This window comes from Dankookia sp. GCM10030260 (assembly GCF_042666655.1).
Taxonomy (GTDB): Bacteria; Pseudomonadota; Alphaproteobacteria; order Acetobacterales; family Acetobacteraceae; genus Paracraurococcus.
In genome coordinates this window covers 54,696-100,248 of the sequence record NZ_JBHTDE010000013.1, presented here as the reverse complement: position 1 = coordinate 100,248, position 45,553 = coordinate 54,696, and the positions used below count along the sequence as shown (strand labels likewise).

Genomic DNA, 45,553 nt, shown 5'->3' with positions numbered 1-45,553 from the left:
AGCGCCACGCCGGCGCGGCAGGCCGCCAAAGCCACGAACCACCGACCTCACCGCCGCGACGTAGCCACCAGCCAAACTGGGGAATTTTCAGCCAGCGCTTTCGAGGAATCCCACCTCAGCATTGACATGGGCTCACAGGTTCTGATCAGCGAGACTTGGTATAAGCTGATTTTCGAAATAATGTCGTCATTAAGGACAATAGTCGTGGCGGTCTTAGTCCCAAGAACCAGACCAGAAGATGGAGTTAACAGAGTGACTCGGATGGCCTCGTCTGATTCGACGGCCGTGTCGCCAGCAACACTGACGGTGATCATTTGGCTCGTCTCACCGGGGGCGAAGGTCACAGTGCCAGAAGGGAACGAGCCGCGCAGGAAATCCGCTGCGATGGCAGGGATCGTGCCAGTGCCGTTCACCTGCCACTGTACGGTCTGGGCGGCGGAAGACGGTGCGTCCAGGCTGATGGTGAGGCTGAGAGAGGTTGAGTTGAAAATTGCCTTCAAATGCCTCACTACTGTTCGAATAAATGTTGACATGGGGAGCAACAGGATCGTCATTTAATATTGTACCAGTAGCAATATAGCCAAATCCTTCTGAAATATTAACGTTATTGACGTTTATATAAAATACCTCGTCCTGTTCGTAATTGAGATCTTGCTTCAGGTATACTGTGATTTTTGTGCCGCTTGCGTTAGCAGGAGTACTTATAGTTCCTAACGGGGGTATATATTCTACGAAATCAGAAGCACTGATCTTATACCCGGCACTGTATATAGTTACGCCCCAAGAGAAAGTCCGGGCCGGCTCACAATTTCCCACGTTGGGGTCAAGATAGTCCGCGAATCTAAATGTAACAGATGTAAAACTATTGCCAGTAGAATCGGAACCTTCAACAAAAAAGTTTCCACTGGGTAAATATTCATGGGCCACCATGCCTAATTACACAGGCCAAAGCTCGGTTACTCGGGGATGTAAGTTATAACTAAAAAAGGTACCTCGGCGACGCATGATTTGTCGATGCTTCTCAGGATTTGTGCTTTAAACGGTCGCGGTATTTTGTGCAGCGGTGAGTGTCCTGGATTCTGCTGGAACCCGACGAGCGTTGCATTTTGGGCACATTCAGGTCGGCCCTACGATGCAGCTTGTCGAAAGTGCGGCGAGATTCGGCTTTTATAACCCGTCGTGAAACCCGCGTTCCAGCCGAGGCCTGACTGGCGTCATCAGCGGTGTTGTCGGTCAGCACGCATGCGATGGTCTCGCCGTCATCAGCATTCACGGAAAGCTGCAACTTCCGCGAGGACCGGCAGGTTCGACCGTGCTTCTCCTCGTCCTAATCGCCCTGGCCGAACAGCTTCAGGAATAAGCTAGCGACGGCAACGCGGTTCGTCCGTCATCCCCCAGGGCTGTCGGTCATGATGTAGCCCGTTAGGTCGCTCACGTTGCGCTCCAGATTCCGGATAATGTCCTTGACGACGTCCCCGATCGAAATCACGCCCACGACCTTGCCCGCATCCAGCACTGGCAGATGACGAATGCCGCGCGCGGCCATCATTGTCATACAGCCTTCCAACGGGTCATCTGGTCTGACCGTCACCGGATTACCCGTCATCACGCGACTCACCGGCGTCTGCTTCGCATCGAGCCCCGGCAGCAGCACTTTGATGGCACAGTCGCCCTGGGTCACGATGCCGACCAGCACGTCGTCATCGATGACCAGCACCGACCGAACCCGGTTGTCGCGCATCTGGCGCAGGGCGTCGACGACCATGTCGCCCGAGCGAAGATGGATTAGGGCGCCAGTTTTCTGGGCGAGCACGCTGTTGACCGTGATCATTGGTTTGCTCCCGTGGGCCCTGTCCTGCCCAGCCTTGGTGTTTCGCATTGAAGGTTAGTGCATCGGCAGCCCCGCCGTCACGCTGGCCGGAAACGGGGCGGAGCGGGGCGGCTACCGTTGACGGTTGATCGTGTCGGATGCCGGAGAACGGGAATATGCACGCGAGGACGAAGGGGCGCCGGGCCAGAGCGCGGGAGATGTTCGCCCGCACCGCAAGGTCACAGTGGTCAACCAGCGTGCCCGACGTGACCGTGGCCAACTGCCGGGCAGGCGACTTGGCGGATGCCGCGCCCGCCTCGTTGACCCGGTTCGTCGAGCTTGACGCAACCGCCTGGACCACCAACACCGTGCGCGTGATGGCGCGGAACATCTCGCCAGGGGTGCCCTTCGACTTCAATCCGGCTTCGCGGTTGGTGCAGGTGACGAAGCCACGGGTAGCCCAACGCTCGGTTCGCGACATCGCGGCGAGCGGATCAAAGAAGGTAGCGTTCACCCCGTCCGGCGCCCGTTCCTACCGGGCGGCCTCTACTGCCAGCCAGCATTGCGACCGGCAGGCGAACTCTGGGTCACAACACCGCGGTGGAGATCGCCGGGAACAGGATGATGGCCAGCAGCCCCAGCACCAGCGCGCCCAGATAGAACCAGATGGTCTTCATGGCCGCGTCCGGCTCGACCTTGCCGATCGAGCAGGCGATGTAGAAGCCGATGCCCACCGGCGGCGCGAACATGCCGATGTTCATCGAGACGACGGCGACCATCGCGTAGTGCACGGGATGGATGCCAAGCTGCGCGGCGATCGGGAACATCAGCGGCGCCAGCAGCACGATGGCTGGCAGCCCCTCCAGCAGGCAGCCGAGGGAGAGGAAGACGACCGCGGTCACCACTAGGTACACCATCCAGCCGCCCGGCAGCCCGCGCATGAAGCCCGACAGGGTCTGCGCGAAGCCGGTCTGGGTCAGTACCCAGGCGCCGGCGGCGGCGGTACCGAGGATGAGCAGGATCGCCCCGGTCATCGCCGCCGTCTCGACCAGCATGCGGTAGATGTCGCGTGGCCCGAGCCGGCCGTAGAGCGTGCTGCCGATCACCAGGGCATAGAGCACCGCGATGGCGGAGACCTCGGTCGCCGTCGCCACGCCCTCCGTCACCGCGCTGCGCACCACGAAGGGCAGCACCAGGGCGGGGATGGCGAAGACGAAGGCCTTGCCCATCACGGCCGCCGAGGCGCGGCGGACGCCCGTCATGTCCTCCCGCGACGCCTTCCAGCGGGCGGCGGCGGCAAGGATGAGCAGCAGGAACATCGCCACCACGAAGCCCGACGAGAACAGTGCCGCGATGGAGACTCCGGCGACCGAGCCGATGACGATCAGCACGATGGAGGGCGGCACGGTGTCCGCCATGATCGCGCCGGTGCCAAGCAGCGCCACCATCTCCTCTGGCTTATTGCCCCGTCGCTTCATCTCCGGGAACAGCGCCGGGGCAACGGTCGCCATGTCCGATACCTTGGAGCCGGAGATGCCGGAGACGAGGTAGAGCGAGCCGAGCATGACGTAGGACATGCCGGCGCGCACATGGCCGAGCAGCGCGCCGAGGAAGCTCACGATCGCCTTGCCCATGCCGGTGCTGTCCAGCACGCAGCCGAGCATGACGAAGATCGGCACGGAAAGCAGGATCAGGCTTGACATGCCTTCGTCCATCCGGCCGACGATGACGGTCAGCGGCAGCCGGGTGGAGAAGGCCAGGAAGCAGAGCGAGCCCATGCCGAAGCAGAAGGCGATCGGCACGCCGATCGCTAGGCAGCCGGCGATGACGCCGGCCAGCAGGACCAGGATGTTGCCTTTGCCCAGCGCGGCGAAGACCGGCTCGGCCAGCCACAGCGCGCCACCGGCCGCGAGGACGAGGCCAAGCGCCAGCAGCAGGTCGTCCCGCCGCGATTCCCGCCACAGCTTCGCCACGACCACCAGCAGCATGAGGCCGACGCCGAGCGGCAGGCCCGCCATCCGCCAGCCCACCGAGATGTCGAGGGCGGGGGCGGTGATGTCCTTCTCGAACCACCAATGCTCGATCGCCGACGGCAGCAGCCCGGCCAGGAACGCCGCCACCACCATCAGCCCCAGCGCCTCCAGCCGCGCCCGCGCCCGCGGCCCGACCCGGTTCGGCACCAGGGCGAGCCGCAGGTGCTCGTTGCGCTCGATGGCGATCACCGCGCCGAGCATGACCACCCAGAGGAAAAGCAGGGACGCGATCTCGTCCGCCGCGGTGATCGGGGCGGCCAGGACGTAGCGGCAGAACACCGCCACCAGCACCAGGCCGATCAGCCCGACCAGCAGGGCGGCGGCCACCGCCTCCAGCGGCCGGAGGAGGAAGCCGAGGCCCGAACCGGCCCGCGGCGGGGTGGCCGCGCCCGGCACGAGGCCGGCGCTGCTGGCGATGTCGCTCATCGGCCTTGCTACCTCCCGTGCGGTCAGGCGAGGCGCCCGACCGTCTCCTCCAGCAGGCCCCAGGGTTGCTCGCCGAAGCGCTCACGCCACTCGCGGTAGAAGCCGGCGGAGGAGAGGCGCTCGCGGAAGGGCGCCTGGTCGACGTCGTTGAACACCATGCCGCCTGCGGCCAGGTCGCCGCGGAGCGACGTGTTCTGCTGCGCGATCTCGGCACGCTGCTCCAGGCAGGCGGCGTTGACGATGCGCGTCACCGTCTCCTGCGTCGCGGCCGGCACCCGGCTCCAGGCCCGGCGGTTCATCAGGAACCACCAGCCGTCCCACATGTGGTTGGTGACGGAGGCATAGCGCTGCACCTCGAACAGCTTGGCGGCGGAGATGATGGCCGGCGGGTTCTCCTGCCCGTCCACCACCCGGGTCTGCAGGGCCGAGTAGACCTCGGCGAAGTTCAGTCCGGTGGGCGCGGCGCCGAGCGCACGGAACAGCGACAGCCACATTTGGCTGACCGGCACCCGCATCTTCAGGCCTCGCAGGTCGTCCGGCTGACCGATCGGGCGGACGCTGTTTGTCATCAGCCGGAAGCCGTTGTCCCAGATACGGTCCATCACCACCAGGCCGCTGCGGCCGATCTGCTCGCGGAGGTGCGCGCCCAGCTTGCCGTCCAGCGCCGACCAGACCGCGTCGTAGTCCTTGAAGGCGAAGCCGACGCCCGAGATGGCGGCGGCCGGGATCAGCGTGGACAGAGTGTTCACGCCCGAGTTCAGGAAGCACTCCAGCGCCCCGGAGCGGAGCTGCGAGAACATGTCGGTGTCCCCGCCGAGCTGGTTGTTGGGGAAGATCTGCAGTTCGAAGCGGCCCTCCGTCGCCTCCTTCGCCTTCTCCGCCGCCCGCGTCAGGTAGGTGTTGAGCGGGTGGCTGGCGGGCACGTTGGTGCCGACCTTGAAGTTGAATTCGGCCGCCGCGGCATGGCGCAGAGGTAGGGCCGTCGCCAGGCCCGCGGCGGTGCCGAGCAGGCCGAGGCGGCGGCGGGTGAGACGCGTGGTGCTGGTCATCGTCGTTTCCTCTGGTACTTCTTCTGGATTTTCTTGCGGGGCCTCAGCCCTGGCCGGGCGGGATCGCCTTGCTGCCGCGGAACATCAGGCCCGCAGCGCGGAAGCCGCCATCCACGTTCAGCGTGTGGCCGTGCACGTAGCGCGCCTCGTCGGAGCAGAGGAACACCGCGGCGTCCGCGATCTCCTCCGGCGTGCCGTAGCGGGTCATCGGGATCAGGTAGTTGTAGGCGGCACGGGTCGCTTGGTCGTGCGCGAATTTCGCCATCTCGGTCTCGATCGCGCCCGGGGCGATGTTGTTGACGTTGATGCCGTATTCCGCGAGCTCGACCGCCATCACCTTGGTCAGCAGCTCCAGCCCGGCCTTGGCCGCGCCATAGGCGGCGCGGCCATGCCCGCCGCGCTGGCCGGACAGGCTGGCGATGTTGATGATCTTCCCGCCCTCGCCGCGCTGCGCCATGGCGCGCGCGCAGGCCTGCGCCACGAAGAAGGCGCCGGAGAGGTTGATGGCGATGGTGCGCTGCCATTCCTCCGGGCCGATCTCGAGGAAGGGCGTGTTGCCGCCGATGCCGGCATTGTTGACGAGGATGTCGAGCTGGCCGTGTCGGGCGACGATGGCATCGACCATGGCGGCGACGGAGGCGTGGTCCGCCACGTCGACGCGCAGCACCTGGCCGTCGGCATGGCCGAGCGCCGCCACCGCCGCGGCCGCCCCGGCCTGGTTGACGTCGGCGATGACGGGGACCGCGCCCTCCGCCACCAATGCCCGCATAATGGCGAGGCCGATGCCCCGCGCCCCGCCCGTCACCAGCGCGATCTTGCCCTGCAGCCTCATGCTTTTCTCCGTCATGCTGCCTTCCCGTCCCGTGCGGCGCGGAAGAAGTCCTCGCGGCCGACCTGGCCGCCCTTGAGTGCGATCTGCAGCCCGTCCCGCGCCGCGTCCCCTGCCGCATGCGCGCGGCAGAGCGGCGACCCGGGGGCGAGCGGGGCGATGGCGGTCAGCGCATCGATGCCGAGCTGCCGCGCCGCATGGCCCGATGTGTCACCGCCGGCGATCACCGCCCGCCGCAGCCCCGACGCGCGCAGCAGCCTGTCCAGCACTTGGCCGAGGCCGGCGCCGATCCGGTCGTTCACCGCCTCGGCCGAAGCGCTGCTCGCCGCCAGCGCGGTGCGCAGCGCGGCCACTCCGGGGTCGTCCGGCCCGGCGGCGCTATAGACCAACGGGTCACGGCCCTCGGAGAGCGCGCGCAGCGCCTCCTCCGTCGCGCGCGCCAACTCGGCTTCCCAGGCCGCGGGATCGCCGGCGCGCTCGGTGCGCAGCCGCATCCCGGCGAAGCCATGGTGCAGCGCGTCGGCGATCTGCGCCGCGGTGACCGGGGAGACCGAGCCGGAGACGCAGGCGAGGCGCGCCGCGCCGACCGGCGGCAGGGCGGGGGCCGCCGCGGGCAGCAGCCCGGCCTGGCGCCAATGCGCGACCAGCGCGGCTTCCACCCCCTGCGAGCCGATGGCGAAGCCCGGCCCCGCCGCCTCCCGCTGCCAGATCAGCCGCCCGGCCTCGGCCAGCGTCTCGGCGTCCAGCACGTCGAGCGAGACGATGCGCGCGCCCCCGGCCAGCGCCGCGGCGAGCCGTGTCCCGGCCGCGCCGCGCTTCATGGCGGTGAAGTCCACCAGGCCGACCGGCAGCGCCGTCTGCCGCGCGAGGTGGCGGGCCAGGTCGGCCTCGTCCATCGGCGTCACCGGGTGGCGCGCCATGACGGGGTGGCGGTCCAGCCGGTGGCCGCGTCCGTCCGGCGTCGCGGCGAACAGGTGGCCGAAGCACTGGAACCGGCCCATCCCCGGATCGGCGACCAGCATGGGGAACCAGCCCGCGAATAGGTCGGCGGCGATCTCCGCCGCGCGGCCGATCGAGCCGACCTCGGGGGCGGAATCGAAGGTGGAGCAGACCTTGTAGTGCACCACCGGCGCGCCGGTGCCGCGCAGCCGCGCGAAGGCCTCTGGCAGGTGCGCGTCCATCCAGGCCGGCGGGCGGGACCGCGCGACGCTCGCCACGCCGATCCCCCGCGCGCCGGGAAAGGCCGCCAGCCGCTCCGGCGTCGGCAGGTCGAGGAACAGCACGGTCTCGAGCCCGGCGAAGGCCAGCGCCTCCATCGAGGCCGAGGCGCCGGTGAAGTCGTCGCCGAGGAAGGCGACCAGCGGCCCGGTGGCCGGCAGCGGGTGCGGCGGCGCGATCATGGGGTCTCCAGCGCCCGGGCCAGCGCGGGGCAGCCGCGGGCGTGCTGCGCCAGCGGGATGCCGGCCATCGCCGCCTCCCAGGCCTCGCGCAGCGCGCGGACGCCGGCGCCCGGCCCGTCGGGATGGGCGACGATGCCGCCACCGGCGGTCATGATCAGGTCGGGGCTGCGCAGCGCCGCCCAGGTGCCATGCGCCTGCCGCACCGTCTGGCCGGAGGAGAAGACCGGCAGCACGGTGCAGGGCTTGCCCGGGAACATCGGCTCCAGGCAGGCGCGGGCGGAATCGATGACGCTCGCATCCGTCTCGCTGAACTTGTTGTCCAGCCCGTTGACATGCATGTGGTCGGCGCCGGCCAGCCGCCACAGCTTCTGCCAGGCCACATAGGACCAGCCGAGGCTCGGGTGCCGCGACAGGGCGCCCCAGCCGTTGCGGTGGGCATGGATCGGCAGCCCGCCCAGCCGGCGCAGCGCGCCCAGCCCGACGAGGCCGAGCGAGTTCAGGCTCGCCATCATGCAGGTGGCGCCCTCGGCCAGCAGCAGGTCGTGCCGCCGCTGCATCTCGTCCAGCTCGCCGGTGAGGTTGAAGGCGTACATCACCTTCCTGCCGGTGCGGTCGGCATGCCGGTTGATCACCGGCATCACCGCCCGCACCCGCGCCTCGAAGGGGCAGCCCGGGCCGTCGGCCTGCAGCTCGTCGTCCTTGATGAAGTCGATCCCGGCGGCGCAGAGCTCCGCCACCAGCGCGGCGGTGGCCTTGGCGGTGAGGCCGACGCTCGGCTTGACGATGGTGCCGATCAGCGGCCGCCCCTCAACGCCGGCGAGGCGCCGCGTGCCCGCGATGCCGAAGCCGGGACCGGGATAAGCATCGGCGAAGGCCTGCGGCAGCCGGAGGTCGAGCAGCCGGAGCCCGCTGACGGACGCCAGCTCGAACAGGTTGCCGGCGACCGTGGCCAGCAGGTTGGGCAGCGAGGGCCCCAGATTGGCGAGCGGCCAGGAGAGGGTAAACCGGGCGCGGCTGATGCGCTCGCCGCCCCACTCGCCCCGGGCGGAGGGCAGCGAGCGGCTCATCAGTCCAGTCTCCAGCACCTCCAGCGCCTCGACGCGGGCGGCGGCGCGTTCCTTGAGCTCCGGCGTCTCGCCGGGCACCGGCACGAAGGTGCCGCTCGACTGCTCGCCGGCGATGATCTCCGCCGCGTGGCGGGGGTCGATCGGCGTCTCCAGCAGGTAGTCGGCCTCGATCCGCAGGGGCGATGCGGGCGGGACGGCGGGGCGGGCGGCGTCCATGCTCAGGCCACCCGGCAGGTGAGGCCGCCATCGACCGGCAGGCTGACGCCGGTGATGTAGCCGGCCTCGTCGGAGGCGAGGAACAGCGCGGCCTGCGCCACGTCCCAGGCGGTGCCCATCTTGCCGGTCGGGCAGGCGGCGTCGCGCGCCGCCACCATCTCCGCCGCATCGGCATACTGGCCGGAGATCTGCTGGTGGATCAGCGGCGTGTTCATCAGGCCAGGCATGATCGCATTCACCCGGATGCCGTCGCGGGCGTGCTGCAGCGCAAGGCCCATGGTGAAGTTGTTCACCGCTGCCTTCGCCGCGTAGTAGGCGGGGTAGGGGTAGCCGGTGTAGCGGATGGCGGCGATCGAGGAGACGTTGACGATCGCCCCGGCGCGCTGGCGCAGCATGTGCGGCAGGACATGCTTGCAGGCGAGGAAGCAGCCCGTGACGTTCAGGTCGAAGGACCGGTGCCAGGTCGCCTCGTCCATCTCGACCGGCCCGCCCATGGCGGCGTAGCCGACGTTGTTGTGCAGGATGTCGATACGGCCGCGGTCGCCGACCACGGCCGCGACCACCGCCGCGACCGCGGCGCTGTCGGTGACGTCGCAGGCATGCGCGCTGGCCGAGTTGCCCCCGCCCCGGATGATGCCGGCCGTCTCCTCCGCCGCGGCGGGGTTGACGTCCACGCAGGCGACATGCGCGCCGTGGCGGGCGAAGAGGGTGGCGGTGGCCTTGCCGTTGCCCCAGCCGGGGCCGATCGAGCCGGCCCCGAAGACGATGGCGACCTTGTTCTGCAGGCGCATGGCGTGGCCTCCCGCGGGCCGGGTTCCGGAAGGGGGTGGCAGGCAGCGCGGCCGGCCGCGTTGGGCGGCGGCAGGCAACGGTTTCCTCGAGGTCTTCCTTGGCCCGGACGCTAGGCGCCCGCACCCTGGCCGCACACCGCAAATCGGCGCAGAGTGGTGTGAGCTTTCCTCACGGCAGGACCGCCCGGCCATGACCGCTTCCCGCCTGCCGCTCAATGCCCTGCTTGCCTTCGAGGCCGCCGCCCGCCGGCGCAGCATGTCGGCCGCGGCGCAGGAGCTGGGCGTGACGCATGGGGCGGTCAGCCGGCATGTGCGCGGGCTGGAGGAGCGGTTCGGCGTACCGCTGCTGCGGCGGCTGGCGAAGTCGGTGGAGCCGACGGCGGCCGGGTCGCAGCTGGCAGCCAGCCTGGCCGAGGGCTTCAAGCTGATGCAGATCGGCGTCGCGCGGCTCACGCCCGGGGCGCTCACCCTCGCTTGCTCGGCCACCATCATGAACCACTGGCTGATCCCACGGCTCGGCCGCTTCAAGCGCGCGCATCCGGAGGTCGAGATCCGCCTCAACGTCAGCCACGGCGAGGTCGACTTCGTGCGGGACGAGATAAGCCTCGCCATCCGCTCCAGCATGGTCCGCGCGCCGGCCGATGTCGGGACGCGGCCATTGCTGCGGGAGGAGATCGGCGCGGTCTGCCACCCCGACTACGCGGCGCAGGCGGGACTGGCGGTTCCGGCCGACCTTGCGGGGGCGCGCCTGCTCGGCACCGTGACGCGCCCGGCAGCTTGGGACGAATGGCTGGCCGCCACCGCGCAGCGGTCACTGCGGCTGGAGGCGCAGGAGAGCTTCGAGCACTTCTATCTGCTGATCCAGGCCGCCGCCTGCGGGCTCGGCGTTGGCATTGCCCCGCGCTTTTTGGTGGCAGACGAGATGCGACGCGGCCAACTGGTCGCGCCTTTTGGCTTCGTCGAAGGGCCGCACGTCCTCAACCTCTGGGTGGCGTCGCACCTGCGGGCGCGCCTCGATCTGAAGCGGCTGGCAGAATGGATTGAGGCGGAGATGCAGGATCCTACCGCCAACCGCGGCTAAGCTTCAGCGTCACTGAGTCATAGGAGCAACGCGGCCCAGCCGGACCACCCTGGGCGTAGGGGCACTGACCGTGCCGGTCGAGGCCTTTCCGTCCGCCTGCAATTGATTGATGGCCTGCCGGGCCGCCAGAGAGTTTTATTGCCCATTTTCCACCGCTGCAGCGGTGGGAACCGGAATACGAAATCTTGTGGTGAGGACCCCCGATCGTCGGGTGGCACCGTGGCCGAAAGGTCAGGCTTCTGCTTTCCTTGCCTAGCCGACACGCCCCTGGATGTAGCTCCGGATCCGCCACAGACGTTCGGCATCGGGCAGCGCGCGGTACCGCTGGCGGCACCGTGCCGTCTTGGCGTGTTCGGGCGGCCGCAGCGGTAGCGTCCACGGACGTGGTGGAAAATTCGGCCTTGGCCGGAGTGTAGGGCTGGGGTGGCCATCGGACCTGGCGGCTAGGGTGGAGTTGCGAGGCTCCCACCCCTGACCGCCCGAGGACCCGATGACCAAGGAGAGACTGCCACTGGCGGAACTGCTGGCGAAAGCCGAGGACGGCGACTTCCTCCGCAGCGTCGCCGAGGCGGTGCTGCAGATGCTGATGGAGGCCAACGTGGAAGGCCTGATCGGGGCCGGGCGGCACGAGCGCACCGGCGAGCGGCTGAACTACCGGAACGGCTTCCGCGACCGCACGCTCGACACCCGGCTGGGCTCGCTGCAGCTCCGGATCCCGAAGTTGCGGCAGGGCAGCTACTTCCCACCCTTCCTCGAGCCCCGGAAGACCTCGGAGAAGGCCCTGGTGGCGGTGATCCAAGAGGCCTGGATCGGCGGGGTCTCGACCCGGCGGGTGGACGAGCTGGTGCAGGCGATGGGCCTGTCCGGCATCTCGAAGTCCACCGTCTCGAAGCTCTGCAAGGACATCGATGAGCGGGTCGGCGCCTTCCTCAATCGGCCGCTCGCTGGCGAGTGGCCCTACCTGTGGCTGGACGCCACCTATCTCCGCCAGCGCGAGGGCGGTCGCATCGTGTCGGTGGCCGCGATAATCGCCGTGGCCTGCGATGCCGAGGGGCACCGCGAGATCGTCGGCCTGCACATCGGCCCGTCGGAGGCTGAGACTTTCTGGTCTGCCTTTCTCAAGAGCCTGGTGAAACGCGGCCTAAAGGGTGTGAAGCTGGTCATCTCCGATGCACATGAGGGGCTGAAGGCGGCGATCGCCCGGGTGCTCGGCGCGACCTGGCAACGGTGCCGGGTCTATTGGATGAGGAATGCCTTGGCCCATGTCGGCAAGGCCCAGCAATCCATGGCCTCGGCCGCGCTGCGTCAGGCGTTCCTGCAGCCCGACCAGGCCAGCGCACGACAGACCTGGCGCCATGTCGCCGACCAGCTCCGCCCGCGCTGGCCCAAGCTCGGCACGCTGATAGACGAGAGCGAGGACGACGTCCTCGCCTACATGTCCTTCCCCGCTCCGCAGAGGACCAAGCTGCACTCGACGAACCCGCTGGAACGCCTGAACGAGGAGGTGAAACGCCGCGCCGACGTGGTCGGCATCTTTCCCTCGGAAGCCTCCATCATTCGCGTGATCGGTGCCGTCCTGCTCGAGGCCAATGACGAGTGGCAGATGCAGCACCGCTACATGGGCGTCGAGGCCATGGCCGAGATGCTCAGCCCAGCGCCCACCAACGAGACCCTGCAACTGCCACCCAGGCCCGCCTGAGCCGTGGCCGCCAAAAGCCCATCAGCAAATTCCACCACGTTGACGGACGCTATCGCCGCAGCGGCGAGCCGCAACGCCACTGCATTTATCTCCTCCTGGTCCGCGAAGCAGTCAAGGAGTGGTCTGCAGGCTTGGCCGTAGAGCCGCACCACGTCGAGCGCCGGTATGGCTGGAAAACCCGCGATCTTCAGCGGCATCCAGAGCCACTCTCCGTCAAATGTAGGTTGATCCGCGAGGACCAGCGCACGCTCCGGCGCAAGCACACGGACCGCATGCCGCGCCATGGCTTTGTGCGAGCTTCCCTGCACTTCCGACATGGACCGGCAGATCCCGCGCACTGCCTCTAGGAAGACCAACCAATCGGCCCAGGTCGGAGCAGTAGGCCGCAGTCCGACTGCATATGAGCGGGTCGTTCGGGCAGTTACTTCCGCCTCATCACTTGACGCAGAGCGTAGCGTGATCAATGGAATGTCGCCCGTTCGGCAGGGTTGCTTCCCGCGTCGGGCTGCGGCCGCGTCGCGGCGTGCGCGTGGAAGCACAGTCCGCAACTGCGTGCTGCCGCCGCCAAGCGCATGGCCAATGGCAGCGTCGACATGATGGCGGGTTGTACGAGCCAATCCGTCAGAACGGCCAATGCACTGAGGACATCGTCCCGCTGCAAGGCGTCAAGCAGGAGAAGCAGGTCGTCCTCGTCGACGCCAAGCTGCGGGCAGAGGCAACATCGAATGTCCAGCGGGCGTCGCATCGCGTGATGGACAGCGCAGAGGAATGCATCGAATGCCTGCACCGCATCCTCCGGCAGCTCGCCTTGCCTGCAGACCTCACGCCAGTGGAGCGAGGCCGCGCCACCAGGGCGGCGCACCGCCACCCAAGTTCGCAGAACCGCAATGCAGAAAAGTGCCTCTGGCTCGAGCTCGTTCACCGGGCGGCCTTGATCCACATCCTCTCGATGCATGCACCTCGCCATCCGACTAATCCCAATGGTCCAGCCGTACCTCATTGCAGCGCATCGAGGGCCCGAGGGCGAGGGTCTGGCGGCTTGGCCCAGTCGGTGGCGGATGGCCGACCTGCGACGGGCGGGTGCTGGGGCGCTGGCCCTGCCGCTGTGCTGCGGCGTCGACCGCGCGGCAAGCGTCCGTGGCCATCGCATCAGCGTCTATTCGCATCAGGCGGTCCCGTGCCATCAACGCTGTGAAGGCGGCAGTGCCGAGCGAGCGGTGTCTAATCATGCGGACCTCCCCCCTCAGTGCCGGGTGGACGGGGGCAGCAGCCAGAGCGTGTTACCTACCCCTACTACCCCGGTGACATCGACCAGCAGACGGGGCCTGAGAGCGAGGCCGGCCGCCAGAAATAAACCCCCCAGGCCGCGCAGCGGCCCAAGCGCGAAGTCAGCGCCGATGCCGGACAGCAGACCGTCTCGAAGCGCCTCCCCCGCCAGCCAGGCCTCTCGGTCCTGGACCAAGCGTGCGGCATGCAGCAGCCGCTGCTCATCTGCAGCAAGCCGCGGGCAATGTGGGCAGCCGATACCGACAGGCCGATTCGCGGTGCGGGCAACGATGCGCAGAAACATGTTGAGCGATACTGCCGCCAGCGGGACGCCGGCCGCCGTCATTCGCGCATCGAGGCGCGGCATCGGATCCGCAGCCCGCCGCAGGTCATCGACCCAACCGCGAAGGCCGCAAAGCAGCACGGCTTCCGGCCAATCCAGCGCCTCCAGCATACTTGGATAGCCGTGCAGGACCGGTGGGGCGAACGGCGCAGTGCGGCCCATGGGTGTGCTCCTGGTCTCTTCACAGGAACAGATTAGGCATATTTGCGAATGAGTCGCAATCGCATTTCTGCAAAAGCGCAAGATCGCCGATGTCGCTTCAGTACGCGAGGAGGCACGGCACTGCTCTGTCCCACGGCACGGCCTCGTCTGCCGGTTCCGTCAGCGACGCACGCGGCGCCGGACACAGTCGCAGCCAAGCGGAGTGCCGGGTGGAAGCGGCCGCGGCAGTTCCTGGCAGGCTACCGTGCCTGGCCGGCTTCCCGCCGCTGGGCGGCAATGAGCAGCAGCAGCGCCGCCGCCGCGGGCAACGTGAGCGACGCGGCGGCAAGTGTCGGATAGCCCGCAACCAGGATCCCGAAGATCGGTGCCGCGGCCGCATAGGCGGTCGCCTGGATCGCCGCGGTGCGGCCGGCGATTCGTCCTCGCGCGCATGCCGGCGCCCCGTGCATCAACGCAGCCATCGCTGCCGGAACGGCAATGCCGATCCCGGCCGCCACCAGCGCGATGCCGGCCGCGATGGCGACAAGGTTTGCGAAGGGCGCCAGGATGGCCGCTCCGATAATCGCCAGCCCGGCTCCGACGTTTGGGCGCCAGTGTTCGGGAAAGCGGTGGGATAGCAGGTTGCCCGCGATGGCTGCCGTGGCCGCCATGCCCATGAACCATCCGGTCCAACGCGTGGCCTGGGCCACCTCCAAGCCGAGCGTCGCCAGCAGCAAAGGTCCAAGGATGTATTGGGCGCCACCCCCCAGCAGGTGTAAGGCCAGTAGGGCCAGCAGCACCGGCCAAGCCAGGGCTTGTGGCGCCGTGTCGATGCGCGGCGCGGCGGGTGCGGCGCTCGCCGCCGCTGGGTTCGGCAGGAAGACCAGTATGAGCAGGGCGAGGCAGGTGGCCGCGGCCAGCATCCCCAAAGTCCCGGCCGCACCGATGCCGCCGATCAGGGCCACGGCCAGGGGCCCGAACAGGCGCCCCGCATTCTGGGCCGCACTCGCCTTGCCTTGCAGGCGGCTTCCCGCCGCGGGGACGTCGCCCGCCCAGAGCCAGGCCTGCGCCGCCGGATGCAAGGCGGCCACACCGGCGCCGTTGGCGATCCGCGTTGCCAGCACGACGCCGAAGGCATGCTCCGTCGTCAGGGTGCCGGCGGCCACCAAGGCCGTGTAGCCGCAAAGCAGCCCCGAGGCGGCGCAGATGACGGCAAGCCCGCATCGCGCCGCCGGGGCAGGCCCTGCCCGATCGGCCAGCCTGCCCGCCAGGGGCGCCAGCCCGATCGTCGCCAGCAACCCCGCGCCGATGCCCACGCCGAGTTGGTCGGCGCCCAGGGCGAGCGCCTGCATCAGCAGCGGCAGGGCCGCGAGCGGCGCCGTTTGCGCGCCGGCCACCAGCCCCAGCGCCAGGATCAATCCCACTTTCGCCATCCGGGATGCCTGCCCTGCCATTCCGTACGCCTGAGTAATCGCGAATAATTCTCACTCGCATTCGCAATTGGCCGATTACAAGCATTCCATGACCTGTGACGCAACTGCGACCGACGGCGGTACCCCTACCGAGCAGGGCGCCGCGGAGGCCTTCCTCAACAGCCTTGCGCGGGAGTGGCCGGAATGCCGGCTGCGACCGGCCAAGCTTGGCTGGGACCTGGAGATGCCGGTCACGTCGCTCTCAGGCGTGCTGCGCGTCGCGGTGACGCATCGGTCATGCGCCGGGCGGCACGGGCTGCGGTTGCCGGTCCGCTTCTGCCCGGATGGCGGGGCCGAGCGGCCCATCGCCTGGGCCACCGCGGTCGCCGCGATGGCCGAGACCCTTGCCATCGAGCGCGGCCTGCCGCCGGCCACCGCCCGCCGCTTCGTCGAACGCGTGCTGGAAAGCATCGACACGATCGAGGCGATGCTACCGGGCAACCGGGGGCCGGAGGTCGCGGCGACGGATTTCCTCGCCGCGGAACAGGCGCTGCTGCTCGGCCATTTCCTGCACCCCGCGCCGCGTTCCGCCGCCGAATTGCGACCCGAGCGCGCGCGCTTCCTGCCCGGCCTGTCGCCCGGCTTCCGGCTGCATTGGGCCCTGGTGCTGCCGGAGGCCTTTGCCTCCGAGGATGTCGGGGGGCGAGCCGTCAAGGCGCTGCTGCACGATCTCGGCGCCCCGCGCGAACCGGGCTGGCTCGCGCTGCCCATGCATCCCTGGCAGGCAAGGCACCTTGCCACGCTGCCAGCGGTCGAGGCACTGCGGCGCGCCGGCATGTTGCGTTTCCAGGCTCAGCCGGAGGCGGGCCCGCTCTGGCACCCCACCGCCTCCGTCCGCAGCCTTTACAGTACCGAGGCGCCGTGGATGCTGAAGACCTCGCTCGGCGCGCGGATCACCAACTCCGTCCGTACGCTGTTCCCGGCCGAGCTGCAACGCGGCAAGGATGTCAGCCGGCTGCTGCGGAGCACGCTCGGCCCATCGATCGCGGCCCTCGCGCCACGGCTGACCTTTCTGGAAGAACCGGCGCATCTCGGCCTGCGGCACGACGGGGAGTTGCTCCCCGACAGCCTGGTCATCCTGCGGGACAATCCCTTCCGCGGTGCCGCCGCCCGCGATGCCGCAATGCTGGCGACGCTGTGCCAAACCGATCCGCAGGCCGGCCGGACGCCGCTTGCCGGCGTCGTCGCGGCTGCGGCCGCCTCGGCCGGCCTTTCGCTGAGGGAGGCGGGCCTCGACTGGCTCGGACGCTTTGCCGAACTACTGCCCCTGGCGCTGGCGCGGCTGCGCTGCCACCACGGCCTCCTGTTCGGGGCGCATGGGCAGAACGCGGTCCTGCGGCTGCGCCACGGTTGGCCCGTGCAGGCCTATGTCCGCGATTGCCAGGGGTCCGGCCATGTCGAGAGCGCGCATGCGCGGCTTGTCGCCGCGGTGCCAGGCATCGGGGAGCCGTCGGAGTCCGTCGTGCCCGATGCGGTGGGCGACCGGCTGCTCGGCTACTACGTCGTGGTCAATGGCCTGTTCGGGCTGGTCGCCGCCCTCTCGCGCGACGGTCTGGCGGAGGAGGCGGCGATGTTCCGCCTCCTCAGGGCGAAGTTCGAGCGCGCGCGTGCTGATCGCCCGCCCGACCCATCCTTCCTCGACTACATCCTCGACAGCCCAGCACTTGCCGCGAAGGGCAATTTCATGACCTTCCTTGAAGACGTCATCGAGAACCGTGGTTCGCGCGAGCAACACGCGATCTATCACGACCTTCCAAATCCGCTCCATATGCCGGTGGCGGCATGATCGCGGCCAGACGAGGCCCCGAAAGCTCCATGCCGCGTCATCGCTATACGGTGGGCGAGGCGGCAGCGCTCGAGGTCGAGATCACCGATGCTGCCATGTCCGTCCAGCAGGGCAAGCATCAGCTCCTGCGCGGCGAACTCGGCGAGGCGGGCCTTTCGGCGCATGCCATGGATGGTAGCGGCGGGCGGGCTCTCGCGCAGGCCCTTGCCGCCGCCGCTGCCGCGGTGTTCGAGGCGGATATCGATCGGGCCGAGCTCCTGCTCGGGCCGGGAACGCGGCCGGAGATCCTCGACACGGCCCTTGCGTATGGGTTGATCGCAGCCACCGGGGCACCGCTCATCCGGCGCCGGCAGTTGCTGCAGGTCCCGCTGCTCTGGCATCAGGACCCGCGCCCCGTGCCGCATCCGCGCCTGCCCTGCCGCCTGCCGGATGGCCGGATCCACCCGGAGCGGCCGCCGCTCGCGCAGGGCGTGGTCTACGACCGCTTCGACCCGCTGCTGGGCATGCGGATGTCCTTCAGGCGGGTGTCAGCCGACCGCGACCTGCCGCTGTTCCACGCCTGGATGAACGAGCTGCGCGTGGCCTATTTCTGGGAACTCGCGCAGGACGAGGCATCCCTGCACGCCTATCTGCGGCGGCTGGAAGAAGACGCGCATGCCTGGCCGCTGATCGGCTGCTTCGACGGCGACCCGGCGGGCTATTTCGAGATCTACTGGGCGAAGGAGGACCGGCTCGGCCCCCACTACGACGCCCACGACTATGACCGCGGCTGGCATGGGCTGATTGGCGCCCGTCAGCATCTCGGCCTGGCCAAGACCGCGGCTTGGCTGCGCGGCCTCACCCACTTCCTGTTCCTCGATGACACGCGCACCGAAAAGGTCGTGGGCGAGCCGCGCGTCGACAACGCCAAGCTGCTTCGCTACGCCGACGCGCTCGCCTACGACAAGGTCAAGGAGTTTGACTTCCCGCACAAGCGCTCGGCGCTGATGCACTGCTGGCGCGACCCGTTCTTCGACCGGGTGATGCGGTGAACGGCATCCCCGATGCCGCAGCGTGGCGGCAGGCGGGCCGCGTCCTGCTGGCCAAGGCCATCTCCGAATTCGCCTATGAGGAGGCGGTCCTGCCGGCGGTGGAATTGCAGCCGGACGGCAGCTTCATCGCATGCCTGCAGCTCGCCTCGGGCCTGCGCTACCGCTTCGCCGGGGCGCGGCGGATCTGGGGCAACCTCGCCATCGACCCTGACAGTCTGCGGCGGCTGGACGGCGCGCAGGACACGGAGGCGACCGACCCACGGCAATGGGTGCTCGATGCACGTGCTGAGCTCGGCGGCGATGCGGCGGCAACTGCCGGCTTCCTGCGCGAACTCGGCCGGACCTGGCAGGCCGAGGCCCTGCGGCTTGCCCGCTGCCGCGGCCTCGACGGCGCGGCCTGGCTTGCGCTGCCATCCGACCAGGCGCAGGCGCTGCTGTCCGGCCATCCCAAGGCGGTCGCCAACAAGGGACGGCTCGGCTGGGGCGATGCGGCGCTCGCGGCCTTCGCACCCGAACGGGCCGCGCCGTTCCATCTCGTCTGGGTGGTGCTCGATGCACGGCATGCGACCTGGGCCGCCGTGGACGGCGCCGATTTTGCCGGGGAATGCATCCCCGCCGAGGAACGCGACGCCTTCGACGCGGCAGTCGCCCGCAGCGGCATCGCGCCGGCGCACGCGCTGCCCGTGCCGGTGCATCCCTGGCAATGGGACAACGTCCTGCTGCCCGAATTCGCCGGCGAGATTGCCGCCGGGAGGATGGTGCCGATCGGCCGCTTCGGCGATCTCTATCGACCGCAGCAATCGATACGGACGCTGACGAACCTGTCCCGGCGAGGCCGGGCGGATGTGAAGCTTTCGCTGTCGATCCTCAATACCTCGGCCTATCGCGGCCTGGGTGGAGCGACCATCGCCGCCGGACAGGCACTCTCCGGGTGGCTGGTGGGGGTCATCGCGGCCGATCCGATGCTGCGCCGCCGGCGCGTCGCGGTCCTGCGCGAGCTGGCCGGGGCGCATTATGCGCATCCCGCCTATGCGGCGCTACCCGATGCGCCCTACCACTACCGCGAACATCTCGGCGCCGTGCTGCGCGAGAGCGCCGAGGCGCATGCGGTGCAGGACGAGGCGCCGGCGCTGTATGCCATGCTGCACGAGCGCGACGCGGCGGGGCGGCCGCTGGCCCTTGCCATGGCGCAGCAGGCCGGCCTCGGCATCGAAGCCTGGCTGGAGCGGCTTTTCGACCTCACCGTGGTGCCGCTGCACCACCTGCTCTGCCGCTACGGATGCTGCCCGATCGCGCATGGGCAGAATATCGTGCTGATGCTGAGGCAGGGCCTGCCGGTTGCGATGGCGCTGAAGGATTTCCAGGGCGACTTCGACCTTGCCGATACCGGCCAGGCCGAAGCCGCCGGGCTGCCCGGCCCGGTCGCCGCACTGCTGCCGCGGAAGCGCCCCGAGGTCGTGGTTCACAACATCCAGACCGCCCATTTCGTCACCACGCTCCGGTTCCTGTCGGATGGGCTGGTGGCCGCGGGCGCGCTGCCGGAGATCGCGTTCTACCGGATCCTGGCGCGCGTGCTGCGCGCCTACCAGCGCGAAGCCGCCCTGCCGCCGGCCGACTACGCGCGCTACGAGTTGTTCGCGCCGACGCTGCCGAAGGTGTGCATCAACAAGGTCCGGCTGGCCGTCGGCTATGGCGACACGGCGTCGCGGCCGCTTCCTGCGCTGGGCACGCCGCTGGTGAACCCGCTGCACCTTGCCGAAACTGGCGACCCGTGGTGACGGGCGTGCTCGACCTTGCCGGCATCGGCATCGGCCCTGCCAACCTCAGCCTCGCCGCGCTTTGCGAGGAAGCCGGGGAAAGCGGGCGCGCGCGGTTCTTCGATCGCAAGCCGGGCTTCTCCTGGCACCGCGGCATGATGCTGCCCGGCGCACGGCTTCAATGCTCCTGGATCAAGGACCTGGTCACGCCTGTCGCGCCGACCTCGCGCTTCGGCTTCCTCTCCTACCTTGCCGCGCGCCGGCGGCTGTTCGCCTTCGTCAATGCCGGGTTCGAGACCGTCTCCCGCACGGAGTTCGCGGACTACCTGGCCTGGGTCGCAGGGCAGCTGCCGGCGCTGCGCTGGGACAGCACGCTGCGGGACATCGGCTTCGAGGCTGGCGCCTTCACCGCGCAGGTCGGGCATGAGCGCGTCCGCGCGCGGCACCTCGTGCTTGGGCTCGGCCACGAACCGGCCCTTCCGGCTTGCCTCGAGCCGCATCGCGGCGATGGCTGCCTGCATGCCACCGAATTCCTCGAGCGCATGCCGGCGCTTGCCGGCCGGCGCGTCGCGGTGGTCGGGGGCGGCCAGTCCGGCGCCGAGATCATGCTCCATGTGCTGCGGTCGGCCGCACCGCCGGCCAGCATCGCCTGGGTCAGCCGCCGGTCCAACTTCCTGCCGCTCGACGAGACGCATTTCTCGAACGAGCATTTCACCCCCGCCTATGTCGAGCATTTCTTCGACCTGCCGGCGGAGCGCCGCGCCGCGCTGCTGCAGGAGCAGCGCATGATGAGCGACGGCATCTCGGCCTCGACCCTACGCGAGCTTTACGCCGAGGTGTACCGGCTGCGCTTCCTCGAGAAGGTGCCGCCTGTCCCGAGCCTGTTGCCGGGTCGCAGCCTCGTCGCCTGCGCGCCATGGCGGGGTGCGCTCAGCCTCGACCTTCGCGCGGCGGATACCGGCGCCGGGCAGCGCATCTTCGCCGATGTGGTGGTTGCGGCCACCGGCTACCGGGTCTCCCTACCGCCCTGTCTCGAGGCGCTCGGCATCGGACGGGATACGACGAACGGCGCGCCGCTGCTGGGGCGCCGCTACGCGCTCGCCTGGGACGGCCCGGCGGCGAACCGCATCTACCTGCAGAATGCCGGCCGCGGGTCGCATGGCATCGCCGACCCGCAGCTTGCGCTGCTGGCGTGGCGGAGCGCGACGATCCTGAACGACGCGCTCGGGCGTGAGATCTTCCCGCTCGGCGCCGAGGCTTCCCTGATCGACTGGTCGCGCCACGGTGAAGATAATGAATCTTGCGCCATTTGCGAATGAGTCGCAATTGCAGACAGCGTAGTCGGACGACATCCCGACTGCGCCGCGGTGAGTTTGCAAGGAGGAGAATCTCGAATGGCTGATTTCAGCTTTCCCGTGCTGGAGCGCGGGTCTGCCCTGGTGGGCGGCGACGGCGACGACGTGTTCCAGATCGTCTCGCCCGGCATCGCCTACGGCGGTGCCGGCGATGACGTGCTGCGTGGTGGTGGCGGCGCCGACATCGCGTTTGGCGGCGACGGCAACGACCAGATCTTCACCGAGGGCGGCCCGGACGTGATCGCCGCGGGCGCCGGCAACGACCTGATCGCCGCCGGCGCCGGCGAGGATTGGGTGGAAGCCGGCGACGGCAACGACCTGCTTTATGGCGGGACGGGCAACGACAACCTGTTCGGCGGCGCCGGCAACGACATGATCTTCGACACCGAAGGCAACAACGGCCTCTACGGCGGCGAAGGCAACGACAACATCCTCGGCGGCGACGGCATCGAGGTGGTGTTCGGTGGCGACGACAACGACCTCATCGTCACCCAGGGCGGCGACGATCAGCTGTTCGGCGGCAACGGCAACGACGTGCTGATCGGCGGCACCGGCAACGATATCCTCAGCGGTGGCGCCGGGCTCGATCGCTTCGTATTCATCGGTGGCGACGGGCAGGATGCCATCTCCGGCTTCACGCCCGGGGACGACGTGCTGCAGATTGCCACCGGCATCAACGGCACGGACATCGACGGCGCGGACGACCTGTTGGCACGCCTCTCGGAGACGACGGCGGGCGTGGTCCTCGACCTCGGCGCCGGCAATGCTGTCCTGTTCAGTGGGCTGACGCTCGCTGGCCTGACCGGCTCCGGGGCGAGCATCTTCGACATCGTCTGACCTTCCGCCAGGCGCGCCGCGACGAAAGTCGCGGCGCTGCCTCGCCGCGTCCTTTGTGCAGCCGCGGTAGTACCGCATGCCGACGAGTGACCCAGACCATGCCCCGACCCTGCCGGCGCGCGCGCCTGCCCCTTATCGGCTTCGCCCTTGCCGCCATGCTGGCCGCACCACCCCGCGTCATGGCGCAGTCCGGCAGCACGGTGCCGACCGACGGCGCCACCGTCACCTTGCCGGAGATGACCGTCACCGGCACCCGCGCCCCGCGGCCGATCGAGGACGTGCCGCAGACGGTGCAGGTCATCGACCGTGACGAGATCGAACGCCAGCTGATCCTCAGCCCCAGCCCGTCGGACGCCGTCGCGCGCCTGGTGCCGGGCTACTCGCCCAGCAACCAGACAATCTCCGGCGCCTCGGAGAATTTCCGTGGCCGCGATGCGCTGGTGCTGCTCGACGGCGTGCCGCTCAACACGCCGCTGCGCGACGTCTCGCGCATCCTGGCGCTGCTGGACCTCAACGCGGTCGAGCGGATCGAGACCGTGGCCGGGGCGTCGAGCCTCTACGGCGCGGGCGCCACGGGCGGCACCATCAACATCATCACCCGACGCCCGACCGAGGGGCCGGCGCAGGTCACCTTGAACACCGCACTCCGCGCCTTCACCGCCAATCCGGGACGGTCGCTGGCGCCGGAGCTGTCGCTGGGCGTGACCGGCCGCACGCAGGGCGGCCTGGACTATGTGCTGAACGGCAACCTGCGCCATACCGGCCGGACCTATGACGGCCGCGGCCGCGCGCTCCCTTCCGACGCCCTCCTCGGGCAGGGCGGGGCGGACCGCACGGACAGCGGCAACCTGCTGGCGAAGTTCGGCTACGACATCGACGTTGCCCGCCGCGTCGAGGTCTCCGCCACGGTGATCCGGCTGGCGCAGGACCCGGACTTCCTGACTCTCTATTCGCCGCCGCGGGCCAGGCCCGACTTCAACACGCCCTATCCGGGTCGCAGCGTGCGCGAATCCTCGCAATCCTTCTCGGCCCGCTACACCGACACCGACTTCGCACTCGGCAACCTGTCGGTGGTCGCCTACTACAACGAGATCGAGAAGCGCTTCAACTTCACGCAGTTCTCCTATCCCTACAACAGCGTGGTCTATTACTCCGGCAATCCCGCAGCGCCGACCAGCGCGGCGAATCAGACGACGCTCTATTCCACCCGCTACGGCGTCAACCTCACCGTCGACACGTCGCTCGACCGCCTGCTCGGCGGGGCGCGCCTTACCTGGGGCGGCGACGTGATCCATGAGAGGACGCGGCAGGAGCTTCTTTCGGGCGAGAATGTCTTCACGCCGCTCGAGCAGACGACGCTCGCCGGCTTCGGCCTGCTGCAGGTGCCGGTCGGGCCCCGGCTGACCCTGCGTGGCGGGTTGCGCTACGAGCATTTCGCGCTCTCGGTCGACGACTTCGTCCGGCCCGCAGCCTATACCGGCGTCGCAGCTCGCAATGCCGCCGGCTTCAGCCCCTTCGTCCTGCCGGCACTTCGCGTCAGCGGCGGGAACTTCAGTTATGACGCGATCACCGGAAATGCCGGCGCCACCTTCCGCCTGACGGATCGGGCGGAGCTCTACGGCGGCTTCTCCCAGGGTTTCGCCCTGCCGGATGTCGGCTCCTTCACCCGCCGGGCCGGGCTTTCCACCGCCTTCGCCTGCCCGGTTGCCCGGCCCAACTGCCTGCCGGCCGGTGCCAGCGTCGGCTACGCCAATATCGGCCCGGAAGCACAGGTCGTGAACAGCTACGAGGTCGGCGTGCGGCGCCGCGGCGAGGACGCCAATGCCGGCCTCGTCGGCTTCATCAGTACCTCGGACCAGGGCGTCACCTTCGACCCGCTGACCAACCGGATCAGCCAGCAGAAGGAGATGATCTGGGGTGCGGAACTCAATGGCGACGTCAAGCTTAGCCAGCGCTTTAGCTTGGCCGGCCTGCTCGCCTACCGCGAGGGCCGCTACGACACGGACGGCGACGGGCACCTCGACAGCTTCCTGCCCAACAACCGGATCGCCACGCCGTTCCGCGCGGTCCTGTCCGGCATCTGGCAGTTCGAGGAAGGGACCATGCTGCGGGCCGAGGTGGTTGGGTTCACCGGCCGTAACCAACGCATCGACCGCAGCGGCACGCGCTATAAGATCGAGGATGGCGGGACGATGAACCTGGCGGTGAGCACGCCGGTGCTCGGCGGCCAGGCCTATGCCTCTGTCGAAAATCTCTTCGACACCGGCTACCAGAACCCGACTGCCACCTCGGTCCGCAACCTGCCGGTCGAGGCTTTCGGCCGCACCATGACCTTCGGATACCGGAAGACGTTTTGAACGCGGAGGCAACGATGGTGCAGCTCGAGGCGGAACCCGCCGGCATCCTTACCCTGCGCTTCGGGCCGCCCTATGCGGCGGATGACGAGCCCGCCTATCTCGCGGCGCTCGAGGCGATCGGCGGGCACGAACGGCCTTTCGCCCTGCTCGCCATCTTCGGTGGCCGCGGCCGGCTCTCGCCGGCCGGCGAACGCGCCCAGGCGCTGTGGTTCAAGGCCACGCGTCACCAGCTCGACCGGCGCTGCCGGGCACTTGCCATCGTGCGGCCTGGCGATCCCGGCGGGTCGGCGTCGGTGTTCGGTCGGCTTTGGGCCTTTCCCGTTGGCGTCTGCGAAACCGAGGCCGAAGGGCGGGCCTTCCTCGCCGGCCAGTTGCCGGTGCAACCATGAGCGCCGCCGACACGGCGAAGCGCCAGCGCCTCCGGCTCTTCGCCGTGCTCGCCGGCCTCTATGTAGCGCAGGCGATCCCGAGCTACCTGCTGGCCGCCGCCGTTCCGCCGATCATGCGGGAGGCGGGCGTCTCCCGCTCCGCCATCGGCTATTTCAGCATCCTGTTCCTGCCGCTCGTGCTGAAATTCCTCTGGGCCCCGTGGGTGGACCGGGTCAGGCCCTTTGCCCGTGCGCATCGCGCCGGCTGGGTGGTGCTGACGCAGCTTGGCGTAGTCGGCTGCATCCTCGCCCTCACCGCCGTATCGCCGAGCGAGGTAACCACCGTGCTGGCGATCGGCTTCACCGCGGCCCTGTTCATCTCGACCCAGGACATCGCCACGGACGGCTATGCCGCGAAGCATCTGGCGCCAGAGGACCGCGGCTTGGGCAATGCGATCCAGGGAGGGTCGATCGCTTTCGGCGTCCTCGTCGGCGGGACGCTCGGCCTCGTGCTACATCATCGCTTCGGCTGGCAGACCATGCTGCTGACCATCGCCGCCATCTCGCTGCTGCCCTTGCTGGCGGCGCTGGCGATGCGGGAGGGCCCCCCCGCAGTGACGGTTGCTCGCCCCTCGCTGCGAGCCTTCCTGCGCCGACCGGAGGCGCGTGGAATTCTGTGGGTGGCACTAACCTACCGCGCCAGCGAGGGCTTGGTGAAGGCGATGGAGGGATCATACCTGGTCGATGCCGGCGTGCCGCTCGACATGATCGGCTTCATCTCCGGCGGCTCGGCCGCGACGGCGGGGGTTGCCGGCTCGGCGTTGGCCGCCTGGCTGGTGCGGCGTGCCGGACTGTCATACACGCTCGGCCTGCTCGGCGGCCTGCGGACCCTTTGCTTCCTGCTGTTCACCCTGCATGCCGCCGGCATCCTGTTCGGATACTGGCCATTGTACGGAGCGGCCGCCTTCCAGACCCTGATCCGCTACATGGAGATCGTCGCTCTCTACAGCCTCTTCATGTCGGTGACCTCGTCGGACCAGCCCGGCACCGACTTTACCACGCTCGCCTGTGCGCAACTTGTCGTCTATCTCATCGGCTCGCTGGTGTCAGGACGCATCGCCGACGCGCTGGGATATCCTGCTTTGTTCGGCATCGCCGCGGCTCTGTCCGGTAGCGCGGTCCTGGCGACGCTCGCCTTGCTTCGGCGCATCGAAGCCAGTCCTGTGTCGCCGTACCGGGCCGGGATACAACCTGAGACGCGGGTGCAAGGGTGAAGGCCGGGACCGGCACCCGCTGGTCGGCAAAGGCAACACTTCATGCGACCATCCCGGCGGCAGTCCGGACTGCGCGCCTGTCAAACCACTCGGCCCATGGGGTGCTGCACTAGGAGCCCCAAACATGGCCCTCTCCGACACTGCCATCCTCGTTCTGACGGGGTGAAGCATCGCCCCCAGGCGGGCTCAGAGATGACCAAGTCGGCTTATTGTTAGCCGTGATGTTTGTCGAAATCCGGCACATTGCTGGATGAAGCCGCGAGCATCTGCGACCTGGTCACCCTCAGCGCTTCGGCAGCCGAAGCGTTCTCTTTAATCTTCGCCATCACTGCGTCGCGTGCCCGGTCGAAGTATTCGCGGTTCGCGGCGACGAACTCGCGCGATTTCCGCAGGCCGGCGAGATACCCATTGATCTCGGGAACCACGTAGCGCGCCACCATGTCCCAGCTGCGGAAGGTGTTCTCGGGGTTAGCCCAATCATGCACGAAGCCGACCAGGGTGCCGAAGCCTCCGCTAAGGGTCACGACCTCCTTGATCCGTGCAATGAGGTCGTCCGGCGTGCCGATCGTGGCAATCGCGCCAGGACCGTCGGCAGTCTTCTCTACAGCTTCGTCCGGATCGGTGAACGGCTTGGCTCCGGGCCGCTGCAGTGTGCCGGCGATATACTCGTTGTGGTGACGCAGCAGGCCGTCCCGTGCCTCGGCACGCGCCTTCTCACGAGTTTCGGCGATGTGCCAGCTCAGCAGGACGCGCCAGTTTTTCCGGTCGATCGTGGTGCCGTGCTTTCGTGCCGCTTGCTCGGCAAAGCCCCACTGCGTTGGCAGCGCGTTCAGCCCCTCGGTCGAGAGCGAGCCGATGGAGATGATGCCAATGCCGTACTTGCCCGCGAGGGTCATCCCGGATGGGCTGATCTGCGACGCAACGGCAAAAGGCATCTCCTCCTGCAGCGGCAAAAGCTGCAGCGCGGCGTCGTTCAGGTTGAACCAGTCGCTCTGGTGGGTAATGCGCTCGCCGCGGAACAGCCGGCGGATGATGCCAATCGCCTCGTCCTGCCGGTCGCGCAGCAGCATCGGGTCTATACCGAGAGTGTGGGCGTCCGAAGCCAGGGCGCCGGGCCCGGAGCCGAATATCACCCGGCCGCCGGTCATGTAGTCGAGCTGAACCATCCGCTGCGCGACGTTGAACGGGTGATGGTAGGGGAGCGACACGACCCCGGTGGCCAGTTTGATGCGCTTCGTCCGTTCGCCCGCAGCAGCGAGGAACATCTCTGGCGAGGCGATCATCTCCCAGCCGCTTGAATGGTGTTCGCCGCACCAAAATTCGTCGTATCCGAGCTTGTCGAGATGTTCGACCAGATCAAGGTCACGACGAAACTGCAGCAGTGGGTGCTCGCCGATCGGGTGATGCGGAGCGAGAAAGGCACCGAAACCGAGCCGAGGCATGAGGGCGTCTCCTTATCGCCTACGTCAGAGCGGCAGGTCGAGGCCGTCCTGTTACACGTGGCAGTTATGAGAGCTGCCAAGCCTTGTCATATATCCCTTCGAGGCAGTCCCATGAGACGATAAGCGGCACCTTGTGCGTCCGGCAAGGTAAGCGGGCCCGGGACGCCGCGACTCTGTGAAGCGCGGCGAGATGGAGTCTGCTACGCGTTAGATGTATCGCAGCCTGCGTTGCGCGGCTCTGCAGCTGCGTTGGAGCGTCGTCTGCCGCTCGTGAATGTGGACGACCAACAGAAAATGTACCTTGGTTTCCTCCATTACCCCCAGGGTCTAGGAATATACCTGAGGACAACCTTGGACGTATCTGTCCCGCCCGGCAACGAACATGGTTTTATCCCACAGCCCAAAGGATCAGCACCTTGCGTACGGGCCTGTGGGCAGGCTCATGCTGTGTTCTCGCTGAAGGCGTCTGCCAGGGGAGAAGCTGTCCAGAACCTCGCCGCATTGGGGATGAAAGCGATTGCGCAAATGCCAGTACGAAGTGGAAAGCGGGCCAGGCATGTTTTCCCGCTTCACTTCGCGCCTGCACAGAGCGAATGGTCTGTCACGCGCCGCGGTAGCCGCCAGCGCACTGCCCTGATCGGCTTCCCTGCGGGGCTTGGGCCGTAGCACCCGGGTTGTCGGGTGCCGCACCCAGAAGCCCCGACATGGCCTTCTCCGACACCGCCCGCTGAATCCCCGCCGAGGCCGCACAACACCCGCTGCGCCTGGCCGCGCCGCCCGACAAACTGCCGACCGCCGCTGCCCGGACGGTGCTAAACAACCTGCTCAAGCAGGGCTACGTCGAGGCGTGCGAGGTACCGGAGGAGTTGGCCGACCTGCGCTGGCATCAGCAGGATGGTAGCAAGCCCATCGTGCGCATCACCGACGTCGGCATAGTGGCCGTCGGCGCCGCGCCTGCCGACGTTGCGGCCGTGGATGAGGCCGAGAAGGCCGTCGAACAGGCACCGCCCGACTCAGCCCCCGCCGACGCGGCCCAGGAGCCCGGCAGCGCGCCGTTGGCGACTCCTGCGGCTGCGGAGGCCCTGGTGGCGACCAGTTGCGCCGAGGCGGCCCAGCCGCCCTCTACGGTGCCCTCGGCGCGCCCCAGCCTGCGCGACGCCGCCCACCACGTCCTCAACGCGTGGGACGACGAGACCGGCGACCGCACCGGCCTAGCCGACGCCATCGGTGCCCTCCGCGCCATCCTGGTCAAGCGAGCCCCGGTACCCCGCTCCGCCGGCCCACGCAAGCCGCGCGAGGGTACCAAGCAGCAGCAGGTCCTTGCCAAGCCGCGCCCGCCGGAAGGCGCCACCGTCACCCAGATCGCCGAGGCGACCGGCTGGCAGGCTCACACGGTCCGCGGCGTCTTCGCCGGCTTGAACAAGCGCCAAGGCATCGCCGTCGAGGCGGCCAAGCGGGTCCGCCAAGTCGGGCCCGGCAAGGAGGGGACCACGGGCAGCTACACCGTCTGCCGCTTGGCCGAGGCGGGCTGATGCGGCCGGTGCTGCCCCACGGCGCTGCCAGGCTGGCGGTGGGGCTATACCGGGTTTCCACCGCCGAACCGGGGCACAGCGGCCTCGGGCTTGAAGCCCAGCAGGCCAGCGTGTGGGCCTATGTCGCGGCGCAAGGCTGGACGCTCGTTGCCGAGCACCAGGACGTGGCCAGCGGCAGGAATGACCGCCGGCCGGGCTTCCAGGCAGCGCTGGCCCGCTGCCGGCAGCTCGGCGCGGTGCTGGTCGCTGCCCGGCTCGATCGCATCACCCGGCGCGCCTACACGCTCTCGGGTCTGCTGGAGGCGGGGTACCAGGTCCGGGCGGCCGACATGCCCGGCGCGGACGACCTGATGATGCGGATCTACGCCGCCATGGCGCAGAAGGAGCGCGAGCTGATCAGCGAGCGCACCCGGGCGGCGCTGCGGGCCGCCAAAGCGCGTGGAGCGGTGCTGGGCGGCGACAGAGACTAACGGCCGCGAGGGGCCCAGCGCCGCAGCAGCGGCCCAGGCGCGGCGTGTGGCGGCGGAGCAGGTCGCGCACCGGCTTGCGCTGGAGGTGGACCGGCTGCGGGCAGATGGCGTGACAGGCCAAGCAGCGATCGCGCGGGCGCTGACCGAGCGTGGCGTGCCGACGCCAAGGGGTGGGGCGGCCTGGACTTACGCGACAGTGGCACGGGTGCTGGTGTGGGCGGGGACCTGACGGCTTCTGTCGAGCCGCCGACGGAGGCGGGAAGCAGACTTCTGACGACGGCATGCGGTAAGAACGGCCCGGGTGAAAGGATGGCGACTCTTGTGGGCAGTTGCCGCACCCCGACCACTAAGGCGCTTTTCGTCACCTTTCGCTGGCGCGCCAGGGAGGGCACGATTCATGGTCGATAACCAGTCCCGCGAGATGGCCGCGACCGACCCCTCGGCCGAGTTGGTGCGACTGATCAACGGGTATCAGATTTCCCAGGCGCTGCACGTCGCCGCCACGCTCGGCGTGGCGGACCACCTGAAGGACGGCTCGCAGCCGAGCGACACTCTGGCCCGGGCCTGTAGCGCGCATCCGGCATCGCTCTACCGACTGCTGCGCGCCTTGGCCGCGGTTGGCGTCTTCCACGAGGCTGAGGGTCGGCGCTTCTCGCTTACTCCGCTCGGCACCTGCCTCACCGGCGATGCCTTGGGTTCGCGGCTCGACTACGCGCGCTGGGTTGGAACGCCCGGCATGTGGCAGTCATGGGGCAACTTGCTGCATGGCATCCGTACCGGAGAAGGCGCGGCCGGGTTCACCTGCGCGGTGGAGGCCTGGACCTACCGCGACCAGCATCCCGAGGAGCGGGCGGTGTTCGATGCCGCGATGACGGCCCTCTCGCGTGCTGAGGCGCGGGCGGTGACCGAGGCCTACGACTTCGGCCACTTCGGCTGCACCGTGGATGTCGGTGGCGGTGAAGGCCATCTGCTGAAAGCCATCTTGCTCGCCTGTCCCGACGCCCGTGGCATCCTGTTTGACCAGCCGCAGGTTGCCGTCACGGCGGAAGGGGTCTTTGCCTCGGCCGGCCTGACGCAACGATGCCAGGTCGCCGCAGGCAATTTCTTCCAGGCCGTCCCTGGTGCGGGGGACGCCTACATCATGAAGGCCGTCCTGCACGACTGGGACGAGGGCGACGCGACCGAGATCCTGCGCAGCTGCCGCCGTGTCATGCCGGCGACAGCGACGCTGCTCGCTATCGAACGGGTTGTTGGGCCGCCCAACCAGGACCCAAGCGGCAAATCCTTCGACCTGAACATGCTCGTGCAGTACGGCGCCTTGGAGCGCACCGCTCAGGAGTTTCAGGTGCTGCTGAACAGCAGCGGCTTCGACCTCGTCGGAGTCATCCCGACCTACTCGCCACTGAGTATCATCGTTGGGCGGCCGGCGCCCGCCGCGTGACGACGAGGAGCCCTGTTCGGGGCTGCGTGTCGCCGCAGCGGGCCGGCCTCAAACTCTTTCGCTCTCCCCTTGCACCACCCAGCCGACGAAGGGCGGCTCGCCGCAGTCTGAGCACCATAGCTCAGGGTGCAGCCCGATCAGGTGCAGCCGGGCATCGCGGCCGACGCTTGAGATCAGTGTCTGGCGCTGAAAGGTCCGGACACGGCAGGCGCAGGGCAGCAGTAACGCCTGATCCCTGGCCAGGTGATCAACGGTGAAGGTGAAGGCCGGGTCCATGCCCGCCATGAGGGCCACCATGCTGCTAACGAAGTGCGTCTGAGGGGCAGCGCCGCATTACGACGTAGCCGCTCGCCGTCAGGTGCCGCACGAGTTGGCCAGCAGCCAGTTGGGACGCGTACTCGACACCGGTGCGCCGCGCCTTGCCGCGCTCGTCGAAGCGCATCGCGTAGGCCAGCGAATCCGCCACCTCGGCTGGGTCCGCCGGGCTCAGGGCGGTCCCAGCCGCGTCCTCTGCCGCCGGCAGCGCCTGGTAGCAGCCTAGGTCTCGCAGCAGATCGGTGACGGCCCTCCCCACGATCTCGGCCTGCAGTGCTGGTTTCAGGCCGCGGCCCAGGCCCCTCGCCTCGGCAGCGGCCTCCAGCACGGTCATGGACCGGGTGGCGATGGCCATGGTGATCACCTCCCGCATGCGGCGGAGACTTCGGGGCTGACCGGGCTGGGCTCGCTCATGCGCTCAACATGTTCTAGTTTTGTTCGATACACAACAGGGGGCCAGCAAGGCTCCGCACTAGGTGGCATGGCGCCGCTCTCCGGTCGTGTGCCTGACTTGGTTGATCCCGGCCACGCATTGACGCTTCTAGCACCCGATCCGCAGCCTGCAGAAACGCTACAGGAGATAAGCCATGGAGTTCTTCGATCAGCCTGGCCCAGGTGAAGCCCGGCCCTTCAGCCGCATGGTGAAGGCGGGCGGCCTGGTCTGGGTTTCCGGCCACTCCGCACCGCACGACCCGGCCCGTGGCCTCCACCGCGGTGCTACCCCGGCCGAGGAGGTGCGCAACGCACTAGCCTTGATCACCGGCCTGCTGGCCGAGGCCGGCAGTAGCCTCGACCGGGTGGTGCAGGTGACCATGCTGATCAGCGACCGCGCCGACTACGCCGCCTGTAACGCCGAGTATGTGAAGCACTTCCCGGGTGGGCTGCCGGCGCGACACACTGCGCTGTTCGGCGTGCCGACCGAGGCCAGGGTGGGTTTTGCCTGTGTCGCGCTGGCCGAGTAGCGCGGCAGCCGGACCGAAATGTCGCCCATGTGGCTGTTCACCACCGAGCATCGGTCGTTGTTCCGAGGTGAACAGCTCTGTCGTCAGGCGATGCGACAGTCGGCGACGCCGAGGTCCTGCCGATCGAACAGCTTCGCCCAAGCTGTCCTTCGGCTCCTTGGCCTCGGGCTTGCGCGCGGTCCCCCTGATCATCTTGTCCAGCAGCTGCCCGGTCAACCCGAGCGCATCGACCTGGTTGTCATGCTTGCCTGCGGGGAAAGTCAGCAGCTTGGCCCCAAAGGCCTTCCGCCACGGTGAGTGCCGCAGCAGGTGCAACCCATCGAGTGCCAAATGGCCACGAAACGATTGCACCCGCACCGACTTGTCGCCCCGAGTGGGAAAGGCATGCCGCGCCACGTAGGCCTGGCGCTCGCGCATGCAGCTCTCGAGGAAGGGCCCGATGCCGGCGCGGATCTGCCCGGTCTCCTCCACCCAGCCAATCGGCCGCCACTCGCGCACAAGGTCGCAGAACGCCTTGACCCAGGCATCGGCCGCGGTCTGGCCACGCCAGAGGCCAAGCAGTCATTGCCGGCCCTCCGGGTCCATGCCGACCACCACATGCACGGCGAAGTCGCGCCCGCGGCGGTGACGGCGTAGTCTGAGCCACCACAGACCTGCAGCGTCGCCCGGTCCGGCAGGCCTGTCGGCCTCGCGCAGCCACTGCCGCTGGAAGTAGTGGCCGGTGTCCGGCACTGGTCGTTGCTGATAGAGCGCGGACCAGCTGCGGGTGCTGGCCTCGGCCTTCATCCGGGCCAGCGAGGCGGCATAGCCATAGCCATCGTCACTCCACAGCATCTCGCCCGGGGCGCGACCCAATGAATCCTCTGCTTCGGCCTCCGCCGGCAGGGACACCACCCGCCACTGGCCGCCCTGCGCCTCGAGCAACCGCCCGGACAGGTCGTCCTCGTGCCAGCGGGCTGGACCACGACAATGGCCGCCCCGGGCCGCAGGCGGGTGCGCAGGTCATCCTGGAACCATTCCCATACTCGATGCCGCCGTGCCTCGCTGTCCGCCTCTTCCCTCGACTTCACTGGGTCGTCGATCAGCGCCAAGTCGGCCCGGAGCCCGGTGATGACGCCACCGATGCCGGCCGCCCCGGTATTCCCCGCCATTACTTGTGGTCCAGAGGTCCTCGGCCTCGCGCTCCTGCCGGTAGCCGAGAGCCAGGCCATGGGCGCGGATCCGGCCCCGCACCCGGCGGGAGAAGGTGCCGGCCAGGTCGGCGGTGTTGCTGGTGGCGATGACCCGGCGGTCGCGGCCCTGGGCCAGAAACCAGGCGGGAGCAGGTCGGAGGTGTAGGTCGACTTGGCTGAGCCCGGCGGCATGAACACCATCAGCCGGTCGTGCACGGCGTCGGCCACCGCCTGCAGTTCGCGGATCAGCAGGCGATGGTGGTGGTCGGCACCTGGCTCGCGGCACGGACCGAGCCGCCGGACCTGAAGGAGGGCGACGTCCAGAAGGCCCTTGAGCGGCTCGACCCGCTATGGGGCGAATTCTTCCCGGCGGAGCAGGCGCGGATCGTCCGGACGTTGGTCGAGCGAGTGGTGGTCGAGCCTGCCGGCGCCGATGTCCGCCTTCGCGTGGAGGGGCTGGCCGGCTTGGTCCGCGACCTCGGTGCGGGCGCGTCCGGCGCAGAGCAGGTAGCAGCATGAGCGCGGCGGCCAGCATCACCGTCCGGGTGCCGCTGACCATCCTGAGGCGCTTGGGGCGGAAGACGGTGGTGATGCCAGTGCAGGAAGGCACAATGGCTGTAGCCCCGCGAGCCGATCCGGCGCTGGTGAAAGCATTGGCGCGGGCGTTTCGATACCAGCGTCTCCTGGACGAGGGGCGCTATTCGTCGATCAGCGAGATGACGGCGGCAGAGCGAATAGAGTGGGGGGACCTGGGCAGCCTGCTGCGGCTGACGCTGCTGGCGCCGGAGATCGTCGAGGCGATCTTGGATGGGCGGACTGCCGAAATGGCGCTGCCGAAACTGCTCGAGCCGTTCTCGGTGAACTGGGCGGAACAGCGCAGTGCTGTGGAGCCCAATCCAATGCCCGAGCCCGGCGAGGTCGATTGACCGCTCTGGGCGGAGAGCAGAGTTGTAGGTTCGGTCAAGAGATGCCGGCGATGGGCCGGCGCTCAGGCGTCCATACATTGGAACTGCGTGCTGTCCCCGTGCTCACCACTTTTCGACCCACGGCCGTAGCACGATTTCAAATGCCCAGGTTGACCGATGCTGGCGGTGCAATTGCAGGTAGGTTTCCGCGATACGGTCCGGATCAGCCATGTTGTCGTTCACGGTCGCGCCTGCCCGACGATGGGCGCGGGTCCCGTCTTCCTGGGGCAAGCCGACCGCCGCGTCGATCGGGACATTCGCCACGTGGATTCCCTGCGGCATCAGTTCTCGCGCCATGCTTTGCGCGAGCCCCGATTTGGCATGACATGCCATTGCAAAGGCACTGCTCGATGGGAAGCCCTTGAGCGCCGCGCTTGCGTTCGTGAATATAATCGACCCCCTCACGCCGCTGGCATTCAGTTCGTTCTCCAGCATCAGTCGGGCTGCCTGCCGGCCGACCAGAAACGCACTGAACGCCGCGCTCCGGATTGTATCAAAAGCCAGGCTTGGATCGACGTCGATGATCCGCTTCCCGAAGATGCCGGGAACCCGGCCATCGATGTTATGCACGACAAGCGTCGGCGCTCCCAGGTCCCGCACGACGGCCGAGAACAGCTGCTCCACAGAGGCGGGGTCACTGGCGTCAGACCCGTATCGGCGGACGCTGTGCGTCTTCTCCAGATCCTGCAGGGCCGGCTTGTCCGGGGTCCTGGCGGCGATGCCAACAGCCATGCCGTTGGTTGCGAAGAGCCTTGCACAGCTGGCGCTGATGCCGGGCCCGCCTCCAACAATGAGCGCGACGTCCCGGCGGTCTGGCTTATCACTCGGCGCCATGTCTCGTGCTCCCGGTCGACACAGAAAAGACGGCCCGGGGGTGCGGGTCCGCCTGGGTCTAACGCGACGTTAGCTGGTTCCTGGCCGCCGCCAGGATGCGGTCCGACAGGTCCGGATCGTCGACGGCGCGTGCCAGGGTCAGCGCGCCGATCATCGTCGCTGCGGCAGCCAGGGCAGCGTCCTCGGACGATCGGCGGCCCGGCTTCAGGCCGGCGATCCGTCCAACCATCGCCCGCACGGCGTCCGTGAAGCCGCGCCGGATCGCGGCGCTATGGCGCGGCATCTCGCACCCCAGGGCCGCCACCACGCAGCCATCGCCGCGGCGCTCCCGGTGCTCCGGGGTCAGGTAGCGGGCAACGAAGTCGTCCAGAGTCCGCGCGTCGCTCATGCGTCCCGAACTCGTGCGCGAGGCGTGGCGAAGAGCCTCCTCCGCCAACCGCTCCTTGGAGCCAAACTGGCTGTACAGACTGCCGTGCGTGAGGCCAGCCGCCTCGGCCAGGGCATCGACGCCGACGCCAGAGAGGCCTTGCTCGCGAAACAGGCGGGCGGCCCCGGTGAGGATGCGCTCGCGGTTCTCCGCCGCTTTTTCCCTGGTGACCTTCATGTCCCTGCCTTCGCCGACGCGCATGCCCACGCGTTGACTTCATTAATGACTAGCGCCATTAAAAAGTCAAACATGGCGACCGCCATCGAAAGGGTCGGCAACCCGCGAGGAGATCCGAGATGCCCATTCCCATCATGCCGTACGCGGCCGGGCGATACGCAAGCGCAGGAGCAGCGGCATGAGGACCCCCGCGAGCCCGGGCCAGGTCCTGGCAATTGTCTGCGCCGGAATCGTGCTGGCCAACCTCGACCTGTTCATCGTCAACGTGGCGCTGCCCAACATCGCCAGCGACCTCGGTAATACCAACCTCGGGGACCTTTCCTGGATTCTGAACGGCTATGCGATCGTCTACGCGGCGCTGCTGGCGCTGTGCGGCCGGTTGGCCGAGCGCTATCCGCGAAACCTCAGCTTCCTCGTTGGCATCACCCTCTTCACCGTCGCCTCGGCCGCCTGCGCCCTGGCGAACAGCATCGAATCCCTGGTCGCGTTTCGTCTCCTGCAGGCGGCAGGCGCCGCCTTGCTCACCCCGACGTCCCTGGGCCTCATCCTGGCGACCTTTCCAGCGGAGCGCCGTGGAGGGGCGGTCCGTACCTGGGCCGCTATCGGCGGGTTTGCCGCCGCCCTGGGGCCCCTCGTTGGTGGGCTGCTCGTCACGATCAGCTGGCGTTGGATCTTCCTGGTCAACCTGCCGATCGGCCTCCTCGCGCTCGTCGTGGGTGCGGTCAAGCTCCCGCGCATTCCCGGCCATGCCGCGCCGGTGCCGAGCTACTGGGCGGCCGCGCTGATCACCATCGGCATAAGCGCGCTGACCTTCGGGATCGTGAAGCTGAACGATTGGGGATGGAGCTCGTACGGGGTCTCGCTGAGCTTCGCGGCGGCGGCTGCGACGCTGGCGCTGTTCGTCGCGCACTGCCTGCGCTCCGATACTCCCTTCATCGACCCGGCCCTCTTCCAGATCCGTGACTTCACCCGTGCGACCCTGACGATGGCGCCGTTCTCGACCGCCTTTGGTGGCTTTCTGCTCTCGCTTGTGCTGTGGCAGGAAGGCGTATGGCACTGGCCGGCCGAAAAGATCGGCTTGGCCATCGCGCCCGGCCCCTTCATGGTTCCCGTCACGTCGTTGCTGCTGGCCGGACCGATGATCGCCCGGTTCGGCGCGGCGAGCGTCGCGGCGGTAGGCCTGTCCGTCTTTGCCGCAGGCGTGATTGTGTGGGCGGTGATGGCTGGGCCGCAGGCCGACCTGGCCTTCGCCGTGCTGTGCGTCATCCCGTCGGGGGTCGGTGTCGGGCTGACGCTGCCGACGCTGATGGGCCTGGGAACGTCGGCACTTCCAGCGTCGTCCCTCGCCACGGGGTCGGGCGTGATCAACATGATCCGCCAAATCGGCTTTGCCGTTGGCGTCGCCATCTTCGTGGCCATCGTCTCGTCGTCCACCGGGGCCGAGCCGCCTCTCGCAGCGTTTCGCCTAGCCTGGTGGGTGATGGCCGCCATCACCATGTTGGGCCTGATTCCGCTTGTTCTAATGTCGCAGCGACGGCGCACCATCACCGCGGTGGAACCGCGTCGATCGACCTAGGCCTTGGTTCGGTCGGCCAGCAATCTTGCTTGGACGCTGATGACGGTCCGCCGCCGGTCAGGGCAGAAGACGGGTGGCGACACCGGTCGGCCAGGACATCAGGCTTGCGGTCACGACGTAGTCTGATCCCGCGCTGATGAGAGCGCTGGCGCGGGCGTTGCACTACCAAAAGCTGATTGACCTAGGGCGCTTGGAGCGCGCGGCAGGCCGAGCCGGAACACCGCCTCTGCCGATTGCCGCAACACCTCGCCGGCCCGAGCCGAACCGAGATATGGAAGCGAGGCCCAGGCGCCATCAAACAGCAGCGCGAGCGCGTCGCCCACCGCCTCCGGCTCGGCCGCCCCGGCCTCCGCCGCGAGCTGCGTCAACCCGGTCCGCATCCGCGCCTTGTGCTTGGCGACAAGCTGGTGGGTTGGGTGCGCCGGATCGGGGAATTCCGCTTGGGCCAACAGCAGCGGGCAGCCGCGGTAATCCGGGTCGGACAGCTTCGTCGCCACCGCCTCGACCAACGCCCGCAGCTTAGCAATGGCATCAGGCAGGCCGCCGGTGACCGCCTCAAACCAGACGTCATAGACTGCGGCGTCCTCGCAGAGAATGGCAGCGACCAGCGCGTCCTTGCTGGGATAGCTCCGGTAGAGGCTCATTTTGGTGGCCTCGGCCACCCGGCAGACCTCCTCGACGCCAGTGGCGCGAATGCCGTGCCGGTAGAATAGGTCTTTGGCAGCGGCTTGGATGCGTTCGGCGGCCTTCGGGCGATCGGCCGGGGCGCTGGACATGGTGGCGTAGGCTCCTTCACGCCGTCGTAAGAGATATGCGGCGCGGCAAAGATTCCACTTGATGGTACTGACCGGTCACTTACCTTAGAGACGAACCGGTCGGTATCATTCGGCCCTGGAGAATGGTCATGTCCCCCACCCCGCACAAGGCCAGAGCGGCCGAACCCCGCGGAAATCTCAGCAGAGGTCTCTGGACGGACTGGCTGAGTCGGATGCTGCCCGGGGCTGCCGCCGTGGCCCTCGCAGCCGGCACCACCTTTGCCGCGCCGGCTGCCGCCCAGGCCCCCGCCGCCCCGCCGGTTACCGTTGCCGCCCCCCTCGCCCGTTCCGTTGCCCAATGGGATGAGCATACCGGTCGCATTGAGGCGTCCGCCCGGGTCGAAATCCGCCCCCGGGTCTCCGGCCAAGTGACGCAGGTACATTTCGAGGACGGCGCTCTGGTGCGCACCGGCGACCTGCTCTTCACTCTCGACCAGCGCCCCTTCCAGATCGCCGTCGAGACCGCTCGCGCCGAGGTCGCCCGCGCCGAGGCTCGGCTGACCCTCGCCGAGCAACAGGTCCAGCGCTACACGCCCCTGGTCGCCCAGCGCTTCGCCCCGGAATCCGAGATGGACACGCGGCGTAGCAGCCTGCGCGAGGCCCAGGCCGGCCTCGCCGGGGCCCGCGCCGCACTGCGCCAGGCGGAGCTGGACCTAGAGTTCTCGGAAATCCGGGCCCCCCGCCCCGGCCGGGTCAGCGACCGCCGCGTCGATGCTGGCAACCTGGTGCAGCAGGGCATTACCCTGCTGACCACGCTTGTCGCGCTCGACCCGGTCTATGTCATCTTCGATGCCAGTGAGGCGCACTATCTGCGCTATGCCCGCGCCGCCCGCGGTGGCAGTCGTCCAGCCGGCAGCGAGGCCGGCGCCGCGGTGCAGCTGCGGCTGCTGGACGAAACGGAGTTCAGCCATAATGGCCGGCTGAACTTTGTCGACAACGCCTTCGATGCCCGCTCCGGCACCATCCGCGGCCGCGCCGTGGTGGCCAACCCAGATCTCTTCCTCACCCCCGGCAGTTTTGCTCGCCTGCGCCTCTTTGCTGGCGATACCGAGGCGCTGATGGTGCCGGATGCGGCGGTGATCGCCGACCAGTCCGGCCGCGCCGTGCTGACGGTTGGGCCGGACGGCACCGTGGCGCCGCGCAGTGTCCAGCTCGGCCCGCTGGTCGATGGGTTGCGCGTGGTCCGCTCCGGCCTCGGGCCGGAGGAGCGGGTGATCATCGGCGGGCTGCATCGCGCCCGCCCGGGCAGCCGAGTGACGGCGGAGCAGGGCCGCATCGGCCCGAGCCCGCTCGCCGCCGCCAAGTAACGCCAGGCCTGACCCTACTGCACCGCCAGGGGACCGAGTTCCGCTCCCCATTAGGACCCCCCTGCCATGCGCCTCGCCCGCTTCTTCATCGACCGCCCAGTCTTCGCTGCGGTCATCTCCATCGCCATCACCCTAGTCGGCGCCATCGCCGCCCTCAGGCTCCCGATCGCCGAGTATCCGGACATCGCACCGCCGAGCGTGCAGGTCACCGCGCTCTTTCCCGGCGCCTCGGCGGAGACGATCGCCTCCACCGTCGCCGGCCCGATCGAGCAGGAAATCAATGGCGTCGACGGGATGCTCTACGTCTCGTCCCAGTCTACGGGCGACGGGCGCCTCACCATCAGCGTCGTCTTCCGCCAGGGGGTGGACGTCGATCAGGCGCAGGTGCTGGTGCAGAACCGCGTTGCCATCGCCGAGCCGCGGCTTCCCGAGGACGTGCGCCGCCTGGGCGTGACCGTGAAGAAAGCCTCGCCGGACTTCCTCATGGTGGTCCATATGCTCTCGCCCGACGGCAGCCGCAGCCCCGAATTCGTGTCGAACTATGCGACGCTGAACATCAAGGACCGCCTTGCGCGGCTCGATGGCGTCGGCGATGCGCAGGTCTTTGGTGCCCGCGATTACGCCATGCGCGTCTGGCTGGATCCGGATCGCGTCGCGGCCCGCGGCATGTCGGCTGGCGATGTTGTCGCGGCCCTCCAGCGCGCGAACGTCCAGGTCGCGGCAGGCGCAATCGGCCAGGCGCCGCGCGCCAACAGCGCCGGCGCCTTCGAGATCGCGCTGCAGACGCAGGGCCGGCTTGCCTCGCCCGAGCAGTTTGACGAGCAGGTGATGGGCACCGGCGCGAACGGCGCGCCCATCCGGCTGCGCGACCTCGCGCGCACCGAGATCGGCGCAAGCGACTACACCATCAACGCGCTGCTGGATAATCGCGTGGCGGTCGGCATCGGTGTCTTCCAGCGGCCCGGCACCAATGCGCTCGCCACCGCAGCGGCCATCCGCGCCACGATGGACGAGGCCGCGCGCTCCTTCCCGAGCGGCATTACCTACGACATCGTCTACGATCCGACCCGCTTCATTGCGCAAAGCATGGAAGCGGTGCTGCACACCTTCATCGAAGCGATCGTGCTGGTCGTGCTCGTGGTGGTCATTTTCCTGCAGAATTGGCGCGCCGCGGTGATCCCGTTGCTGGCCATCCCGGTCTCTATCATCGGCACCTTCGCCATTCTGCTGGCGTTGGGCTTCACGCTGAACTCGCTCACCATGTTCGGCCTGATCCTGGCCATTGGCATTGTGGTCGATGATGCGATCGTCGTGGTGGAGAACGCCGAGCGCCACATGGCGGCCGGGCTTTCGGCGCTGGAAGCCGCGCGAAAAACCATGGACGAGGTAGGCTTCGCGCTCATCGCCATCGCGCTGGTGCTGGTCGCGGTCTTCGTGCCGACGGCCTTCATCAGCGGCATCTCGGGTGCCTTCTACAGGCAGTTCGCGGTGACCATCTCGGTCGCCACACTGCTTTCGGCGACTGTCTCACTCACCCTCTCGCCGGCCCTGGCCGCGCTGCTGCTCAAGCCGCATGGACATGGCAGGCCGAACCGGCTCTTCCTGCCGATCACGTTGTTCTTCCGTGGCTTTAACAAAGCCTTCGACAAGCTCTCCCTTGGCTATGGCGGGCTGACGCGGAAGCTGGTGCGGCTGCCGGTAATCCTACTCATCCTCTACGCCGGCCTGCTGGGCGCCACGGGGCGTCAGGTGCTGGTGACGCCGACGGGTCTGATCCCGCAGTTGGATCGAGGCTATCTCATCGCCGCCTTCCAACTGCCGCCGGGCTCCAGCCTCAGCCGCACGGACGAGGTGATCCGGCGCGCCTCGGACGTCATCGCGCAAGTACCGGGCGTCGCCAACTCCATCGCATTCGTTGGCCTGGATGGCGCCACCTTCACCAATGCGCCGAACACTGGCGTGGTCTTCGCGGGGCTGAACTCCTTCGAGGAGCGCGCGCAGCTGGGCGTCACGGCCAATACGATCCTGGCCGATATTCAGAAGCGTGTAGGGGGCGAGGACGCGGCGATGGTGCTGGTGATCCCGCCTCCGCCTGTGCCGGGCATCGGCACGGGCGGAGGCTTCAAGCTCATGATCCAGGACCGCGCCGGCCGCGGCCCGCAGGAACTCGAGCGCGTAACCCAGCAGGTGCTTGCCGCAGCGAATAGAGCGCCAGGCATCGCCTTCGCCTTTAGCCTCTTCAACACCGCGACCCCGCAGATCCGGGCGGACATCGACCGGCCACGTGCCGAGATGATCGGCTTGCCAATCTCGCGGGTGCATGAGGCGATGGGCATCTACATGGGCTCGGCCTTCGTGAACGATTTCAACCTACTGGGTCGCACTTGGCGCGTGACGGCGCAGGCCGACCAGCAGCACCGTACTTCCATCGAGGACATTGCGGCGCTGCGGGCGCGGACCGACGCGGGCGCGATGGTGCCGCTGGGCAGCGTTGCAACTTTCCAAGAAACGGCCGGCCCTTACCGCGTACCGCGCTACAACCTCTTCCCCGCGGCAGAGGTGCAGGGCGTAGCCATTCCGGGTGTCTCCACGGGCCAGGCCATCGCGGCCATGGAGCAGGTGATGCGTACGGCGCTGCCCGAGGGCTTCGGGTACGAATGGACCGAGATCGCGCTGCAGGAGACGACACAGGGCAACACCGCTCCGATCGCCTTCGGTCTTGCGGTGGTCTTCGTCTTCCTGGTGCTGGCGGCCATGTACGAAAGCTGGCTGCTGCCGCTGGCGGTGGTACTGATCGCGCCGATGTCGGTGCTGGCGGCACTGCTCGGCGTGCAGCATGCTGGGCTCGACAACAACGTGCTGGTGCAGGTCGGGCTGGTGGTGCTGGTCGGGCTGGCGGCAAAGAATGCCATTCTCATTGTCGAATTCGCCCGCGCCGCCGAGCATGACGGCGCGACGCGATGGGAGGCTGCGGCGGCGGCGGCGCGTACACGGCTGCGGCCGATCCTGATGACAAGCCTCGCCTTCATCCTCGGCGTCCTGCCCCTGACCGTGGCAACCGGCGCCGGCGCGGAGATGCGTCAGAGCCTCGGCGTAGCGGTGTTCTACGGCATGCTGGGGGTGACGCTGTTCGGCCTGCTGTTCACCCCGGTCTTCTACGTGGTGGCAAGGCGGTTGGGGGCACGGGGCCAGCCGGCCGCCGCCCCGACGAAAGGGGCGGCGACGGCACCACAGGCTTGATGAGGGCAACTCGTTGCTAATGAGGACTGCCAAGGGATCGCTGCGCTGCCTGGCAGTCCTAGCGGCGGCGTTGATAGGCCGCATGGCCCTGAGCGTTTTATCAGCATTTGCGCCATAGCTGACGACACAGGGGATAGCTGAGTTGCCGCTACGTTACAGTCCTGTCCGGCGCGTCGACCGGTAGGCGGTCGAAGCGCTGAGTAAGACGCCGGCGCTCAGCCCGAAGATCGCGCTGTTTCAATGTTATAAGGCTTGAGGGTCAAATCGGGCCACCGTCAAGGTTTGGAGACTCTCCGGCATTTTGGAGAGAAAACCCGCCCTCGTTCCGAACTTGCACTATCAAGGCCGCGGCCGAAAAACGCAGGAAACCTAAGCCTCAGCGCGGTAGCCTGCTCGGGAGAAACAAGTTGTGAGGAAACCGACTGGAGCGGCGGTGGGAACTGGAATACAAAATTCCTAGGCTTCGGCCCTCCGGGGGTAAGTACCTTCCCCCCTTTGCTCGAAGCGCTAAAGAAAACTCGAGGAGCGGGCAGGGGACTCGGACAGGGCGTGCGCAGCGAATTCCAGGGCTGTCCGGACCACGGAGCGTTGAGCCGGTCCACCAAGGCAGATACGGACCGCCTCCGGAGCCGTGCCCTGGGTCCCGAACACGTCGCTCGCAACGACGCCAAGGCCGCAGGAGGCCATGTGACCCACAAAGGCGGACCGGCTCCAGAGAGGCGGCAATGCCAGCCAGGCATGGAAGGCCGCCGGGTCGGTCGTGACCAGATCGGGCGGCAAGATTGCCGCGACGAGAGCCTGACGTTCGCGCGCCTCTGCGCGGATCGCTGCAAGGAGCGCGTCCGCGGTCCCGTCCTTGATCCATCGCGTTGCGAGCGTCGCCGTGATCGGCGAGACCATGACATTCGCGGCTCGCACGGCGGATGCGAAGTTCCAGCCCGAACGCGCATCGGGCACCAGGACATAGGCAACGCGCAATCCGGCCCCGAGGCATTTGGACAATGTGGCGACATGCCAGGTGATGTCAGGTGCGATCGATGCAAAGGCCAGCGGCGGCGTGTCGGAGAGCAGGCTGTAGGGGTCGTCCTCGATGACTGGGACGCGGTTCCTTCGCGCGATGCCTGCGATCTCCTGGCGGCGCCCGATCGGCATCGTCCGGGTCGTCGGATTGCATAGGGTGGGATTGAGGTAGAGCGCCTTCGGCCGATGAAGCCGGCAGGCCTCGTCGAAAGCCGCTGGCAGTATCCCGTGCTCGTCGGTCGCGATCCCGACCAGATCCAGCCCAAGCTGCTCGGCGATCGCCTTCATGCCGGGATAGGTCAGTGGCTCGGCCAGAATCACGCCGCGCTCCCTTTCCACCAGGACCGTGGTGGCAGCCAGCAAGGCCGCATGGGCGCCGGGGACGACCGCGACGCGGTCCAGCCCCGCCGCGACGCCGCGCCGCCCCAGCCACTCGATGGCCGCCTGCTTGTCCGCTTCCGTCCCACCGAACCGCTGGTAACGCAGCACGCGAACCAGCTCGGCAGGCGGCAGTTCCATGTCGGCGCCAAGCCTGGTCCAGAGTGCCATGTCGGCCGGCTCCGGCGGCATATTCATGGAGAAATCGACGATCTCGCCACGTGTGCTGGGGCCTCTCGCGGATACCGGCGTCCCGATCACGAAGGTGCCCTCGCCGACGCGCGACTCGATCAGGCCCCGCCGCTGCGCTTCCGCATACCCGCGCGCCACTGTCGTGAAATCGAGGCCGAGCAGCCGGGCCAACTGCCGCTGCGCCGGCAGACGCTGGGCCGGCAGAAGCCGCCCTTCCGCTAGATCACCTTGAATCGCCTCCGCAATGGCGATGTATCGAGGCTTCGCGCCGCTGGTCAGGCTTGGCACCCAGTCGCTCATAACTTGCTTCCAATCACCGCCAGCCGATTACGCTTGCATTGACTGCATTCACATGAGGCATTTAGCACAGCCGGCATGCAGGGAGAAGCCCATCGTCGGAGTGGGAAAGTCGTCATCGACTGGCTGAATCGGGCCATGTCTCCCTGTCGGGCGGTGACACTTCACGAAACAGTTGGAGCATGCCCGCCTTACATCCATAACTTGACCGACTGGATTGGCGGGCCCACGATGACTGCATTCACTGCGTGGTGCCATCCTGCTGGTTCTCGGGATGCCGCCGACTCGGAGAGGTGTCATGGGGCAGGCGAAATGGCCGGATACGGTCGCTCAGCACCAAGTACAGGATGTTACTTCGTTCCGCTTCGGCGCCTTCCATATCCACCTGTCCGAGCGATGGCTGTTCCGTGACGGAGACCCAGTGCCTCTCGGGGGTCGGGCCTTCGACATCCTGGCCTTCCTCGTGCAGAGGGCCGGCCAGGTCGTCCGCCACGACGAGCTGGTCGCCAATGTCTGGCCGGGCATAAGGGTCAGCCCGGGCACGCTCCGCGTGCATCTGGCGGCGGTCCGCAAGGCACTGGGCTGCAGGCCGAAACGCTCCCG

The 45,553-nt window shown here is 68.3% G+C and carries 41 protein-coding genes (1 of these 41 running past the window's edge); 21 read left to right on the top strand and 20 right to left on the bottom strand.

What is annotated here, in order from left to right:
* Window positions 1–47 precede the first annotated feature (47 nt).
* The 9 genes from ACFQS7_RS25920 to ACFQS7_RS25880 all read right to left on the bottom strand — a co-directional run bounded on the left by ACFQS7_RS25920 (window position 48) and on the right by ACFQS7_RS25880 (window position 9,621).
* A complete protein-coding gene (locus ACFQS7_RS25920; protein WP_380070038.1) occupies window positions 48–554 on the bottom strand; it encodes a Calx-beta domain-containing protein in 507 nt (168 codons plus the stop codon).
* Between the two features lie 467 nt (window positions 555–1,021).
* Window positions 1,022–1,273: a hypothetical protein gene (locus ACFQS7_RS25915; protein ID WP_380070037.1), complete on the bottom strand. Its 252-nt coding sequence runs from the start codon at window positions 1,271–1,273 to the stop codon at window positions 1,022–1,024.
* 114 nt (window positions 1,274–1,387) lie between these two features.
* Window positions 1,388–1,831, bottom strand: a complete 444-nt coding sequence (locus ACFQS7_RS25910; protein ID WP_380070036.1) for a CBS domain-containing protein — start codon at window positions 1,829–1,831, stop codon at window positions 1,388–1,390.
* A 566-nt stretch (window positions 1,832–2,397) separates the two neighbouring features.
* Window positions 2,398–4,269 (bottom strand): TRAP transporter large permease subunit, encoded by a 1,872-nt coding sequence (locus tag ACFQS7_RS25905; protein WP_380070035.1) that lies wholly within the window; start codon window positions 4,267–4,269, stop codon window positions 2,398–2,400.
* A 23-nt stretch (window positions 4,270–4,292) separates the two neighbouring features.
* Entirely contained in the window at window positions 4,293–5,318 is a 1,026-nt protein-coding gene (locus tag ACFQS7_RS25900; protein WP_380070034.1) for a TRAP transporter substrate-binding protein, read from the bottom strand.
* 43 nt (window positions 5,319–5,361) lie between these two features.
* Complete coding sequence (locus ACFQS7_RS25895; RefSeq protein ID WP_380070033.1) at window positions 5,362–6,165, bottom strand: SDR family NAD(P)-dependent oxidoreductase; 804 nt, start codon at window positions 6,163–6,165, stop codon at window positions 5,362–5,364.
* Window positions 6,162–7,547, bottom strand: coding sequence for a four-carbon acid sugar kinase family protein (locus ACFQS7_RS25890; protein ID WP_380070032.1), 1,386 nt, complete (start codon window positions 7,545–7,547; stop codon window positions 6,162–6,164). Before ACFQS7_RS25890 ends, ACFQS7_RS25895 begins: the two co-directional genes overlap by 4 nt.
* Entirely contained in the window at window positions 7,544–8,830 is a 1,287-nt protein-coding gene (locus ACFQS7_RS25885) for a ribulose-bisphosphate carboxylase large subunit family protein (protein WP_380070031.1), read from the bottom strand. The genes ACFQS7_RS25890 and ACFQS7_RS25885 overlap by 4 nt, the downstream gene beginning before the upstream one ends.
* A gap of 2 nt (window positions 8,831–8,832) precedes the next feature.
* Window positions 8,833–9,621: an SDR family NAD(P)-dependent oxidoreductase gene (locus ACFQS7_RS25880; protein WP_380070030.1), complete on the bottom strand. Its 789-nt coding sequence runs from the start codon at window positions 9,619–9,621 to the stop codon at window positions 8,833–8,835.
* 190 nt (window positions 9,622–9,811) lie between these two features.
* On the opposite strand from ACFQS7_RS25880, the gene ACFQS7_RS25875 reads away from it, so the two are divergent.
* Together ACFQS7_RS25875 and ACFQS7_RS25870 are read left to right on the top strand one after the other, a co-directional pair.
* Window positions 9,812–10,702 carry a LysR substrate-binding domain-containing protein gene (locus ACFQS7_RS25875; RefSeq protein ID WP_380070029.1) on the top strand — a complete coding sequence of 297 codons (891 nt, stop codon included), beginning with the start codon at window positions 9,812–9,814 and terminating at the stop codon, window positions 10,700–10,702.
* Between the two features lie 490 nt (window positions 10,703–11,192).
* A complete protein-coding gene (locus ACFQS7_RS25870) occupies window positions 11,193–12,401 on the top strand; it encodes an IS256 family transposase (RefSeq protein ID WP_380070028.1) in 1,209 nt (402 codons plus the stop codon).
* Window positions 12,402–12,861: 460 nt separating this feature from the next.
* Here ACFQS7_RS25870 and ACFQS7_RS25865 read toward each other — a convergent pair whose 3' ends face one another.
* The 3 genes from ACFQS7_RS25865 to ACFQS7_RS25855 form a co-directional block, all read right to left on the bottom strand.
* Window positions 12,862–13,323 carry a hypothetical protein gene (locus ACFQS7_RS25865; RefSeq protein ID WP_380070027.1) on the bottom strand — a complete coding sequence of 154 codons (462 nt, stop codon included), beginning with the start codon at window positions 13,321–13,323 and terminating at the stop codon, window positions 12,862–12,864.
* Between the two features lie 321 nt (window positions 13,324–13,644).
* Window positions 13,645–14,172, bottom strand: coding sequence for a hypothetical protein (locus ACFQS7_RS25860; protein ID WP_380070026.1), 528 nt, complete (start codon window positions 14,170–14,172; stop codon window positions 13,645–13,647).
* Between the two features lie 239 nt (window positions 14,173–14,411).
* Window positions 14,412–15,575, bottom strand: a complete 1,164-nt coding sequence (locus tag ACFQS7_RS25855) for an MFS transporter (RefSeq protein WP_380070025.1) — start codon at window positions 15,573–15,575, stop codon at window positions 14,412–14,414.
* A gap of 97 nt (window positions 15,576–15,672) precedes the next feature.
* Between ACFQS7_RS25855 and ACFQS7_RS25850 the strand changes: the two genes are divergently transcribed.
* From ACFQS7_RS25850 to ACFQS7_RS25815, 8 genes are all read left to right on the top strand, one after another.
* Window positions 15,673–17,409: an IucA/IucC family protein gene (locus ACFQS7_RS25850; RefSeq protein WP_380070024.1), complete on the top strand. Its 1,737-nt coding sequence runs from the start codon at window positions 15,673–15,675 to the stop codon at window positions 17,407–17,409.
* Window positions 17,410–17,438: 29 nt separating this feature from the next.
* Complete coding sequence (locus ACFQS7_RS25845; RefSeq protein WP_380070023.1) at window positions 17,439–18,440, top strand: GNAT family N-acetyltransferase; 1,002 nt, start codon at window positions 17,439–17,441, stop codon at window positions 18,438–18,440.
* On the top strand, window positions 18,437–20,218 hold the full coding sequence (locus ACFQS7_RS25840; protein ID WP_380070022.1) for an IucA/IucC family protein: 1,782 nt from the start codon (window positions 18,437–18,439) through the stop codon (window positions 20,216–20,218). Before ACFQS7_RS25845 ends, ACFQS7_RS25840 begins: the two co-directional genes overlap by 4 nt.
* A gap of 5 nt (window positions 20,219–20,223) precedes the next feature.
* A complete protein-coding gene (locus ACFQS7_RS25835) occupies window positions 20,224–21,516 on the top strand; it encodes a lysine N(6)-hydroxylase/L-ornithine N(5)-oxygenase family protein (RefSeq protein WP_380070021.1) in 1,293 nt (430 codons plus the stop codon).
* 75 nt (window positions 21,517–21,591) lie between these two features.
* Complete coding sequence (locus ACFQS7_RS25830; protein ID WP_380070020.1) at window positions 21,592–22,389, top strand: calcium-binding protein; 798 nt, start codon at window positions 21,592–21,594, stop codon at window positions 22,387–22,389.
* Window positions 22,390–22,487: 98 nt separating this feature from the next.
* Window positions 22,488–24,746, top strand: a complete 2,259-nt coding sequence (locus ACFQS7_RS25825) for a TonB-dependent receptor (RefSeq protein ID WP_380070019.1) — start codon at window positions 22,488–22,490, stop codon at window positions 24,744–24,746.
* Between the two features lie 14 nt (window positions 24,747–24,760).
* Window positions 24,761–25,135: a hypothetical protein gene (locus tag ACFQS7_RS25820; protein WP_380070018.1), complete on the top strand. Its 375-nt coding sequence runs from the start codon at window positions 24,761–24,763 to the stop codon at window positions 25,133–25,135.
* Entirely contained in the window at window positions 25,132–26,388 is a 1,257-nt protein-coding gene (locus tag ACFQS7_RS25815; protein ID WP_380070017.1) for an MFS transporter, read from the top strand. The genes ACFQS7_RS25820 and ACFQS7_RS25815 overlap by 4 nt, the downstream gene beginning before the upstream one ends.
* A gap of 212 nt (window positions 26,389–26,600) precedes the next feature.
* On the opposite strand, the gene ACFQS7_RS25810 is transcribed toward ACFQS7_RS25815, so the two are convergent.
* Window positions 26,601–27,830, bottom strand: coding sequence for an LLM class flavin-dependent oxidoreductase (locus ACFQS7_RS25810; RefSeq protein ID WP_380070016.1), 1,230 nt, complete (start codon window positions 27,828–27,830; stop codon window positions 26,601–26,603).
* A gap of 866 nt (window positions 27,831–28,696) precedes the next feature.
* Here ACFQS7_RS25810 and ACFQS7_RS25805 point away from each other — a divergent pair.
* The 4 genes from ACFQS7_RS25805 to ACFQS7_RS25790 all read left to right on the top strand — a co-directional run bounded on the left by ACFQS7_RS25805 (window position 28,697) and on the right by ACFQS7_RS25790 (window position 31,273).
* Entirely contained in the window at window positions 28,697–29,362 is a 666-nt protein-coding gene (locus tag ACFQS7_RS25805) for a DUF3489 domain-containing protein (protein ID WP_380070015.1), read from the top strand.
* On the top strand, window positions 29,362–29,832 hold the full coding sequence (locus ACFQS7_RS25800; protein WP_380070014.1) for a recombinase family protein: 471 nt from the start codon (window positions 29,362–29,364) through the stop codon (window positions 29,830–29,832). The genes ACFQS7_RS25805 and ACFQS7_RS25800 overlap by 1 nt, the downstream gene beginning before the upstream one ends.
* The gene (locus ACFQS7_RS25795) at window positions 29,801–30,061 is read left to right on the top strand and encodes a recombinase family protein (RefSeq protein WP_380070013.1); all 261 of its coding nucleotides are present in this window, start codon (window positions 29,801–29,803) and stop codon (window positions 30,059–30,061) included. Before ACFQS7_RS25800 ends, ACFQS7_RS25795 begins: the two co-directional genes overlap by 32 nt.
* Window positions 30,062–30,229: 168 nt before the next feature.
* Window positions 30,230–31,273 carry a methyltransferase gene (locus ACFQS7_RS25790; RefSeq protein ID WP_380070012.1) on the top strand — a complete coding sequence of 348 codons (1,044 nt, stop codon included), beginning with the start codon at window positions 30,230–30,232 and terminating at the stop codon, window positions 31,271–31,273.
* Window positions 31,274–31,321: 48 nt separating this feature from the next.
* Here the strand turns inward: ACFQS7_RS25790 and ACFQS7_RS25785 are convergent, their stop codons facing one another.
* Window positions 31,322–31,570 carry a hypothetical protein gene (locus ACFQS7_RS25785; protein ID WP_380070011.1) on the bottom strand — a complete coding sequence of 83 codons (249 nt, stop codon included), beginning with the start codon at window positions 31,568–31,570 and terminating at the stop codon, window positions 31,322–31,324.
* Window positions 31,571–31,574: 4 nt separating this feature from the next.
* The gene (locus ACFQS7_RS25780; RefSeq protein ID WP_380070010.1) at window positions 31,575–31,961 is read right to left on the bottom strand and encodes a hypothetical protein; all 387 of its coding nucleotides are present in this window, start codon (window positions 31,959–31,961) and stop codon (window positions 31,575–31,577) included.
* Between the two features lie 214 nt (window positions 31,962–32,175).
* Here ACFQS7_RS25780 and ACFQS7_RS25775 point away from each other — a divergent pair, with 214 nt between their 5' ends.
* On the top strand, window positions 32,176–32,550 hold the full coding sequence (locus ACFQS7_RS25775) for a RidA family protein (RefSeq protein WP_380070009.1): 375 nt from the start codon (window positions 32,176–32,178) through the stop codon (window positions 32,548–32,550).
* Window positions 32,551–33,111: 561 nt separating this feature from the next.
* On the opposite strand, the gene ACFQS7_RS25770 is transcribed toward ACFQS7_RS25775, so the two are convergent.
* Window positions 33,112–33,474 carry a hypothetical protein gene (locus ACFQS7_RS25770; protein ID WP_380070008.1) on the bottom strand — a complete coding sequence of 121 codons (363 nt, stop codon included), beginning with the start codon at window positions 33,472–33,474 and terminating at the stop codon, window positions 33,112–33,114.
* A 458-nt stretch (window positions 33,475–33,932) separates the two neighbouring features.
* Between ACFQS7_RS25770 and ACFQS7_RS25765 the strand changes: the two genes are divergently transcribed.
* On the top strand, window positions 33,933–34,241 hold the full coding sequence (locus ACFQS7_RS25765) for a hypothetical protein (protein WP_380070007.1): 309 nt from the start codon (window positions 33,933–33,935) through the stop codon (window positions 34,239–34,241).
* The gene (locus ACFQS7_RS25760) at window positions 34,238–34,648 is read left to right on the top strand and encodes a hypothetical protein (protein WP_380070006.1); all 411 of its coding nucleotides are present in this window, start codon (window positions 34,238–34,240) and stop codon (window positions 34,646–34,648) included. The genes ACFQS7_RS25765 and ACFQS7_RS25760 overlap by 4 nt, the downstream gene beginning before the upstream one ends.
* A 102-nt stretch (window positions 34,649–34,750) precedes the next feature.
* On the opposite strand, the gene ACFQS7_RS25755 is transcribed toward ACFQS7_RS25760, so the two are convergent.
* Window positions 34,751–35,521 (bottom strand): SDR family oxidoreductase, encoded by a 771-nt coding sequence (locus ACFQS7_RS25755; RefSeq protein ID WP_380070005.1) that lies wholly within the window; start codon window positions 35,519–35,521, stop codon window positions 34,751–34,753.
* Window positions 35,522–35,579: 58 nt separating this feature from the next.
* Entirely contained in the window at window positions 35,580–36,149 is a 570-nt protein-coding gene (locus ACFQS7_RS25750) for a TetR/AcrR family transcriptional regulator (protein WP_380070044.1), read from the bottom strand.
* Between the two features lie 154 nt (window positions 36,150–36,303).
* Here ACFQS7_RS25750 and ACFQS7_RS25745 point away from each other — a divergent pair, with 154 nt between their 5' ends.
* Complete coding sequence (locus tag ACFQS7_RS25745; protein WP_380070004.1) at window positions 36,304–37,701, top strand: MFS transporter; 1,398 nt, start codon at window positions 36,304–36,306, stop codon at window positions 37,699–37,701.
* A gap of 110 nt (window positions 37,702–37,811) precedes the next feature.
* On the opposite strand, the gene ACFQS7_RS25740 is transcribed toward ACFQS7_RS25745, so the two are convergent.
* On the bottom strand, window positions 37,812–38,477 hold the full coding sequence (locus tag ACFQS7_RS25740; RefSeq protein ID WP_380070003.1) for a TetR/AcrR family transcriptional regulator: 666 nt from the start codon (window positions 38,475–38,477) through the stop codon (window positions 37,812–37,814).
* A 212-nt stretch (window positions 38,478–38,689) separates the two neighbouring features.
* Between ACFQS7_RS25740 and ACFQS7_RS25735 the strand changes: the two genes are divergently transcribed.
* On the top strand, window positions 38,690–39,823 hold the full coding sequence (locus tag ACFQS7_RS25735; RefSeq protein ID WP_380070002.1) for an efflux RND transporter periplasmic adaptor subunit: 1,134 nt from the start codon (window positions 38,690–38,692) through the stop codon (window positions 39,821–39,823).
* 66 nt (window positions 39,824–39,889) lie between these two features.
* Entirely contained in the window at window positions 39,890–43,063 is a 3,174-nt protein-coding gene (locus tag ACFQS7_RS25730) for an efflux RND transporter permease subunit (protein ID WP_380070001.1), read from the top strand.
* A 507-nt stretch (window positions 43,064–43,570) separates the two neighbouring features.
* On the opposite strand, the gene ACFQS7_RS25725 is transcribed toward ACFQS7_RS25730, so the two are convergent.
* Window positions 43,571–44,953, bottom strand: a complete 1,383-nt coding sequence (locus ACFQS7_RS25725) for a PLP-dependent aminotransferase family protein (RefSeq protein WP_380070000.1) — start codon at window positions 44,951–44,953, stop codon at window positions 43,571–43,573.
* A gap of 295 nt (window positions 44,954–45,248) precedes the next feature.
* Between ACFQS7_RS25725 and ACFQS7_RS25720 the strand changes: the two genes are divergently transcribed.
* A protein-coding gene (locus ACFQS7_RS25720) for an alpha/beta fold hydrolase (protein ID WP_380069999.1) crosses the window boundary here: on the top strand, window positions 45,249–45,553 show its 5' end (the start). It continues 1,357 nt past the right edge of the window; 305 of the gene's 1,662 nt are visible here — the first part of the coding sequence; its start codon is at window positions 45,249–45,251; the stop codon falls past the right edge of the window.

What these genes read in the sequence shown, in the direction of transcription:
- ACFQS7_RS25920 (WP_380070038.1), bottom strand. Translation starts at nt 554, where the DNA reads ATGACGATCCTGTTGCTCCCCATGTCAACATTTATTCGAACAGTAGTG.
- ACFQS7_RS25910 (WP_380070036.1), bottom strand. Translation starts at nt 1,831, where the DNA reads ATGATCACGGTCAACAGCGTGCTCGCCCAGAAAACTGGCGCCCTAATC.
- ACFQS7_RS25905 (WP_380070035.1), bottom strand. Translation starts at nt 4,269, where the DNA reads ATGAGCGACATCGCCAGCAGCGCCGGCCTCGTGCCGGGCGCGGCCACC.
- ACFQS7_RS25900 (WP_380070034.1), bottom strand. Translation starts at nt 5,318, where the DNA reads ATGACCAGCACCACGCGTCTCACCCGCCGCCGCCTCGGCCTGCTCGGC.
- ACFQS7_RS25895 (WP_380070033.1), bottom strand. Translation starts at nt 6,165, where the DNA reads ATGACGGAGAAAAGCATGAGGCTGCAGGGCAAGATCGCGCTGGTGACG.
- ACFQS7_RS25890 (WP_380070032.1), bottom strand. Translation starts at nt 7,547, where the DNA reads ATGATCGCGCCGCCGCACCCGCTGCCGGCCACCGGGCCGCTGGTCGCC.
- ACFQS7_RS25885 (WP_380070031.1), bottom strand. Translation starts at nt 8,830, where the DNA reads ATGGACGCCGCCCGCCCCGCCGTCCCGCCCGCATCGCCCCTGCGGATC.
- ACFQS7_RS25880 (WP_380070030.1), bottom strand. Translation starts at nt 9,621, where the DNA reads ATGCGCCTGCAGAACAAGGTCGCCATCGTCTTCGGGGCCGGCTCGATC.
- ACFQS7_RS25875 (WP_380070029.1), top strand. Translation starts at nt 9,812, where the DNA reads ATGACCGCTTCCCGCCTGCCGCTCAATGCCCTGCTTGCCTTCGAGGCC.
- ACFQS7_RS25870 (WP_380070028.1), top strand. Translation starts at nt 11,193, where the DNA reads ATGACCAAGGAGAGACTGCCACTGGCGGAACTGCTGGCGAAAGCCGAG.
- ACFQS7_RS25860 (WP_380070026.1), bottom strand. Translation starts at nt 14,172, where the DNA reads ATGGGCCGCACTGCGCCGTTCGCCCCACCGGTCCTGCACGGCTATCCA.
- ACFQS7_RS25850 (WP_380070024.1), top strand. Translation starts at nt 15,673, where the DNA reads ATGACCTGTGACGCAACTGCGACCGACGGCGGTACCCCTACCGAGCAG.
- ACFQS7_RS25845 (WP_380070023.1), top strand. Translation starts at nt 17,439, where the DNA reads ATGCCGCGTCATCGCTATACGGTGGGCGAGGCGGCAGCGCTCGAGGTC.
- ACFQS7_RS25830 (WP_380070020.1), top strand. Translation starts at nt 21,592, where the DNA reads ATGGCTGATTTCAGCTTTCCCGTGCTGGAGCGCGGGTCTGCCCTGGTG.
- ACFQS7_RS25825 (WP_380070019.1), top strand. Translation starts at nt 22,488, where the DNA reads ATGCCCCGACCCTGCCGGCGCGCGCGCCTGCCCCTTATCGGCTTCGCC.
- ACFQS7_RS25820 (WP_380070018.1), top strand. Translation starts at nt 24,761, where the DNA reads ATGGTGCAGCTCGAGGCGGAACCCGCCGGCATCCTTACCCTGCGCTTC.
- ACFQS7_RS25815 (WP_380070017.1), top strand. Translation starts at nt 25,132, where the DNA reads ATGAGCGCCGCCGACACGGCGAAGCGCCAGCGCCTCCGGCTCTTCGCC.
- ACFQS7_RS25810 (WP_380070016.1), bottom strand. Translation starts at nt 27,830, where the DNA reads ATGCCTCGGCTCGGTTTCGGTGCCTTTCTCGCTCCGCATCACCCGATC.
- ACFQS7_RS25800 (WP_380070014.1), top strand. Translation starts at nt 29,362, where the DNA reads ATGCGGCCGGTGCTGCCCCACGGCGCTGCCAGGCTGGCGGTGGGGCTA.
- ACFQS7_RS25790 (WP_380070012.1), top strand. Translation starts at nt 30,230, where the DNA reads ATGGTCGATAACCAGTCCCGCGAGATGGCCGCGACCGACCCCTCGGCC.
- ACFQS7_RS25785 (WP_380070011.1), bottom strand. Translation starts at nt 31,570, where the DNA reads ATGGTGGCCCTCATGGCGGGCATGGACCCGGCCTTCACCTTCACCGTT.
- ACFQS7_RS25780 (WP_380070010.1), bottom strand. Translation starts at nt 31,961, where the DNA reads ATGCGGGAGGTGATCACCATGGCCATCGCCACCCGGTCCATGACCGTG.
- ACFQS7_RS25775 (WP_380070009.1), top strand. Translation starts at nt 32,176, where the DNA reads ATGGAGTTCTTCGATCAGCCTGGCCCAGGTGAAGCCCGGCCCTTCAGC.
- ACFQS7_RS25760 (WP_380070006.1), top strand. Translation starts at nt 34,238, where the DNA reads ATGAGCGCGGCGGCCAGCATCACCGTCCGGGTGCCGCTGACCATCCTG.
- ACFQS7_RS25755 (WP_380070005.1), bottom strand. Translation starts at nt 35,521, where the DNA reads ATGGCGCCGAGTGATAAGCCAGACCGCCGGGACGTCGCGCTCATTGTT.
- ACFQS7_RS25750 (WP_380070044.1), bottom strand. Translation starts at nt 36,149, where the DNA reads ATGCGCGTCGGCGAAGGCAGGGACATGAAGGTCACCAGGGAAAAAGCG.
- ACFQS7_RS25745 (WP_380070004.1), top strand. Translation starts at nt 36,304, where the DNA reads ATGAGGACCCCCGCGAGCCCGGGCCAGGTCCTGGCAATTGTCTGCGCC.
- ACFQS7_RS25740 (WP_380070003.1), bottom strand. Translation starts at nt 38,477, where the DNA reads ATGTCCAGCGCCCCGGCCGATCGCCCGAAGGCCGCCGAACGCATCCAA.
- ACFQS7_RS25735 (WP_380070002.1), top strand. Translation starts at nt 38,690, where the DNA reads ATGCTGCCCGGGGCTGCCGCCGTGGCCCTCGCAGCCGGCACCACCTTT.
- ACFQS7_RS25730 (WP_380070001.1), top strand. Translation starts at nt 39,890, where the DNA reads ATGCGCCTCGCCCGCTTCTTCATCGACCGCCCAGTCTTCGCTGCGGTC.
- ACFQS7_RS25725 (WP_380070000.1), bottom strand. Translation starts at nt 44,953, where the DNA reads ATGAGCGACTGGGTGCCAAGCCTGACCAGCGGCGCGAAGCCTCGATAC.